This window comes from Cyclobacterium roseum (assembly GCF_010119225.1).
GTDB classification, from domain to species: Bacteria; Bacteroidota; Bacteroidia; order Cytophagales; family Cyclobacteriaceae; genus Cyclobacterium; species Cyclobacterium roseum.
In genome coordinates, this window is record NZ_WNKF01000005.1 from 1 (window position 1) to 57,671 (window position 57,671).

At 45.7% G+C, this 57,671-nt stretch carries 49 protein-coding genes and 1 tRNA gene (1 of these 50 running past the window's edge); 28 read left to right on the forward strand and 22 right to left on the reverse strand.

What is annotated here, in order from left to right; all coding sequences use genetic code 11:
- Positions 1–464: 464 nt before the first annotated feature.
- Positions 465–538: transfer RNA gene (locus GJQ68_RS08665), tRNA-Arg, on the reverse strand.
- 178 nt (positions 539–716) lie between these two features.
- Here GJQ68_RS08665 and GJQ68_RS08670 point away from each other — a divergent pair.
- Complete coding sequence (locus GJQ68_RS08670; RefSeq protein ID WP_162416919.1) at positions 717–1,451, forward strand: porin family protein; 735 nt, start codon at positions 717–719, stop codon at positions 1,449–1,451.
- 57 nt (positions 1,452–1,508) lie between these two features.
- On the opposite strand, the gene GJQ68_RS08675 is transcribed toward GJQ68_RS08670, so the two are convergent.
- On the reverse strand, positions 1,509–2,132 hold the full coding sequence (locus GJQ68_RS08675) for a PA-phosphatase (RefSeq protein WP_235941222.1): 624 nt from the start codon (positions 2,130–2,132) through the stop codon (positions 1,509–1,511).
- A gap of 1 nt (position 2,133) precedes the next feature.
- Complete coding sequence (gene rpoN / locus GJQ68_RS08680; protein ID WP_162342297.1) at positions 2,134–3,591, reverse strand: RNA polymerase factor sigma-54; 1,458 nt, start codon at positions 3,589–3,591, stop codon at positions 2,134–2,136.
- A 186-nt stretch (positions 3,592–3,777) separates the two neighbouring features.
- On the opposite strand from rpoN, the gene asnS reads away from it, so the two are divergent.
- The 3 genes from asnS to GJQ68_RS08695 all read left to right on the forward strand — a co-directional run bounded on the left by asnS (position 3,778) and on the right by GJQ68_RS08695 (position 6,278).
- On the forward strand, positions 3,778–5,229 hold the full coding sequence (gene asnS / locus GJQ68_RS08685; RefSeq protein WP_162416920.1) for an asparagine--tRNA ligase: 1,452 nt from the start codon (positions 3,778–3,780) through the stop codon (positions 5,227–5,229).
- Between the two features lie 122 nt (positions 5,230–5,351).
- Complete coding sequence (locus GJQ68_RS08690) at positions 5,352–5,690, forward strand: hypothetical protein (protein WP_162416921.1); 339 nt, start codon at positions 5,352–5,354, stop codon at positions 5,688–5,690.
- A 156-nt stretch (positions 5,691–5,846) separates the two neighbouring features.
- Positions 5,847–6,278 (forward strand): hypothetical protein, encoded by a 432-nt coding sequence (locus tag GJQ68_RS08695; protein ID WP_235941224.1) that lies wholly within the window; start codon positions 5,847–5,849, stop codon positions 6,276–6,278.
- A gap of 6 nt (positions 6,279–6,284) precedes the next feature.
- On the opposite strand, the gene GJQ68_RS08700 is transcribed toward GJQ68_RS08695, so the two are convergent.
- From GJQ68_RS08700 to GJQ68_RS08710, 3 genes are read right to left on the reverse strand one after another with little or no spacing between them, the layout of a single operon-like run.
- A complete protein-coding gene (locus tag GJQ68_RS08700; RefSeq protein ID WP_162416923.1) occupies positions 6,285–7,775 on the reverse strand; it encodes a TolC family protein in 1,491 nt (496 codons plus the stop codon).
- A complete protein-coding gene (locus GJQ68_RS08705; protein ID WP_162416924.1) occupies positions 7,768–9,081 on the reverse strand; it encodes an ABC transporter permease in 1,314 nt (437 codons plus the stop codon). Before GJQ68_RS08705 ends, GJQ68_RS08700 begins: the two co-directional genes overlap by 8 nt.
- Positions 9,082–9,126: 45 nt before the next feature.
- Positions 9,127–10,458 carry an efflux RND transporter periplasmic adaptor subunit gene (locus GJQ68_RS08710; RefSeq protein WP_162416925.1) on the reverse strand — a complete coding sequence of 444 codons (1,332 nt, stop codon included), beginning with the start codon at positions 10,456–10,458 and terminating at the stop codon, positions 9,127–9,129.
- Positions 10,459–10,662: 204 nt separating this feature from the next.
- Here GJQ68_RS08710 and GJQ68_RS08715 point away from each other — a divergent pair, with 204 nt between their 5' ends.
- Positions 10,663–11,424 (forward strand): class I SAM-dependent methyltransferase, encoded by a 762-nt coding sequence (locus GJQ68_RS08715; protein ID WP_162416926.1) that lies wholly within the window; start codon positions 10,663–10,665, stop codon positions 11,422–11,424.
- Positions 11,425–11,464: 40 nt separating this feature from the next.
- On the opposite strand, the gene wecB is transcribed toward GJQ68_RS08715, so the two are convergent.
- The 3 genes from wecB to GJQ68_RS08730 form a co-directional block, all read right to left on the reverse strand.
- The gene (gene wecB / locus GJQ68_RS08720; RefSeq protein ID WP_162416927.1) at positions 11,465–12,562 is read right to left on the reverse strand and encodes a non-hydrolyzing UDP-N-acetylglucosamine 2-epimerase; all 1,098 of its coding nucleotides are present in this window, start codon (positions 12,560–12,562) and stop codon (positions 11,465–11,467) included.
- Positions 12,563–12,656: 94 nt separating this feature from the next.
- A complete protein-coding gene (locus GJQ68_RS08725) occupies positions 12,657–14,240 on the reverse strand; it encodes an amidase (protein WP_162416928.1) in 1,584 nt (527 codons plus the stop codon).
- A 13-nt stretch (positions 14,241–14,253) separates the two neighbouring features.
- Positions 14,254–14,877, reverse strand: a complete 624-nt coding sequence (locus GJQ68_RS08730; protein WP_162416929.1) for a class I SAM-dependent methyltransferase — start codon at positions 14,875–14,877, stop codon at positions 14,254–14,256.
- Positions 14,878–14,977: 100 nt separating this feature from the next.
- On the opposite strand from GJQ68_RS08730, the gene GJQ68_RS08735 reads away from it, so the two are divergent.
- A complete protein-coding gene (locus GJQ68_RS08735) occupies positions 14,978–15,511 on the forward strand; it encodes a DinB family protein (protein ID WP_162416930.1) in 534 nt (177 codons plus the stop codon).
- Here GJQ68_RS08735 and GJQ68_RS08740 read toward each other — a convergent pair.
- The 3 genes from GJQ68_RS08740 to GJQ68_RS08750 form a co-directional block, all read right to left on the reverse strand.
- On the reverse strand, positions 15,489–18,161 hold the full coding sequence (locus GJQ68_RS08740; protein ID WP_162416931.1) for a hypothetical protein: 2,673 nt from the start codon (positions 18,159–18,161) through the stop codon (positions 15,489–15,491). The genes GJQ68_RS08735 and GJQ68_RS08740 overlap by 23 nt on opposite strands.
- Positions 18,162–18,286: 125 nt before the next feature.
- Entirely contained in the window at positions 18,287–19,039 is a 753-nt protein-coding gene (gene yaaA / locus GJQ68_RS08745) for a peroxide stress protein YaaA (RefSeq protein ID WP_162416932.1), read from the reverse strand.
- A gap of 3 nt (positions 19,040–19,042) precedes the next feature.
- On the reverse strand, positions 19,043–24,172 hold the full coding sequence (locus GJQ68_RS08750; protein ID WP_162416933.1) for a T9SS type B sorting domain-containing protein: 5,130 nt from the start codon (positions 24,170–24,172) through the stop codon (positions 19,043–19,045).
- A gap of 80 nt (positions 24,173–24,252) precedes the next feature.
- On the opposite strand from GJQ68_RS08750, the gene GJQ68_RS08755 reads away from it, so the two are divergent.
- From GJQ68_RS08755 to GJQ68_RS08765, 3 genes are all read left to right on the forward strand, one after another.
- Positions 24,253–25,302, forward strand: coding sequence for a PorP/SprF family type IX secretion system membrane protein (locus tag GJQ68_RS08755; RefSeq protein ID WP_162416934.1), 1,050 nt, complete (start codon positions 24,253–24,255; stop codon positions 25,300–25,302).
- A 12-nt stretch (positions 25,303–25,314) separates the two neighbouring features.
- Complete coding sequence (locus GJQ68_RS08760) at positions 25,315–26,544, forward strand: M48 family metallopeptidase (RefSeq protein ID WP_162416935.1); 1,230 nt, start codon at positions 25,315–25,317, stop codon at positions 26,542–26,544.
- A gap of 202 nt (positions 26,545–26,746) precedes the next feature.
- On the forward strand, positions 26,747–27,532 hold the full coding sequence (locus GJQ68_RS08765; protein ID WP_162416936.1) for a phytanoyl-CoA dioxygenase family protein: 786 nt from the start codon (positions 26,747–26,749) through the stop codon (positions 27,530–27,532).
- 1 nt (position 27,533) lies between these two features.
- Here the strand turns inward: GJQ68_RS08765 and GJQ68_RS08770 are convergent, their stop codons facing one another.
- The gene (locus GJQ68_RS08770; RefSeq protein ID WP_394351289.1) at positions 27,534–28,592 is read right to left on the reverse strand and encodes an NAD(P)H-dependent glycerol-3-phosphate dehydrogenase; all 1,059 of its coding nucleotides are present in this window, start codon (positions 28,590–28,592) and stop codon (positions 27,534–27,536) included.
- Entirely contained in the window at positions 28,570–30,264 is a 1,695-nt protein-coding gene (locus tag GJQ68_RS08775; RefSeq protein ID WP_162417163.1) for a 1-acyl-sn-glycerol-3-phosphate acyltransferase, read from the reverse strand. The genes GJQ68_RS08770 and GJQ68_RS08775 overlap by 23 nt, the downstream gene beginning before the upstream one ends.
- A 119-nt stretch (positions 30,265–30,383) precedes the next feature.
- Here GJQ68_RS08775 and GJQ68_RS08780 point away from each other — a divergent pair, with 119 nt between their 5' ends.
- The 14 genes from GJQ68_RS08780 to ftsZ all read left to right on the forward strand — a co-directional run bounded on the left by GJQ68_RS08780 (position 30,384) and on the right by ftsZ (position 46,964).
- Complete coding sequence (locus tag GJQ68_RS08780; protein ID WP_162416938.1) at positions 30,384–31,358, forward strand: polyprenyl synthetase family protein; 975 nt, start codon at positions 30,384–30,386, stop codon at positions 31,356–31,358.
- A 317-nt stretch (positions 31,359–31,675) separates the two neighbouring features.
- On the forward strand, positions 31,676–32,125 hold the full coding sequence (gene mraZ, locus GJQ68_RS08785) for a division/cell wall cluster transcriptional repressor MraZ (RefSeq protein WP_162416939.1): 450 nt from the start codon (positions 31,676–31,678) through the stop codon (positions 32,123–32,125).
- A complete protein-coding gene (rsmH, locus tag GJQ68_RS08790) occupies positions 32,118–33,029 on the forward strand; it encodes a 16S rRNA (cytosine(1402)-N(4))-methyltransferase RsmH (protein WP_162416940.1) in 912 nt (303 codons plus the stop codon). The genes mraZ and rsmH overlap by 8 nt, the downstream gene beginning before the upstream one ends.
- On the forward strand, positions 33,026–33,406 hold the full coding sequence (locus GJQ68_RS08795; RefSeq protein WP_162416941.1) for an FtsL-like putative cell division protein: 381 nt from the start codon (positions 33,026–33,028) through the stop codon (positions 33,404–33,406). The genes rsmH and GJQ68_RS08795 overlap by 4 nt, the downstream gene beginning before the upstream one ends.
- Entirely contained in the window at positions 33,403–35,511 is a 2,109-nt protein-coding gene (locus GJQ68_RS08800; RefSeq protein ID WP_162416942.1) for a penicillin-binding protein, read from the forward strand. The genes GJQ68_RS08795 and GJQ68_RS08800 overlap by 4 nt, the downstream gene beginning before the upstream one ends.
- On the forward strand, positions 35,508–36,974 hold the full coding sequence (locus GJQ68_RS08805) for a UDP-N-acetylmuramoyl-L-alanyl-D-glutamate--2,6-diaminopimelate ligase (RefSeq protein ID WP_162416943.1): 1,467 nt from the start codon (positions 35,508–35,510) through the stop codon (positions 36,972–36,974). Before GJQ68_RS08800 ends, GJQ68_RS08805 begins: the two co-directional genes overlap by 4 nt.
- Position 36,975: 1 nt before the next feature.
- A complete protein-coding gene (gene mraY, locus GJQ68_RS08810) occupies positions 36,976–38,187 on the forward strand; it encodes a phospho-N-acetylmuramoyl-pentapeptide-transferase (RefSeq protein WP_162416944.1) in 1,212 nt (403 codons plus the stop codon).
- Positions 38,188–39,549 carry a UDP-N-acetylmuramoyl-L-alanine--D-glutamate ligase gene (murD, locus tag GJQ68_RS08815; RefSeq protein ID WP_162416945.1) on the forward strand — a complete coding sequence of 454 codons (1,362 nt, stop codon included), beginning with the start codon at positions 38,188–38,190 and terminating at the stop codon, positions 39,547–39,549.
- Complete coding sequence (locus tag GJQ68_RS08820; RefSeq protein ID WP_162416946.1) at positions 39,536–40,705, forward strand: FtsW/RodA/SpoVE family cell cycle protein; 1,170 nt, start codon at positions 39,536–39,538, stop codon at positions 40,703–40,705. Before murD ends, GJQ68_RS08820 begins: the two co-directional genes overlap by 14 nt.
- Before the next feature lie 4 nt (positions 40,706–40,709).
- Positions 40,710–41,822 (forward strand): undecaprenyldiphospho-muramoylpentapeptide beta-N-acetylglucosaminyltransferase, encoded by a 1,113-nt coding sequence (gene murG, locus GJQ68_RS08825; RefSeq protein WP_235941245.1) that lies wholly within the window; start codon positions 40,710–40,712, stop codon positions 41,820–41,822.
- On the forward strand, positions 41,819–43,219 hold the full coding sequence (gene murC, locus GJQ68_RS08830; protein ID WP_162416947.1) for a UDP-N-acetylmuramate--L-alanine ligase: 1,401 nt from the start codon (positions 41,819–41,821) through the stop codon (positions 43,217–43,219). The genes murG and murC overlap by 4 nt, the downstream gene beginning before the upstream one ends.
- Positions 43,206–43,973, forward strand: coding sequence for a cell division protein FtsQ/DivIB (locus tag GJQ68_RS08835; protein WP_162416948.1), 768 nt, complete (start codon positions 43,206–43,208; stop codon positions 43,971–43,973). Before murC ends, GJQ68_RS08835 begins: the two co-directional genes overlap by 14 nt.
- A gap of 11 nt (positions 43,974–43,984) precedes the next feature.
- Positions 43,985–45,301, forward strand: a complete 1,317-nt coding sequence (ftsA, locus tag GJQ68_RS08840) for a cell division protein FtsA (protein WP_162342266.1) — start codon at positions 43,985–43,987, stop codon at positions 45,299–45,301.
- Positions 45,302–45,347: 46 nt separating this feature from the next.
- Positions 45,348–46,964 carry a cell division protein FtsZ gene (gene ftsZ, locus GJQ68_RS08845; protein ID WP_162416949.1) on the forward strand — a complete coding sequence of 539 codons (1,617 nt, stop codon included), beginning with the start codon at positions 45,348–45,350 and terminating at the stop codon, positions 46,962–46,964.
- A 2-nt stretch (positions 46,965–46,966) separates the two neighbouring features.
- Here the strand turns inward: ftsZ and GJQ68_RS08850 are convergent, their stop codons facing one another.
- A complete protein-coding gene (locus tag GJQ68_RS08850; RefSeq protein ID WP_162416950.1) occupies positions 46,967–47,491 on the reverse strand; it encodes an NADPH-dependent FMN reductase in 525 nt (174 codons plus the stop codon).
- Positions 47,492–47,611: 120 nt separating this feature from the next.
- Between GJQ68_RS08850 and GJQ68_RS08855 the strand changes: the two genes are divergently transcribed.
- A complete protein-coding gene (locus tag GJQ68_RS08855; protein WP_162416951.1) occupies positions 47,612–48,457 on the forward strand; it encodes a purine-nucleoside phosphorylase in 846 nt (281 codons plus the stop codon).
- 276 nt (positions 48,458–48,733) lie between these two features.
- Here the strand turns inward: GJQ68_RS08855 and GJQ68_RS23660 are convergent, their stop codons facing one another.
- From GJQ68_RS23660 to GJQ68_RS08880, 6 genes are all read right to left on the reverse strand, one after another.
- A complete protein-coding gene (locus GJQ68_RS23660) occupies positions 48,734–48,925 on the reverse strand; it encodes a type II toxin-antitoxin system RelE/ParE family toxin (protein ID WP_162416952.1) in 192 nt (63 codons plus the stop codon).
- Entirely contained in the window at positions 48,913–49,092 is a 180-nt protein-coding gene (locus GJQ68_RS08865) for a hypothetical protein (RefSeq protein ID WP_162416953.1), read from the reverse strand. The genes GJQ68_RS23660 and GJQ68_RS08865 overlap by 13 nt, the downstream gene beginning before the upstream one ends.
- Before the next feature lie 1,026 nt (positions 49,093–50,118).
- Complete coding sequence (locus GJQ68_RS08870; RefSeq protein ID WP_162416954.1) at positions 50,119–51,651, reverse strand: RNA-binding domain-containing protein; 1,533 nt, start codon at positions 51,649–51,651, stop codon at positions 50,119–50,121.
- Positions 51,652–51,943: 292 nt separating this feature from the next.
- On the reverse strand, positions 51,944–52,075 hold the full coding sequence (locus GJQ68_RS23525) for a hypothetical protein (RefSeq protein WP_262888106.1): 132 nt from the start codon (positions 52,073–52,075) through the stop codon (positions 51,944–51,946).
- Positions 52,076–52,545: 470 nt separating this feature from the next.
- Positions 52,546–53,091 carry an REP-associated tyrosine transposase gene (locus tag GJQ68_RS08875; protein WP_162416955.1) on the reverse strand — a complete coding sequence of 182 codons (546 nt, stop codon included), beginning with the start codon at positions 53,089–53,091 and terminating at the stop codon, positions 52,546–52,548.
- Between the two features lie 70 nt (positions 53,092–53,161).
- The gene (locus GJQ68_RS08880) at positions 53,162–53,893 is read right to left on the reverse strand and encodes a hypothetical protein (RefSeq protein WP_162416917.1); all 732 of its coding nucleotides are present in this window, start codon (positions 53,891–53,893) and stop codon (positions 53,162–53,164) included.
- Here GJQ68_RS08880 and GJQ68_RS08885 point away from each other — a divergent pair.
- From GJQ68_RS08885 to GJQ68_RS08900, 4 genes are all read left to right on the forward strand, one after another.
- Positions 53,798–54,331 carry a purine-nucleoside phosphorylase gene (locus GJQ68_RS08885; protein ID WP_162416956.1) on the forward strand — a complete coding sequence of 178 codons (534 nt, stop codon included), beginning with the start codon at positions 53,798–53,800 and terminating at the stop codon, positions 54,329–54,331. The genes GJQ68_RS08880 and GJQ68_RS08885 overlap by 96 nt on opposite strands.
- 102 nt (positions 54,332–54,433) lie before the next feature.
- Positions 54,434–55,099: an SDR family oxidoreductase gene (locus tag GJQ68_RS08890; RefSeq protein WP_162416957.1), complete on the forward strand. Its 666-nt coding sequence runs from the start codon at positions 54,434–54,436 to the stop codon at positions 55,097–55,099.
- A 78-nt stretch (positions 55,100–55,177) separates the two neighbouring features.
- Complete coding sequence (locus GJQ68_RS08895; protein WP_162416958.1) at positions 55,178–56,347, forward strand: FG-GAP repeat domain-containing protein; 1,170 nt, start codon at positions 55,178–55,180, stop codon at positions 56,345–56,347.
- Positions 56,348–56,391: 44 nt separating this feature from the next.
- Positions 56,392–57,420: a DUF3500 domain-containing protein gene (locus GJQ68_RS08900; RefSeq protein WP_162416959.1), complete on the forward strand. Its 1,029-nt coding sequence runs from the start codon at positions 56,392–56,394 to the stop codon at positions 57,418–57,420.
- Positions 57,421–57,504: 84 nt separating this feature from the next.
- On the opposite strand, the gene GJQ68_RS08905 is transcribed toward GJQ68_RS08900, so the two are convergent.
- Positions 57,505–57,671, reverse strand: partial view of a glycoside hydrolase family 16 protein gene (locus GJQ68_RS08905; protein WP_162416960.1) — the end only. The gene runs 688 nt beyond the window's last position; only the last 167 of its 855 coding nucleotides appear in the window; its start codon lies off the right edge, out of view — the gene reads right to left on this strand; it ends in the stop codon at positions 57,505–57,507.

Sequence of the window (57,671 nt, forward strand, 5' to 3'; positions counted from 1 at the left end):
CCGCTAGCGTTCATCCTGAGCCAGGATCAAACTCTCCATTGTAAAGTTTGTGTGGCGTTTCTCCTGATAGAACTTATCATCCTACCCGAATCTACACCTTGTTGTTTCCGTGGCTCGAAGAAATTATTTCTGTTTTTAATATCTCGTCTGACAATACTTCAAAGAACTTATTCCGAAATTAATCGCCCCCTTTCGAAGCAATCTTTTCCGGCTTGTCCATCCAAATTCAGACCCTTTTTAGAAGTCCGCTTTTCGTTTGGGTTTGCAAAGGTAGTAGAAAATTCGACCCTGGCAAAATGTTTTTTATCTTTTTTTTAGCAACTTTCAACTTCTCATCCCTTCCTTTCGTCGCTCCCCCCGTTTGGGATCACAAAGATGACCCGTTTTTTTGAGCTGGCAATGGATTTGGTGAAATTTTTTAGATAAATTTTCAAACTACTTCCCATACTTATTAGAGAAGACTGTGACCTCGCCAGGATTCAAACCTGGAACCTCTTGAGCCGTAATCAAGTGCTCTATTCAATTGAGCTACGAGGCCATTTCCTTTTAACGGAAGGCAAAGGTAAACAATATCAATAATATTACAAAGCGACATTAGCAGGAAAGAATCAATACCACCCAATTATTAATTTAAGAATTATTAAGATGAATAACATTCCAAATCAAGCAAGATTTCCTAATTTAGCCGATCAATTGAAAAAATAATCATTGTTTTCATGAAAAGACTTACCCTAATTTCCATCGTATTCCTATTCACTTTTCAACTTCAGGCCCAACAAGGAGAGCGAACCCCTATAGGTGGCAGGCCGAACATTAAAGGAGACTTGTTTTTGGATTTTGGATTTAATTTACTTAACAATCGGCCAGAGGATCTGAATACCCGATTTATAGCATCACGTGTCGTCAATATCTATTACCAAACCCAGATTCCTTTAGGCGCTAATTCCGGATTTACGTTCAATCCCGGGTTGGGATTTGGATTGGAAAAGCTGGCGTTTCAGGATAACCAAACCCTGATACCCGACCCAGCCAAGGGACCCAATTCCAGTCAACTGGTGTCGATCTCAGAAATTTATGGAGAAAACATACGGGTATCCACCAATACCATGGCAATCAACTATTTTGATATACCCATTGAAATCCGGTATCATGCCAACAAAGAAGATTACAACAACGGCTTCCGCGCAGCCATCGGAGGGAAATTTGGCCTGCTTTACAATGCCCACTCAAAAATAGGCGTAACCAATAGTGATGGTCTGGAACAAAAAGTCAAAAACAGTCAGGAATATGGCCTGAGTCCGATCCGTTATGGTGTATACACGCGATTAGGATTTCCAGGATTCAATCTATGGGGCTACTATGGACTAAATGGTCTGTTCGAAGAGGAACAAGGACCCTTTGGTACCGAGACCACCCAATTTAATTTCGGAGTATCAGTGGCTTTATTCTAAATAAAGGTATCTTCAAAAAAAGAATTAAAGCAGGTTTAGCTACTAAACCTGCTTTTTTTATGCCATTAATAAAGAATAGAAAACAAAAAAATTAATCCCAAAACCCAAGGCAAAACCGGCATACACTTCATTTGGCTTATGAGCATTGAGGTATAATCTCGCCGTCCCTACCAGCCCGCTAATAGAAATAATCAACAGCAGGTAATAGAACATAGGCGTAGAATAAAACCTAACGGAAAGCACTGCCACCAGTGCTACCCAACCTCCCAGTGCCGTCTGATGGGCACTTATCTTCCAAAAATAAGTAACAATCGTCAATACCAGCAGGCTAATGCTGACCATAGCAAGTGTGGTAATCAACAGTTGGTCTACATTGAGTTTCCAGTAAAAGAAACCGGAGGTCATGGCATAGAATACCGTAACCAGTGTAAAAGGTAGCAGCCTGTCCTTTCTGTCCGGTAGATGATAGCTATGGATTAAGGTGGATATTCGCATGCCCGCCAATCCCAGGACGGGGATGAGAAAAGTCGTGAATCCAATCAGCAAGGAGATGGACCATTTGGCTTCTCCAGGGACCATCGTCGCTTCCGGGACAATGTAAAATAAAGTAAGTACCATTAATGAGGGAATCACCAGCGGTTGGAAAACCACTGAAATCCCCATTGCCAGTTTTCTACACACGTTATAACTCCTTTCTTAACCTTGCCACGGGTATCTGCAATTGCTCCCTATATTTGGCTACAGTCCGTCGGGCAATATTATATCCTTTCTGATTCAACAATTTAACCAGCTTATCGTCTGATAGGGGGCGTTTCTTATCTTCCCCTTCTACCAGTTTGTTGAGAACGCTCTTCACTTCGCGATTGCTGACATCCTCTCCCCCGTCTGTGGTAGCGATCCCCTCTGAGAAGAAATATTTCAGGGGAAAAACACCAAACTCGGTCTGTATGGACTTACTATTGGCTACTCTGGAAACAGTGGATATATCCATGTCAATTTTCTCAGCGATATCTTTTAGGATCATCGGCCGTAGTTTTGTCTCATCTCCATCCACAAAAAACTCTTTCTGGTAATCCATAATCGCCTGCATGGTTTTCATTAAGGTATGCTGCCGCTGCTTGATCGCATCAATAAACCACTTAGCTGAATCCAGTTTTTGCTTGACAAAGGTTACCGTCTCCTTGAGCTTTTTATCTTTCTTATCACTCTTATCGTAAGCACTGAACATTTCCGAATAGGACCTGCTCACTTTGAGTTCCGGCGCATTTTTGGAGTTCAAAACGATTTCAAATTTCCCGTTACTATTATTTAAAATAAAATCGGGGATCACATAATGGTTTCGAACCATCCCATCCGACACCCCTCCCGGTTTGGGATTAAGCCGGGTGATCAAATGGATCACCTCTTTCAGTTCATCCTCTTCGATCCCTGCCTTCTTCAATATCTTATCATAGTGCTTTTTGGTGAATTCCTCAAAGCAATTCTGAACCACGAAGATGGCCTTCTGAACCAAGGGCTCATTTGGGTCCTCTCTTCGTTCCAATTGGATGATAAGGCATTCCTGTAGGTTTCTGGCTGCGATTCCCGGAGGATCAAACCCCTGGATCTTAATCAGAATTTCTTCCACTTCATCTAAATCGGTTTCCACATTTTGGCTAAATGCCAGGTCGTTAATAATGGCATCCAGACTTCTTCGAATATAGCCATCGTTCTCAATACTACCAATGAGCTGTTTCCCGATAATACGTTGCGTTTCATCCAGCTTTAGAAAATTTAGCTGTGATAGTAGTTGCTCATGGAGGGTCGAATAGCTGGACAAAGGCATTTCACGTTCTTCCTCATCCCCTGAATAGTTGCCATCGCCCTGCATTTTATACCCGCCATACTCCTCATTCAAATATTCTTCAATATTCACATCCTTATCTTCCTTCACTTCCGTATTATCAGTTCCTTCGGCAAAATCCTCTGCCTGGAGGTCCGCATCCTCCTCCTTACCCTCTTCCAGAGCAGGGTTGACCTCCAGTTCCTCTTCGATTCTGGCTTCCAGTTCGGCCGTAGGCACTTGGAGGAGCTTGATAAACTGTATCTGCTGAGGCGATAACTTCTGAGATAATATCTGATTTAAATTCAGTTTTTGCATAAATTCTTCTACCGGATAATGGTTAGGCACTTGAAAATCAATGAATACTTACCAAAGCATCCTTTCATTTTTCAAATTTAGGAAATAAGATCAAAATTTTGATAAAAAGCGTATTATATCGTTTTTTGCATTCAATTAAAAGTTTTTGACAAAAGGCAGGCATACACCTCAACAGAAAATAAAATCATGGCATTTAACAACAGGATCAAAATCAAGCATTTACTGGATAAGGATTCAGTAGGTGAGCGCGTAACGGTAATGGGATGGGTTAGAACCCGGCGCAGCAATAAGCACGTTACTTTTATCGCATTAAACGATGGCTCCTGCATTCAAAACTACCAAATTGTGGCGGATCCTGCAAAAATCGATGAGGACACCCTAAAAAAGGCAAATACCGGCGCTTGCGTAAAAGTCACCGGTGAGGTCGTGGCCTCTCAGGGAGCCGGTCAATCCAATGAAATACAGGCGGAAAAAGTTGAAATACTCGGAGAAGCAGACCCGGAAAAATTCCCCATTCAGCCCAAAAAGCACTCGCTCGAGTTTTTGAGGGAAAATGCCCACTTGAGAATTCGGACCAATACCTTCGGTGCCATTTTTCGAATTAGACACCACCTGGCCTTTGCGGTACACCAGTATTTTCATGAAAAAGGTTTTTTTTACCTCCATTCACCCATCATCACGGCCTCGGATGCCGAAGGAGCAGGGGAAACCTTTCAGGTTACCGCCCTGGATTTAAAAAATCCGCCAAAAGATGAAAACAATAACATTGATTTCCGCCAGGACTTCTTTGAACGGGCAACAAACCTTACGGTGTCCGGGCAACTGGAAGGAGAGCTTGCCGCCCTGGCGCTTTCAGAAATATATACCTTTGGCCCCACTTTCCGGGCCGAAAATTCCAACACCACCCGTCACCTGGCAGAGTTTTGGATGATCGAACCCGAAATGGCCTTTTATGATGCCGAAGACAATCAAAACCTGGCGGAAGATTTTCTGCAGTATATCATCGGTTTTGCCCTTCAAAGCTGCCGGGAAGATCTGGCTTTCCTTGACAATAGAGCTGCGGAGGAAGAGAAGAATAAAAAAGCCGAACAACGCAGTGAATTGGGCCTTTTGGAACGGCTCCAATTGGTTACCAATAATACCTTCGAACGCATTACCTATTCGGATGCATTGGAAATTCTCAAAAACTCCAAACCGAATAAAAAGAAAAAATTTACCTACCCCATCGAAGATTGGGGAACCGATTTGCAATCCGAACACGAAAGGTACCTGGTAGAAAAACACTTTAAAAAACCAGTGATCATTACCGATTACCCGAAATCTATTAAATCGTTTTACATGAAGCAAAATGAGGATGGTAAAACGGTGGCGGCCATGGATATTCTGTTTCCGGGTATTGGGGAAATCATCGGCGGTTCTCAACGGGAAGAAAGATTGGATAAGCTGACCGAGCGAATGCAGGAGCTGGATATCAGCCAGGAGGAACTGTGGTGGTACCTGGACACCAGAAGGTTTGGCACCACTCCGCATTCCGGCTTTGGGTTGGGATTTGAACGGTTGGTTCAGTTTGTTACCGGGATGGGCAATATACGGGATGTAATCCCCTTCCCCAGAACGCCGGGCAATGCTGAATTTTGATGGAAATGTCCATGCCGGGCCGATCGCCTGCACAAATAACACGAGCAACCCTCCGGATTGATTGGGACTAATAACCTTCAATCCGCTACATAATCTTATATTCAAGGGATAAATTTACCAATGTGGTTTTGGAAATTGCCAACGAATACCCTCATGGCGGTTACAGGGGATGGCCGGACAGCGATTGGTTGGTAAGCGAGGCGGGACAGGTGGAGTTGATGGAAGGAAATTCCGTGACGGCACCATTTCCCCACTTATTTCAGGATACTTCTGTTGCTTCCAGACTGGTGCTTAGGTTCAACGATAACAAAATACCGGTAGATAATAACCAAAAAAAGGTGGTGTGGGAACCGGAGGCAGCAGGTCCCTATTATTTAAGGATGCTGGTATATGATGAAGAAGGACACCGCTTGTACCAATCTGCTCCGGTGGATATAGAGATTAGTCCTTTGGTAGAATAAAGGAATCATTTAATGATTGGGATTTAGGATTCATACCCAGCCCAAATAGCTCTTCTTTAAACCCATTCGAATTAATAAACGCTCTTTATGTGATCGTGGGGTTTAATTCTTGTGGTTTATTTCTTATATTAGAAAGTGGAAACGTTTTTAAAATACTTGAAAATTGAGGGAATAGGTGGCCATGTCATCCGCATTTCTCTGGCCTGTTTGTTATTGTTTGGTGGATTTACCAAACTAAAACTGATAGGAGCCTTGGAGTACAGCCTCTTTTGGGCCATATTATTAGCCGGTATTGAAACCTTTGCCGCTTTTGGGCTGCTCATTCATTATAAAAAGCCCTTGATTGGGTTAATCGGAGGGATCCTGGCAATTCTTTCCATTTTTATCAGAGTCGTATTTTCCATTGGCTGGGTCAGGGATCATTTGCTACAGACCGATTCGTTTCTAACCGCCCTTAATTCCATCTTTGGAATTTATAACAATGGCCTTTTTCACATAGCGCTTCTCTTTGGTGCTGCCATTTACTGCCTTGGGAATTCCTACAAGGCATATATTCAGGAGCGAATAACCCGCCCTTGGCCCCATTAATTCGATTTACTCTTCCTGAAAACTCATTTCAGGACTGTAGAGCAATTGGTTGTTCTCAAAATCATACAATGTAAGTTTTCTTAGCTCATAATAAGCGGTCCAGTAATCCCTCAAAGATTCTATATACTGCCGTCTGTTAATATCCTTGTCCTCCTGGGCAATGCCCAGGTCCGTAATGGATACATTTCCACTCTGATACCTGCGGAAAGAAATCTCATACCGCTTATCCGCTACTTCATCGGAGGTTTTGGTAATTTCCAGCCGGTCTTTTAGCATGATAAAATTCCGAACGCGTGTAAATATTTCCTGTTCAAAATTGATGATTTCCTGATCGATTTCATATTCGGTCAATTTCTGTAGGGACTTGGCGATACTCATTCTGGCCTTGTTTCTGCCCCAATCCAAAATGGGAACCTGAATGCTTAGGTTGACCAGTGCCTGGGTATTGGGATTGGAATAAATATCTCCCCACATCAAAGCGGCCTTGTTGTAGCCATAACTGGCATTCAGGTTCATTTGGAAGCGGTCGCCGCGGGCCTGCGCTACCTCAGCCTGGGCTTCCATCCGCTGCCTCTCATAACTGATGGCATCGGAACGGTTTTGGAAAGCATACTCAATGGCCTCTTCTACGTTCACCTCAAATTCGGGAATATCATCCGGTAGCGCCAGATTCAGGTCGACTGCCTCATTCAAACCTATATAGGATTTTAGTCTCAATGAACGGGCTTCCATATCCAGTCTGGCCTGTGCCACGCCTTGTTTGGCTTTTAATACCTGTAATTCCACTTGCAAAAGTTTGTCCTCATAGGTTGTCCCAATATTGTACCTGCCTCTTTCAATTTGAAGAATGGCCTCAGAGTTTTCTAAATTTTTGGTGGCAATATCCAGGTTGACCTGAGCCACCAAAAAGTCAAAAAACATTTCAGCCACGAACTGGCTGATGTCCTCCATTTCCTCCACAAACTCCCTTTTGCTTTCTTCAAACCGGATCGGTTCTATCTTCCGGTCCCATTTGTAGGGATTATAGGCGAATATGGGTTGGTTCAATTGCACGTTTACAGGTACTCCGCTCCACCGGGTTTGGTTGGCACCATCTGCAGACAGGAAATTATCAAACCTATTGGTAGAACTATTCACAGAAATGGTCCCACCAGTGGGGCTTATTACCTGCCTTAGGCCCAACTCCAGATCCACCAGGTTTTGCCTTACCTCCCGGAACTCAATCGTGCCATCAGGTTGGGTGACATTATTGAATGCCTGCGAATACTGAGGAAGGGTACCCCCCAATCGGAGCTGTGGATTAAAATTGGCCTGATAAAGCCGATAATACCAATACCGGTTCTCCCTTCGGGTATCTGCCCTCAAGGCAGCCGGGGATTGGGCCTTGGCGCGGGCAATAATATCTTCCAACGTATAGCTTACGGTCTCCTGACCTTGCACAGAAAAAATGGCCATAAAAAATATCATGACCAGAAATAGAGTAGACGTTTTATTCATAGCGTAATGAGGTTATCGGATCCTGACTGGCTGCCCGTTTGGCCGGAGTAATTCCAAATACCAGGCCCACCGTGGCAGCTACTCCAAAAGAAAGCAAAATGGAACTCAAGGTAATGACGGTGGGAAATTCGGCGAAGGTAGACACCAAATGCGCCAAAACGATTCCCAAAATAACACCAATCAGCCCACCAGAAACACTTATCATAATAGATTCAAATAGAAACTGATTCACAATATCGTTCTTTTTTGCTCCCAACGAAAGCCTTAGGCCAATTTCTTTTATTCTTTCCATCACAGATGCCAACATGATGTTCATGATTCCGATTCCTCCCACCAGCAGCGAAATGCCTGCAATCGCCCCTAATACGATGTTAAATATATTTTGAGTGCGTTGTTGTTGTTTAAGAAGTAGCTCGGGAATCGTGATTTCGAAATCCACTACATTGAAATGCCTCCGTTCCAGCATTTTGGCCAACACTTCAGCTGTCGGGTTGAGTCGCTCGCTTTCAGATACCTGAATGACCATTTTATCTATCTGATGGTAATTACTTGAGCCACCTCCGTCATCATCATTCAACTGTGACTCTGTAACCAAATCCCTGTTTTTATACCGAATGAGCATGGTTTGGATGGGAATGTAGACATCCATATTAAAATCCCTAATGCCCAGCTTGGAAATACTGGATTCTGAAACGAGCCTTTCCTCTAAAATACCGATTACTTCCAGCCACTGATTACCGCTTTTGATTTTATTCCCAATAGGGCTTTGATTGGGGAAAAACCGGGCCGCTACATTTCTTCCGATAATACATACCGGATCACCATTGATCAGGTTTTTTTCGCTAAACATCCTCCCCTCCCTCAGTTGAAAATCCAGCACTTCAAAATAGGCGGGCTTCACGCCCACCAGTTTGGCAGACCTCCTGATTCCACTTTTCACGATGTAGGTATCCATGACAATTTCCGGACTGATTTTGTTAATGCCAGGAATAATTTTCCGTATCGCCTCCGCATCATCCAGTTTCAATCCGGGAGAAAATTGATTTCGTTCTTTCTCCAGGCTACTATTCTCATCCAATTGTTCCTCACTCTGCTGCACTACAGGTTCCACTACGATGTTATTCACCCCAACCAGTTTAATTTGCTCCATGATTTCTTGCTGGGCGCCGGTTCCTATTGCCAACATGGCAATGACCGCTGCTACGCCAAAGATGATCCCCAAGGCAGTGAGTAAGGAGCGTACCTTATTGGCTAATACCGCCTCGAAAGCGATATAAAAATTGGCTAAAAGCCTTTCGTTGAACATAAATTAACTTGTAATAGGGAAAAGGTATCTATTTTCAAAAACGTCTTAAGGGGAGGTATTATTCATACTTTGGCTAAGGGAAGAAACTTCGGCAACCGGTTCCTCGTCCTGATCGTCCAGGTTCCTTTTACCATTCAATTCCTCCAATAAATTGACAGCCAGATTTTCACCCCAGTTAGGCGTATTTAAATAAACATAGTCTCCTTGGTTCAGTCCCTTTTCGATGACCACATCATTGGCATTCGTCATTCCCAGCAACACTTCCTGCTTGACCCCATTGCGAAGGTACACGTAATTTATACTGTCATTCTCAACATTTACCGCCTCCAAAGGAACATACATCACGTCATTCAACTGATCCGCAATGATGGAATTGCTGGATGTCATGGACGGTCTCAGCACAGGGTCACTTTCATTCACTTCTATAATCACTTCGAAGACTTTGGCATCCGAATTGGGTCTTTGTTGCCCAACGTTTGCAACTTTCGTCACTTCTCCCGTGTATCTTTTATCCGGGAAAGCGTCCATTCCCATTTCTACTTTTTGCCCTACCTTTACCCTTCGGATATCCACTTCATTTACGTAGGTTATACTTTGCATGGTAGTCAAATCGGGCAAGGTTGCCACGACAGGATTCCAGGTGCTTATCTGAGAGCCCTCTTTCACTTTGCTTCCTCTGTAGTCTACATAAATTACCATGCCGTCCTGAGGAGCTGTAACCACAAATTTATCCAACACTTCTACCATTTGGTTGACCTCCAACTCATCTTCGCGAAGTTTGGCAGCGATTTCCATCATTCTGGCCTTTTCCTGCAAGGTCTTGATTCGGTACCGCTCCCTTGCCTGATCCAATTCCCTCTTGGCTTTTTCTACATTGTATTCGTTTTGCTTAATGATAGCCGGTGGCTCAAACTGCGATTGCTCCAATACCAATTCCTGCTCTTGTACAATGTATTCCTGATTTAGAATATTGTCCCGCTCGACTCGTAAATTCAATGAGGTATCCAGTTGAATTTGTTCGTACTGAGCCCGGGTTTGCTCCAGGTCCAGACGCCTGTCCTCCAAGCGGCCAAACAGCTCTGTTTTATCAATGGAACAAATAAAATCTCCCTTCTCAACCACCGTACCCTCATCTACCATCTTATCGATGGTGAAATTTCCAATCCTGAATCGACGTGCCTCCGCAGGTCCGAACACTTGTACGGACCGGAGTGCTTCCAGTTCTCCGGAAGTAGTGATTTCAACTCTAAACTCCCCTTTATTAACAGTAGCCAGAATATCGTTCTCCACCCCCGCACTACTTGAGGCAAAAAAGAAGTACAAACCGCCGATGACGATGATACTTCCGATAGCTACGTAAATTAAATTCTTTTTCATTTTTTCTCTATTTACACACCAAAGGTAACTATTTCACCTTCCAAGTCCTTCCCAATGAGCCTATTATTTGGCCATTGACATAAAATGTAAGTACATTCCTGTTTGTTTCGTTTATAAAAAATCAGCTCCCTGCGCTTTCCAAATTCCAATAAGTTTAATTCACCGGCAGAGCTCTTTTTTGTTCCCAATTTCTATCTTTGCTCGATGAAATCATTGATAAGTTGGACGATCCGGTACATTCCGCGAAAATATCTGCAGCTATTCAGCCATGTTTTTTTGCGAATAGCTGCTGTCTTTTATACAGGAAATAGGGTTCGATGTCCTATATGCAGCAGTAGTTTCCGTAAGTTTTTACCTTATGGTAGAGTGGCTAGAGAGAATGCACTTTGCCCAAAATGCCTGGGTCTGGAAAGGCACCGGCTTATGTGGCTATTCCTCCAGCAGAAAACAGGTTTTTTCACCAACCAGCTGAAAGTCCTCCACGTGGCACCTGAACTTTGCTTTCTGAGGCGGTTTGAAGCCCTGGAAAACCTGGACTACATTACCGGGGATTTAGAATCTCCGCTTGCTAAAATTAAAATGGACATTCACCAAATCCCCTTTCCGGAGGATACCTTTGACGTGGTTTTTTGCAACCATGTACTCGAACACGTGAAAAGCGACGTGGATGCCTGTAAAGAAATCAATCGGGTACTTAAACCTGGCGGCTGGGGTATTTTGCAATCCCCCGTATACGACCTGGATAAAACCCTGGAAGACCCCAGCATCACAGATGCTGTCGAAAGGGAGCGGGTTTTTGGCCAACGCGACCATGTTCGGAAATACGGAAGAGATTATGCCGAAAGACTCAGCAAATCGGGATTAAACGTGACAGAAATCCCATTCGTTAGGGAAATAGATCCCCATTTGATCCATGAACACGCCCTTCCCGAAAAGGAATTGATTTATTTCTGTAGCAAAGCCTAAGTTTCCGGCTTCCTCTTTTCCTGACCCTAAGATGCTTGCCTTATCCCAGTTTTTCCAACAGTACCTTCACAATTCTTCCGGCCGTTTTACCATCCCACAAATGGGGAACCTGTCCGGTTTTCCAGCTTCCGGAAAATAGTTTCTCCATGGCGGGCGGGATGGCTTTTGGGTCCGTACCCAACAATTCGTTTGTTCCCTGGGTGATGGTCTCGGGTCTTTCGGTATTGTCCCTCAGGGTCATACAGGGTATGCCCATGACGGTAGTTTCCTCAGTGATCCCTCCGGAATCGGTTACCACTGCTTTGGCTTTTTCTACCAAATAATTGAATTCCAGGTATCCCAATGGGTCAATCATGTGCAGCCGGTCATGACTTATCCCTATATTTTGAAGCATTTTCTTCGTCCTGGGATGGACGGGAAATACCAAGGGTAGATCCAGGGTATGGTCTACAATTTTTTGAATCAGTTCTTTTAACTTTTCTTCCTGATCTACGTTCGCCGGCCGGTGCAGGGTCATCACCAGAAATTTGCCTTTTTCCAGGTTGAGCCTGTCCCATACCTCGGGTTTCTGAAATCGTGACCGGTGTTTTAGCAGGGTATCTATCATGGTGTTTCCCACAAAAAAGATGCGGTCTTCACCCACTCCGGCATTTTTCAGGTTCTTATTGGCTATCTCAGAAGTAGTGAAAAAATAATTGGTAATGCTATCCGTAACCATACGGTTGATCTCTTCGGGCATCGACCAGTCACCAGAGCGAATGCCGGCTTCCACATGGGCCACTTTTACCAGGAGCTTCTGCGCCGTGATCGCACAGGCCATGGTTGATGTCACGTCGCCCACCACTAAACAAAGATCCGGCTTGCTGGTGTCAAGCAACAATTTTTCGTAGCCGACCATAATCGCTGCCGTTTGTTCGGCCTGGCTGCCGCCACCGGCACCCAGATTTACATCCGGTTCAGGTATCCCCAGTTGCTCAAAAAAACTACCTGACATGTTTTTATCGTAATGCTGACCGGTATGAATCAACCGAAAAGTAATGTCCTTCCCCTCTGCTAAGGCTGTTTTGATCGCATCGATGATGGGAGAAATCTTCATAAAATTGGGCCGAGCCCCTGCAATTAAGTCTATCTGTATCATGAATTAATGTTTTATTTTTCAAGCTTACCAACTTTATTAAAAAAAAAGTGAAAAAACACGCGGATTATTTCGGGAAATTCAAGGATAATGGCACCTATTCCCTAAATGCCGGCGGCTTTCGGATTTGGGTCCCCTGCTCATACCCGTAAGCTATTTCGAGTAATACCGGTTCGGACCAGGCCGTACCAAAAATGGAAATCCCTACTGGCAGTCCATCAATAAAGCCCATGGGGAGGGTTACATTTGGATATCCTGCATGGGCTGCCAGCGAGGAACTTCCTAGATGAAAAGCATCTCCATTAATCCGGTCTGTTTTCCAGGCCGGGCCTCCCGTGGGTGCTATGATCGCATCCAAATCATGCTCTTTCAGCACCTTATCCATTCCCTCTTCCCGGCTCATCCGCAGCAAAGAAGCCAGCGCCTCCTGGTAGGCATCCTCCTCCAGGCTCCCTTTCTCCTGCGCCTGTTCCAAGTACAGTTGATTGTAATGCCGCAATTCAACGCTGTCATTATTATTGAAGGCGATCAATTCTTCCAGGTTTTTTATGGGGGCATCTGGTCCCAACGCGGCAAAATACCGGTTCAATCCCTCTTTGTATTCATAGAGCATCACCTGCAGGGAATGAGTACCGGTGCCCGGAGGCTCAATGCGCTCAACGGGAATAATTTCCGCCCCTTCCCTTTTCATGTGGGCAACGGCTTCTTCCATTAGTTTGTCTACCTTAAAATGCCTCCCTGAAGGGCCCTTAAACCAGCCAATTCGCTTTCCTTTTAACCCATCCTTATTTAAGAACTGCAGGTAATCCAGCGAATAATTGCCAGCACTTGCCAGCGTTTTTTCATCTGTAGGATCCACCCCCACCAAGCTGCCAAGTGCTATCGCGGCATCTTTAACGGTTCTTGCCATGGGCCCGGGAGTATCCTGGGTATCCGAAATAGGAATAACCCCTGACCGACTTATCAATCCAACCGTAGGCTTGATGCCCACAATCCCATTTGCATGCGAGGGGCAAACGATCGATCCATTGGTCTCCGTTCCGATGGCCAAAACAGTCAAATTAGCGGATACCGCTACGGCAGAACCCGAGCTGGAGCCGCAAGGGTTTCTATCCAGAAAATAAGGGTTCTTGGTTTGACCTCCCAAACCACTCCATCCGCTGCTGGACAATTCCCCCCGAAAATTGGCCCACTCACTCAAATTGGCCTTCCCCAGAATAACGGCACCTGATTGCCTTAGCTTTTTTGCGACAAAACTATCTTCCAGCGGATGTGAACCGGCTAGTGCCCGGGATCCGGCCGTGGTAGCCATCGCATCCCGGGTATCCAGATTATCCTTTAATAATACCGGAATTCCGAATAAGGCACCAGTGGCTTCCCCCGAGGCTTGAAGCCGATCCAGAGAATCGGCAATTTTCATGGCATCCGGATTGATTTGTAAGACAGCCTTTAATTCAGGGCCGGATTGATCAATTGACTCAATTCTTTCCAGGTAAGCGGCTACGACTTCTCTCACGGTCAGTGTACCATTGGCATATGCCTCCTGAAAATCTTCAATTTGCCATTCCTTATACGCAAATTTCTCAGCGGTACTTCCTTTTTCATCTGAACCCTGGCAGGCGAAAGCAACCATCGGAATCAGCCAATGGAAAAGTATTTTAATTCTAGAACTTTTAGCCATGCGTAAATATCATTCAATTATCCCTATCCACTTTTGTGCCCACGGCACGTATTAATGCCGATTCTCCTACATGAAAAGTACCTTCATTGAGAAAATCGGTCACTTCTTCTAACAATTCCCATTGAAATTCGGGGAAATCCTCACGAATAATATCCAGGGAGAATAGCATTCCTTCATCCTTGGGACCGCCTGCTTTTGGATTGGCCCGGCTCAACTCAATATGAGCTTTGGCGAATCCTTCTACTATCAATTTTCCCCCGGGCTTGACAAAAGCGGAAAGTTTCTGATGGTAGCCATGCCTTACCTTTTCAGGGAAATGAGCGAAAAATAAACCTAAAAGATCAAATGATTCTTTCTTATATACAACTTGCTCAAGGTCACTGACAAGGTATTCAATCGTCACTTTTTCCTTTTCTGCCAGCCTTTCGGCTTTTTTTCGACCTTCTTCACTCCAGTCAAAGGCCGAAACATCCCATCCCAATTTGGCAGCAAATACCGCATTCCTCCCCTCTCCTTCAGCGGGTAGCAGTAGTTTTCCGGGGGCCAGTAGCTTTATTTTTGAAGCAAAAAAAGCATTTGGTGCTTCTCCATATATGAACGCTTCGGATCGATACCTTTCATCCCAAAATGTTTTCATCTTTTTTGTTTTTATGATGGCAGCAAGTTCGTAGTTTTCTGCTACGGAAACTATCCTTACGGTAATTAGTCAGTTAGAAAAGCAAAATTTACCAATAAAAATGAAAAATTCGGTGATTTATCTCATTTTCCTCCTGTTTCTGGGGATCTCACCCTCCATGAGCCAGGAAGACCCTTTTCTAAGAGATTTTTTGATCCGATGGGAACAATCCAGGAAATATTTTATTGAAGTTGCCAATGCAATGCCTGAAGAAAACTATTTCCACACCCCTTATCCGGAAGGGATGACCTTTGCCGAACAGATGATGCATGTGGGGGTAATCATAGACTGGCATGCTTTTAGTAAATTTGGTGGTCGGAATACCGAAATTCGATGGGATGATTTCAATGCGGAAGGGAAAAGTAAGGAACAATTGATCCTTCTAGTCAATTTTGAATTCGAACGTGCGGCGGATTTGATTCGTGATGTTAACCCCGAAAAATTAGACGAAACTGCTTCCTACGCTGATTTTACCCGTACCAAAAGGCAATTCCTGCTGCTATTGGCGGATCATGTCAGCCATCATCGGGCGCAAATGATCGTCCTGCTACGGCTGCAGCAAATCGAACCTCCTAATTATATCCATTTCCAATAACGGTAAGGGATCTTTTCTCGGATTTTTCTACGCCAAGATCTTCACTCCGGTACTTTACGATTACTGAATACGTTCCATCCATCGCCTCTTTGCCATTAAGAAAGCCATCCCAGGAACAAGCCGGGCTTGCCTGACCACCCCTTAATTCCTCACAATAATAAATCAACGCTCCGTTTCGGTTGTAAATAAAAACCTCCAACCAATCGATTTCTGGCGCAGCATAAACGGTAAACTCCCTTTGCGGGTCGCCGGGCACGAGGGCATTCGGGTACCGGACCAAGATGACGCAATTCTCTTCGACAGAAAAAGCTTGTTCCTGAGGGCAGCCAAAAGCATCCACCACTTCCAGGCGGTAATTTCCAGATGAGCCGGGCATGAAGCTGGCAGATTCACTCAGCAAACTATCTTCCAGATACCAGGCATAGGTGTCAAAATCACCCGGGTCGAGCGTGGGCCTTCGGTTTTCGGCACTGCATAAGGTGTAGGTAGCTGCCAAATCGATAGGAGCAGGGGCTATTTCTTCAACCTCGTATACAACTCCATAAAGCCTGCAATTTATCTCATTTCTCAAAACCAGTTCATAAACACCGGGCTCATCCACCTCAATTTCCAACTGGTCATCATATTCAAAGAGCCAGGTATTATCCCCATTTTCATCTACTTTATACCACTCCACCTTGTCTACGGTTTCTCCTGTCACCTGGGCTTTTAACACAGATAATCCCCCTTCCCCACAAATGGGAGTGCCGTCTATATTCGCAGCGGCATTATTCTCAGGTATGGTTACTTCGAAAGTTATCGGAGAAACGGGGCAGGCACTACTCCCACGGGGCTGGACTTCCAATAAAAAATTTCCCGTGGAAGGAGGGAAAAACTCCAATTCCCTTGCCAGAATGGTTCTATCCTCTGTCATCCAACGAATAATAACCTCATTCGGATTTCTTCCAAAAAGCTCCACGCCGAATAGTTGATTTCCAAAGCAGTTGATGATTCGTTGATTCACATCGTATTCTAAGGGTTCATTGACAGTCACTTCAATTAACCTGGTCCTGGGACAAAGGGCGGAGGCAGCATCTTCTGGTCGGCCAGTCAGTCGGTAGGTCCCTGTCTGGTCAATAGGAAACCCTCCGTCCTCCACAGCTACCTCACTGCCATCAGGAGCGAGCATTCGGAAGGAAAGTGCTTGAGGGGTATCTGGAACAAGCGAATAGCGCTGACAAACGTTTAATGTAGCAGGAACCGAAAAACTGACCTGTCCTGCTCCTGTCAGGGTATAGGTTTGCGATTTGGTGCTGCTACAGGCACTTTCATCACTCACACTTACGGTGTACGTTCCGTTTGGCACCTCTATTTCCACCCGGGTTTCATTTTGGAAATCTCCCTGAAAGATACGGCCATTTTCGCCTGCTATCCGGTAGGTACCGGAAACCGAAAACCCCATAAAATCCAGAAATAGAAAGCCCCTTTCCAATCCCGAATCCGAACAAGTAGAAGGAACAGAGGTGACTTCAAACTCAATCCCCTCTGCCGGGTTTTCATTTTCAATACTGATCGACCGCGTCACCTCACAGGTACCTGCACTCGCCGTGACCGTATAGATTTTCGGTTCAAGACCGGTAATGGTTCGCTTTTCTCCTGCCGCAATCTGGTTGATAATGACTTCCTCTCCTCCGCCAATTCGAACCGAATTGAGGGGTGTATTGGCCTGAATCTCAAAAATCCCGGTAGGTGATTGACAACTTTCAGCGTCACTAACCTTTGTGACTGTAAAATCCGGAGCGTTTTTTACCTCCAGATCAAATGAATACTCCACGTCGCAACCGGGCCTATCGGGATCCTCTATGCTAAAAAAAACGGTATATGCCCCGACCCCGTCCAGCTCATCGGTGTCGAGAGCAAGTTCGTAGGCATCTTCGATAAATGTTTTCTCCGGTGAGCCGTTTTTTTGGTAAAACCAGGAAGCAAGGTAGGGAGCATCCGGACGATAATTAACCGTACTACCTAAACAAGCTTCAGAAGCGGAAGGTACCACATTCACGGAAATGGAGGGGCCTACAAAAGTGGTGGCTACGGCTTCGCAGGCCACTGAACTCACCTTTGCATAGTACCGCCCGGGTTCTGTTGCCAGGTATGTATTTCCTGTTCCAATCACCGTATTGGATGGATTGAGCCACTCAATGGTATAGCTGCCACTACTTGCATCCGCCGGATCCAAGGCTTGCAGCGTCACCAGTTCGCTGCCACAATAAACCACGTCCGGAGGTAAAACAAAGGAAGGCCCCTGTTCCACGATAACGGTTTGCGATGCTTGGTAGTAGTTCTGATTACCGCCCCGAATTACCCGCAAACTGACTGTAAACAGACCCGTAGAAGTGAATGGAAACGAAATCTCACTGGATGCCTCACCGCCCGACTCGTAAAAAACCTCAAAACCGTTGGCGTCGGTAATGCTCCAAATGTATCGGTCTGAAACCGGATCACCACCGGCCGAAAAATCAGCATAGGCAAAACCGCCGTTCAGACAGACCCCCTCCGGGCCTTCCAAAAGCGGTTCGATAAAATCCGCTTTGGAGAACCCCTCATTAACCTCAAAGGCGGCAAATAACATTACCGGCAAGGAAAAGAACAACAATAGAAATCGAACTGACACCTGATCGTTTTAGTAACAAATTACTTGTGTGATAAACTTAGCCATAACCTGTAAGCAGATACAGTACCAAAACGCCCGAAAGGCTGAAAATAGTTGATTTGTCTTTTTCCTGAAACAGGAAAAAATCAACGAATAAAGACCCATTCATCCGGGCCGCTTTTATTTTCAGCGTATTCGTAACCGTCCCTTTGGAAGGTTTTTAAATTTTCAGGGTCGGTCAACTTATTTTTGATGATAAAGTCCGTCATCATTCCCCTGGCTTGTTTTGAGAATATCCCGATATTTTTATACGTGCCGTTTTTGTACTCCTTAAACACCGGATGGATAACGCGTGATGCTAACGCTTTTTTATTCACGGCTTTAAAATACTCTTTTGATGCCAGGTTTATAACGGGCTGTCCATCAGAAATGGTATTAATGGAATCGGCGATCTTTTTTCCCCAATAATCATACAGGTTGCTCCCCCTTTTGGTCTTTAGACGGGTTCCCATCTCTAACCGGTACGGCTGGATCAGATCCATGGGTCGAAGCAAACCGTACAAGCCCGACAAAATTCGCAGGTGTTTCTGTGCAAAATCAAAATCTTCTTCAGTGAATGATTCCACGTCGATATGGGTATATACATCTCCCTTGAATGCCAATAAAGCTTGTTTGGCATTTTCCTGGGTATATTCATCCACAAAATGTTTGTACCGTTCTTCATTAAGGGCAGCCAGGTTCTCACTAACTCCCATAAGCTGCTGAATGGATTTAGCGGATTTTTTCTTCATAATACCAGCCAGTTCTTTGGCCTCTTTCTGGAATTGAGGCTGGGTGCTAAAGGATACTTCGCTACTGCTATAATCCAATGTCTTCGCGGGTGAAATCAATACTATCATAAATTATTCGATGACTACAATGGCGTCTCTTATTGTTTTTTGAATCATTTGTTCTTGATTGGTAAACTTCACAACTACCGGATATGTTCCAATAGGGACTTTACTTCCATTTACTATTCCATCCCAGCTGCAAACGGACACATTTTCGGTTACGTCTTCCTCCTCACAGAAATAAACTAATTCTCCCCATCTATTGTAAATGTAAACCACCAATGTATCTACCTGGCCTTGTGTATATAGTACGAAATTCCTGTTGGGATCATCCGGTCGGATGGCATTGGGAAACCTGACATCAATTTCACAAATTTCTTCCACCGTAAAATCCAAAACAAACTCGCAGCCAGCCTCATCCACCACCCTAAGCTCGTATAATCCCGGCAATTCGGGAATAAACAGGGGTTCCTCACTGATAAGCTCCTCATCCCTAAACCACTCATAAGATGCCCATTCGCCCACGTCCAGGGTCATCAGGTCTCCTGTGGAAGTACAAATTTCATAATTATCCATCAATATAGGAGGCATCGCATCTGAAAAAATAATTTCGATGGATTCCGATCCGAGAAGGCAGCCCGAGGGGCTTAGCAGACGAATTTCATAAGTGCCCGGATTATCTACCACCAACACAGAATCCGTCTCCCCTTCCATTAAGTTGCTGCCCGTTCCTACCAGATAGTACCACTCAATCTGTTCCACCAGAGAAAAATCCGCCTCGGCAACAATTTCGGTGCTCAAAACTCCCCCGCATAAGCCCGGACTACTCAAAGACACCTCTGCTTCATTTCCTGATCCAATCTCATATACTTCCGGATCAGGGATCGCACAGCCGCCCAGGTCGGTAACCTCTACCAGGTATTCGCCCGCTGGTAAGTCCACGCGAATGCTATCCTCTCCCGTAAAGGTGGCAGTAACCTCTTCTCCTGTTTCCATATTCTGAATGCGGTAATTGCCCGAAGCGGACCCACTATTAAAGGAAATGAACACAGCGCCATCCTGCACCCCATCTGCGGTACAGGATTCAGGAGCAACCACGACATCGAAAACCGTATCCGCAGGTGGATTGGCATTTTCGATGACCGCAACCTGTGAAGTGGGACAGCCGCCGGAATACGCCGTGAAAGCATAGGTACCGGGGGCCAAACCTGTGAATTCAATCTCTGCACCGGCTTCCAGGGCCAGAAAAATTTCATCGGTATCCTCTGAAAGCAAACTATCCAGCGGAGTACCTGCTTCCAAAAGGACACTTCCGTCTCCAATCTCACAACTTTGTGCCGGGCTGATGGCTGAAAGCGTAAATTCCGGAATGGGATTCACCAGCAGACTTGCTGTTCTCTCCACCGTACAGGTACTGTCCTGTGGGTCTTGCGCCTGAAAGAGGAGGTCAAAGGAACCCGGCCCCTCCAGGTCTGCCGTATTGAATTCCAGCACCTGTGTCTCACCCAAAAGTTCATAATCGCCTTCACCTGCCGGTCTTATAGACCATAAGCCGGAAACAGGTGTATCCGGATTAAAGGTAACCTCTTCCCCATAGCAAACTTCCTCGGCGGACTGCTCCAGTTCAAATTCGAAAGGAGGTCCCACAAAAACAGATTGGGACACCGGACAGCTTTCAAAAAGCTCGGCATCTTCTCCATCCGGCAAGGCATACGACACGGTGACGGTATAAATACTTTCTTCAGTCACTTCCACTTCATTGGTAGTAGCGATGATTTCCCCGGCAGCATTCTCCCATATAAATTCATACTCCCCCAGCCGTGGATCTTCCGGGTCAACAGCTACCAAATTTTTTACATCACCACATAGCGATACCTCATCAGGAAGAATTATTTCCGGCGAGGCCACTACTTCCACCTCCATGGAAAAAACTTCCTCCCAGGGAGTACCGCATCGATCTACTTCCAGTTGGACGGTGAATACACCGACAGTATCGAACGCATATTCCAAATCCTGGAAATCTTCTCCCCCATTAAGAAATTCATCTACCATTTCGCCCTCCTCGTTAAAAATGGTCCAATTGTAAATATCTATATCTGGTTCACCCCCTCCTTCAAACAAACCCACGGCTCCTTCCTCATCGGAAAGACAGAGGCGGTCCGGGCCGTTCAGACTCGGGTCGGGAATATTGCTACCAGAATTTTGCACGTATGCCGGAAGCCCTAAATTAGCCGGTCCAGGCATGGCATCTACTGCATTTTGATTGAAAGTGGAAGGGGTACATCCTGATCCGATCTGAATCTGGCCAATAAGATTGGAACCAACTACGGCTGCATAAACCTGGCCGTCCGGACCGATCTGAAGGGCCCCCAAATCCAGCCCCCCGGTTCCCGAAACAGTCGCCCGGCTATCCAGAATACAGCTTTCTATGGCCGCCTGATCGTTGGCCGTTTCAAAGCACTCGGGGCAGGTACTGGTCACCGGATTATCTGGGTCGGTCTCATCGGTTTCTTCGGAACTTTGTACAAAAAACTCCTCCACTCCCGGCCCACCGTTTCGGTAGGACACAAACAAACGGGTAGCATCTGAAGAAAATTCCAATCCATACACGTCGCCATCTGCTCCCAAATCCAATGAGGCATAAGGAGTCATCTCTCCGGTACTCTGGTCAAAATCAAATATTTCCACCCAATTGGTGCCTCCTTCGGTATAACTTACCGCTACTTTACTGCCATCTGATGAAAATTTAAGGGTGCCGATACCGTCCCCATAATCATGGTCACCCCCTATTGAATTAAATACCGGTTGCCCAATTCCCTCGGAGGAAACGGGGTACATTCGGAAGGCATCGGTGCCCTTTTCGTGAAAAGCAACCCAGGTGGTGTCCCCAGAGTTGAACGCTGCGGAATGTTCGGTTGCCGGACTAAACAGGAAATTGTCCTTGGTAACCACATTCCCGATTCCCTGAGGATTATCTCCCTTAATGTCCACCAGGGAATAGTTTACTTCATTTTCGCCGCCAGCACCCTGCTGGGTGGTGAATAGGTAATACAATGTTTCATCTGAGGCCACTGGAATCGCCAGTACACTTCCGGTAGACAGGTTGTCTCCTCCGATGTTTTCGCCATTCTGCATGGCGTTTCCATTTAGATCCCAGACCGTTTCTCCATCGGTGTAGAACAATACCTGACCTGCCTGATCGGAAACCGTCGTCACACCGGCCGGTATGTTTTGCGGATGAGGGGAGGCTATTGGGCGAGGGGTGGGAGCATCCGGATCATCGGGATCCGGGTTGAAATCAAGGCCTGCTCCATCACCAAAATACCAGATATTATTGGTTTGATCCTGCACATCCCACATTTTCACACGTATGCTCGCATAGGCATAGCAGGTGGAACCCTGTTCCCTGACCAACACCCAGTAAAATCCAGGTCGGCATATTTCGTTTGGTGCTTCCGGCCCCCAGCCTTCTTCACGTTTATTAGACCAGAAATACTCGTAGTTTTGCTGTTCTTGCCCTTGCCCACCGCCAGGTTGCTGTCCCACCCCGGGAATCCCTCCGATACCACCGCCTCCAGGTTGTCCGCCCGGCTGGCCTCCCCCTTGTCCTCCTTCTTCCCCGCTTTGGGCTTCTACCAAAGGCATCAGGTCCAGGCAGGACGGGTCACATAGTGTCGTATCTGCAGGATTAAACTGCACCGTTAAATTATTCTCGGTAAAAGCAATATTCTTCGTAACGTTGCTGGTCTCTCCATTGGGATAGGTGACCGTGAGGTTTACCGTCACTTGTTGCTCAGAGGTAGCATCCCTGGGAAGAAGCAGGTGCTCTGCATTCAGGTCCATTTCTATTTCTTCCCCTTCCTCATCGGTAAGTGGCGGCAAAATTTCCCATTCAAAACTTACCGGCTGGTAGTTCATGGGGCTTATCAAACTCGTCAGCTGAAGCGGATTATTCATACAGGGCATTTCGGGTTGCCAGGTAAAATCGGCCATGGGATCTACATCGATCGTGGGAGCAAACTGAGGGAAAACGGTGCCGCAAAAATCCGTTCCGTTAAAGGGTAATTCCTCAATATCCAGGCCAGCCAATAGCCATTCGTCCGGATTGGTTACCCTACCTATGTACTGAGGGCCACCTTCTACTTCCTCGTATATGTAATAAAGCTGTCCATCGGGTCCATTTTTAACATCGTAAATGGCGTGGATTTCATTGGTCAGGGGGAGACTGACCGCCCCGGAATCGGGAATTTCAGCTGGGTCTGGCTCCGGATCCAGGCTCGAAGGATCCCCAATAAAATACCGAATCAGCTCGTCTCCCTGGGAGTAATACAGAAAATCACCATCCGGGGATACCGTCAGCCCGCCAATTGGTTCTTCGCCTCCTGTATCTGCCAACGTTTCCGGCGAGCCAAAAACTCCTGAGGCGGTATCAAAAGAGAGGGAGACAAGATCCTCTCCGGCCGCTTCGGGAAGCAGGTACACGGTTCCGGAATCTTCGTCGTAGTCGATGGCGGCAGCGGCTACATCCAGCGGTATTTGCGCAGTTTCGGTAAACTGACCCTGCATGTCCTCCACACGTCTGGCTACCAATTCACCGTTTTCAACACTCAACAAGTAATTCGGAGAACTTCCGGATTTCACAACCATAATAGGGCCCTGAGCGTCGCTAATAACTCCGCCCGGGGAAACAGAGCCGGCTGGTGGCTGATTGGCAGGAGCACCGCCCTGATCATTCATATCTACCAAACTGTATTCCAACTCTCCGGCGGGACTGATGTAAAAAATATAAAATTCCTTTGCCCCTCCCGGTTCCGGATCGAAATCCAGGGACGCTATCGCCACGGATTGCCGGGCTGTTTCCACTCCCCCCAATTCACCAACCACTCCCTGCATGGCTTCATTGAGGTAATTATACACCAGCGCACCGTCCGTGTAAAATAAAATTTCTCCCGTAATGGGATCTATGGCCATGGCCGAATTGGCCTTACCCAGGGTAATGTTTCCGGGAAGCGTGGCGACCCGGGCTTCCTGGTCCTTGCCAAAGGTGAGGTAACTATTTTCTCCTCCTTCACAGTAACCAAATATCCATTCATTTTCGTTAAAACCTTGGGAATAACCCAAAAAAGGAGCACAAAGTCCAATAAGTAAAAATATTGCTCTAAAAATAAAATCAATTATGGTGTTAAAATAGTTAGATTTCATAATTTACATGCTGCTTTGCATACACTGGAAAGCAGTAAAACGTTTATAAACTGTCTGGTATCCAATAAACGAATAAATCTTTGTTTCAGTCACAAATACGTATAGTTTTTTTAGTCCTCGCTGCTGGGTGTATCGCTGGGACCAGTTTTGCCCAAGATCCGCAATACAGCCAGTATTATGCGGCACCACTCTATTTGAATCCCGCCTTTGCCGGCTCCGAATTGGCTACCCGGGTGGGGGTAAATTATCGAAGCCAGTGGCCTGGATTGGAGGCAAGTTTCTCCACGTTTTCTGCCTATGCGGATACTTTTTTGGACGAATACAACACCGGTGTAGGTTTTTTGGTAACCAACGACACGGAGGGGGCTGCGGGACTGCGATCCACCCATGTATCCGGAATGCTTTCTTATGAATTAAAACTAGGGGACAACCTGTACCTGAGACCGGGATTTCAAGCAAGCTATCTACGAAGAGATATTGGTTTTTATGAAAATTTGGTTTTTGCCAATCAAATAAATCCAACCGATCCCTTTGGTCCCATCCTCCCTGGCAATGACCTGCAGGGATTCGGTGAACCGGTAAACCTCCTTTCCCTATCCTTCGGAGGCTTGGTTTTTACCGATAATTTCTGGTTCGGGCTTTCCACACACCACGTAAACCAACCCAATCAAAGTTTTATTGAAGAAGGAATAAGTCGCTTACCCATTAAATATTCTATCCATACAGGTTACCGGATTTCCCTGGGCAGGGGATCGGCCCGTAGGGATTTTACGCACACCTACCGGCAACGGTATTTTACTCCTACGATCAATTACAAGCGGCAGGGACCTTTTGAACAGTTGGATGTAGGGGCTTACTTTTACCTGGAGCCAGTGGTCTTTGGCCTTTGGTACCGGGGACTTCCCTATAAACCCGTAGAAAACCAAAGCAACCGGGATGCGCTGGTCCTCATGGCCGGTTTTAATTTACCTACCGGCTTGAATATAGGGTACAGTTTTGATTATACCGTGTCTCAATTGGGCATTCAATCCGGAGGAGCGCATGAAATCAGTATTTCCTATATATTTCCGCCCAGTAATCCCGGGGCTCCCAGAAAACGAGATACCATTCTCCCTTGTCCTAAATTTTAATACTTTTGCAGCATGGACCAGGATACAATTAAATACCTCTTAATGGGGATTATCAGCCTTTCTTTTTTGTTCGAAAAAACAATCAGTTTTCTGAATGTCAGCCGAAAAACAGGTCCGGTCCCCAAAACATTGGAAGAATACCTGGATGAGAAAACCCTTACCCGAAGCAAGGAATACCAACGAACAAATTACTATTTCGGGATGGTTTCAGGTCTCTTTACCTTGTTATTAACCCTTGTTTTTATACAATTCGGTTTTTTTGGATGGCTGGATGAGTGGCTGCGGCAATTTGGTTTGTCAGACCTGGTTCTGTCCATCGCTTACTTTGGTGTATTGTTTATCGGCTCGGATATCCTTTCCATCCCCTTTGACTACTACCATACGTTTAGGATCGAAGCGGAATATGGATTTAACAAGACTACCGTCAGCACCTTCTTTGCGGACAAAATTAAAGGGTACCTGCTGTCTGTAGCCATTGGCGGAACCCTGCTTTTCGTTTTGCTTTGGTTGGTGTTAGCAATTGGTAATGACTTCTGGTGGATTTTCTGGCTTATTTCGGCTTTATTTATTGTATTGGTTAACCAGTTTTATTCCGCCCTCATTTTACCTCTTTTTAATAAATTGACTCCCCTTAAGGAGGGAGAACTTAAAGACACCATCCTCAATTATGCCCAAGGCGTGGGGTTTTCTCTGGAAAATGTTTTCATCATAGACGGTAGCAAACGATCCTCAAAGGCCAATGCCTTTTTTTCAGGAATTGGAAAACGAAAAAAAGTGGTGCTATACGATACCCTGATCGATCAACATACACCGGATGAACTTGTGGCAGTGCTGGCACATGAAATTGGCCATTACAAAAAAGGTCATATAAAAACCGGATTGGTAACGGGAATCCTGCAAACCGGCATTATCCTTTATTTGTTATCATTGGTCATTTTTAATGAACAAATCAGTTTTGCCCTGGGAGGTACCGTGTCCTCCATTCATTTGAATATCGTGGGTTTTACCATGCTGGTATCTCCCCTGTCCATGATCCTGGGCGTGGGCATGAATGCGATCAGCAGGAAGCACGAATATGAAGCCGATACTTTCGCCAAACGCACCTATGCCGGAAAACCATTGGCTGAAGCACTCAAAACCCTTTCGGCCAAAAACCTTTCGGATATCAATCCCCATCCCCTGTACGTTTTTGTCAACTACTCTCACCCCCCACTTCTTAGCCGGTTAAAAAGACTGGAATAAAGGCATTGCTTTTCTTTGCTGAGTAAGCTATCTTTATTCGTTATCTCAAAGAGGACCGTTGGGATGGGCCGGAAAAAGCAGGATTAAACTACTTACCAACCCCCTATTCACGTCCTTCTAGCTGTAAAGAAAGAAGGCGTTATCCCGGTTCTTAAGCAGCCTTTAAAAAAAAAATGATTTGGCTGGCAAAATGATGTAAAACATGCAACAACAAACACTTCAACAACTGGGCGTTCACGAAAACCTGCTTTCCAAAGCTGAAAAAGCGTTTCTCCAACGGGAAGGGTACCTTAATTTGGGAAAATTACTTTCCGATGAAACAGTGGCTGTTTTACGCGCCAAAATTCAGGAATTGCTCGAAGAGGAAGGAGATCAGGCAGGGATCGAATTGATGCAGTCTCCCAACATCCGACACCCAAAAGAACCGGGATCCGAACGATTAGGAGATCTTGTCAACAAGGGAGCGGAATTCGATCTTTTCTACACTCATCCTAAAGTATTGGCTGCCATTTCCTGGGTATTGGGAACTTCCTTCAAATTATCCTCGCTAAATTTCCGCTCAGCGCTACCCGGTGCAGGCCTTCAAAAACTTCATGTCGATTGGCCGGAAGCGGTTCAAAACAGGGACTTTCAGGTGTGCAACTCGATTTGGCTGCTGGATGACTTCCATCAAGAAAATGGAGCTACCCGGGTTGTTCCTGGAACGCACCTGAAAAATACCTTACCACAGGAAGAAATGGATAATCCAATGGATTCTCATCCGGATGAAATTGTCATCGAAGCCCCGGCGGGATCCGTGGTTGTGTTTAATTCCCACACCTGGCATGGAGGAACCACCAACCGGACTTCCGCACCCAGAAGGGCTATCCACAGCTATTTTTGCCAAAGAGACCAAACTCAGCAAACCAACCAAAGGCAGTATATACGACCTGCTACCTTGGACAGAATCAGCCAGGAGGCAGCTTACCTATTGGGACTAAACGACTGATTTACAGGAAATCAATATCCGTATAGATGGGATATTTCATCAGGGATTGCAGGGCGGTTTCTACCTTATAATCTTCAAAAAGTACCCGGTGTAAATTTTCTGTGATGGGAGCTCTGCGATTCGTGGATTCCAGGTAACGCTTGATAAGCTTGACCGTATTGATACCCTCGGCTACTTCCTCCATATCGGAAGTAATGTCGACGAGTTTCTCCCCTTGAGCCAATCGAAATCCCAGGGTATAATTCCGGGAGAGGGTAGAATTGCAGGTCGTTACCAAATCCCCTATCCCGGCAAGTCCCAGAAAAGACTTCGTACCACCACCCATGGCATTCCCCAGGTGAATTAATTCCACCATGCCTCGGGAAACCAACAATCCCTTGGCATTGTCTCCCAACCCCAAGCCAGATAGGGCACCTGCAGCGATGGCGATGATGTTTTTCAAAACACCGGCAAGTTCCACTCCGATAATATCGGAATTGCCATATACCTGAAAATTATCCGATCTCAGTAGGCGCTGCCCTTCGCCAATTACTTCATTGTATCGACTCGCCACCACGGTGGCTCCCGGCTGATGCTCCAGTAATTCCTTGGCCAGGTTCGGACCGGCCAGACAGCCAATTCGCTCTACTACTGTTTCCTTTAAAATCACCTCACTCATCGTACAAATATGCTCCCGATTGATGCGGGTGATGTTTTCCAAGGTCTTGCCTTCAGGCAAATTCAGGGAAAGCCCCTTGGTCCCGTGAATTAAAAAATGATAGGGGTGAAGATAGGGCGCAAATTGAACCATCACCTCCCTGAAACCCGACGAAGGTATCATGGGAAACATTACTTCGCAGGCTTCACAAAGCATCTCAGGGTCATTGGTGGCTTTAATTTTCTCGGCCAGCTTTCTATTCTTGACCGTATGCGTTTCATTAATGGCTTTTACGACGGCTTCATCGCGTGCATAGACCAGCACCTCATTTTTTTCTGCCAGCAAATTCGCGATCGCAGCACCAAAACTTCCAATACCAATTACACCTATGGGTCGGGCATTAAATGATTTTTTCCAATTCATATCCATCCAGTCGGTTATGGTAATAATATAGTAAACTAATATCTTCTGTTATCACATGCCCGTCTTCCGTACGGATCAGAGGCCTTTTGGCATGATACATACCCACATTTTCCAAACCGTGACGTATGATTTCCTCGAGCGGCTTTTCCAAATGGGGGGCAATGCCCAATTTACCTCCTTCCTTCAGCCGCTTTATTTCATCTAATACCTTTCCGCAGGCAGTCATAAAGTCATCGAAGGGAAGTTGAATATCCTCCTCCGGAAGCTGTAACAGGCTAAACAAATCCAACTTTTCATTGCTACGTTGTATGAGTTGAAATGCGGTAAAGGCAACCAAATGACTACTAAAAACCCGGTTTATTTTATGGAATTCTTCCGCAATGCGTTTTCCAAGTTTTTTGGTATACTCCTCTTCCCTCTGCAGGTCAACCGTCACCTGATCATTGGCAATAAAATAATCCTTGCAGTCTATCGGCCGGCCATGCCTATCCCTGCTATTTCCCTTTTCATCCACGTAATTACCCAGAATATCCATCGCTTTCCCAATTGAAACGGATATGTCGGATCCTTTTGTGAAAAACTTTACCAGGAATTTTGAAATTTTATACGAGGTAGAAAATTCATCTGACTCGCTGTAATATCGCTCCTGGCCGGTATAGTTCAGGTGTTCTTTTATCAGACTGGGGGCTTCCAAAACAAAATGATAATTGATCGTAACGGGCACTATAAAAACCTTTCCAGGGTCTTCAGGCTCCGCCTGATAATTGGCTCGTTGGGCTTCAATCGCCGTGCTGAGCAAACCAAGCTTTAATTTCGATTCGATCGTCCCACTTCTGGAACGCGTACCGCCTGGAAAAAACAAACTATGGCACCCGAACTGAATCGCTTCCCGGGAATAGGTTTTCAGGGTTTCCAGGTAAATTTGATTTTTCTTTCTGCGGTCTACCTTATAGGCCCCCAGGGCATTCATAAAATAGGCGAAAATCTGGATGTTGAACAAGTTTAGCCCTGCTCCATAAATGAAAGGCGGCAGGCCGAGGGTGCTGATCGTCCATCCAATCAGGATGCTGTCCAAATTACTAAAATGAGTAGGCACCATGACAATGGTACCTTTCGAAGCAAGCTCCCGTAATTGATCCGTTTCTCCAATAATCTGGATTTTATCTTGCAGGCTGTATTGGTTGCTAAATATAGATTTGAATCCCTTTACCCGGGAAGTATTCAGCAGCCGGGAAAATCCGAAGGTAACGATCCTCCGGGTCATTTTATAATGACTGTGCTTAAAATTACTGGCAATTTCCTCTGCATAGCGCTGGGTGATGGCCGTTAATATTTCCAGGTACTTCGCTTTCTTATCCGACTCTTGGAGTTTTTGATCCACCCCGATAGCCAAAAGGGAAGACTTCACCCCTGACCAGAATGACGCTTCATCGTCCGGATCTACCAGCCAGGGGTTTTGCTTGAGGCGCATTCTTTCCCGGTACAGGGTGACCTCCAGTTCCTCTTTTAATGCTTGAACCTGATTTCCGGTTAGGCTTTTTATTTTTTCACTGCTGGACGCTACTACTTGTTGGATAAATTCTTTCCTGCCTTTACTCAGCCTTACCACTGGCCATTCGTCCTTTTTTGGCAATATGGGTTCGTATTGGTGCTTGATATAGTCGTCGGTCAATGGTTTGTCTTTTGGTTGGTCAAAGATAACCAAAAATAAAATTCATTAAACAGAATTATCAATAGGGCAGTTTTGTCAATGGTGGAATAGATTGTAATATTGCACCATTCCAAACACCCATGAAGCAGGATTTACAGCAGATACAAGCCCCGATAGCCACTGAGATGGCTGATTTTGAAAAAAAGTTCCGTTCCTTCATGCAGAGCAAGGTCAAATTGCTCGACCATATCACCCAATATATTGTTCGAAGAAAAGGCAAACAGATGCGCCCCATGTTTGTTTTTCTTAGCTCGGGTGTCAGCGGAAGTATCAGCGAGGCCTCCTATCGGGGGGCGGCTCTAATTGAACTTCTGCACACGGCCACACTCGTACACGATGATGTGGTCGATGACGCCAACTACCGCCGGGGTTTTTTTTCGATCAATGCCCTTTGGAAAAATAAGATCGCTGTTTTGGTTGGTGACTACCTGCTTTCCAGAGGCTTGTTGTTAAGTGTTGAAAATGGCGATTTCGATTTATTGAAAATCGTCTCCAATGCCGTAAGGGAAATGAGTGAAGGAGAACTTCTACAAATTTCAAAAGCGCGTAAATTGGATATTACCGAAGAGGTGTATTACACCATTATCCGGCAAAAAACAGCTAGCCTGATTTCCTCCTGCTGTGCAGTAGGGGCTGCTACCGCAGGTGCAAGTGGCGAAAGTACTGAAAAAATGCGTCTTTTCGGTGAAAAAGTAGGCATGGCTTTCCAAATTAAAGATGACCTATTTGACTATGGAGAGGACGTGGTAGGTAAGCCTGTTGGGATCGATATCAAAGAAAAGAAAATGACGCTTCCCTTAATTTATGCCCTTAATCATGCCTCTTGGGTAGATAAGAAGAAAATCATCTACAAAATACGAAACGGGAGCGAAAACAAAAGTACCGTTAACGAGATAATTAATTTTGTCAAAGCCTCCGGAGGGCTGGAATATGCCCAAAAGGTCATGAACGATTTCTACCAGGAAGCGCTATCCATTTTGGCCGAATTCCCGGAGTCCGACTATAAAACCTCTCTGTCCGCATTAGTAACCTACACCATCGAACGGGAAAAATAAATTTTCCGCTTTTTTTTATTTTTTCATGGGAATTCCCCCCACTTATTTTTCGGCAGCCGGATTGCCTTGCTACTATTCCTGGAATGTATTCCTTAAAAACCCCTATTTAAACCCTAGATAATGGGGTTTTAGTGAGAATTAGGTGCTGATTCATAGTCCGTTGCCACCTTCGATTGTTCCCATTATTTTTTGGTAAAAAATTGTGTTTGTAGTTTGTTTTGGATACTTTTATACCAATGTGGTAAAAAGTGGGGCAAAGTGGTATAAAGTGTTTGGCTATTTACTACTTTTGTATTCTATAATCAGGAAGCAGAGGAATGGCATCTTTCACCGGTGAATTTGAATGTAAACTGGATGCCAAGGGCAGGTTGGTATTACCTTCTAAAATGAAGGCATCGCTACCTGAATCCTTGGGTCAGGAAATGATGCTGCGCAAAGGTCTGGAACCTTGTCTTGAGCTGATCCCGATGATAGAAGTACGGAAGGACCACAACAAACTGGCCAGTCTGGACGATACGGATGAGGATGTCAGGCGCTTTAAGCGAGCCTTTTTCAGAAGGGAATCGCCTGTAGAGCTGGATACTGCGGGGAGATTTCTGATACCAAAAAACATGCTTCGGCATGGGCAATTAGAGAAAGACGCTGTACTCATCGGAATGGGTACCAAAATAGAAATCTGGAACCCGGATCTTCACGATGCCTATTCTGCTAAAGAGGAGCAGGTATACAAGGATTTGAACAAAAAGTTTTTAGGAAAAAGTGGATAACCCGGCCTACCATATCCCCGTGATGCTTGAAGCCTGTCTTTCCGGACTGGCGATAGATCCTGATGGTATTTACCTGGACCTTACCTTCGGTGGAGGCGGCCATGCTATGGAAATCCTGAAGCGGCTGGAAAAAGGACATCTATATGCCTTTGATCAGGATCCGGATGCGGAAGCAAATATTCCTGAAGATGATCGGTTCACCTTTATCCAGGCGAATTTTCGGGATATAAAACGCTATTTAAAACTTTACGGGGTAGCGAAAGTAGATGGAATTCTGGCCGATTTGGGGATTTCCTCTCATCAGATAGACGAACCGTCAAGAGGCTTTTCAACCCGCTTTGAAGGGAAGTTGGACATGCGAATGAGCCAGTCCGGAGAGCTGACAGCGGCGGAGGTTTTAAACACCTATTCCGAAGCAGCACTTCAAAAAATGCTTGGCCTCTATGGAGAAGTGAAAAATGCCAAAACACTGGCCAAAGCGATCGTAGCTTTTCGGGCAAACACTCGTTTCGAGAGCAGCACGGAATTCAAGAAACTACTGGATAAGTATGCCCCCAAAGGAAAATATGCGAAATACTCCGCTCAGGTATATCAGGCCCTTCGGATAGAAGTAAATCAGGAACTGGCGGCTCTGGAGGAAATGCTGGTCCAAAGCATTGACCTGCTAAAACCAGGAGGGCGTTTGGTAGTGATGAGCTACCATTCGTTGGAAGATCGATTGGTAAAAAACATTATGACCAAAGGTAAATTGCATGGCGAACTGGAGAAGGATTTCTATGGAAACCCGTTAAGACCTCTGGAACCGGTCAGCAGAAAAGCCATTGTTGCCGATCCGGAAGAAGTGGAGCGCAATAAACGCGCAAGAAGTGCCCGGTTACGAATAGCAAGGAAAGGACGAACATGAGTAGAAATAGTTTTAGAAAACCCATCAAACCCACCGGGAAACAAAAAAAATCCTGGTTCAACCCCTTTGCGCTTATAGAGCAAAAGCTGGATATCAGTGGATTGGTAGGGGATAACGTTCCGGTCAAGCTGGTACTTCCTTTTCTATACGCTGCATTTCTAGCCATGATATACATCTGGAGCAACCATCAGGCGGAAAACACCATACGAAAAATTGACCGGCTCCAACAGGAAGTAGAAGATATCCGTGCGGATGTCACCACTTTGGAAGCAGAATACATGTATTCGAGCAAGCAATCCGAAGTGGCTAAAAAAATACAGGTATTGGGAATAGTTGAAATTGAAGAACCACCTCAACGAATTGTTTTAGAAAAGTGAATATAAAAAAATCCATATTGCTCCGGGTCAGGCTTTCCTTTTTGGTGGTAACCATGATAGCCGGTGCTATTTTTTATAGGATAGGCACCATTCAGTTTGCCGAAGGGGATAAATGGCGGCAATTATCAGAGGACATCCACCTGCAATACCGACCGGTAAAGGCCACCCGAGGTAATATCTATAGCACAGATGGCAGTCTGCTTGCTACCAGTTTGCCTTTTTACCGCGTAGCCATGGACCCTTCCATTGCTTCCGGTGCTCAACTTAAAGACGGAATCGATTCCTTAGCCACCCTGCTTTCCGGTTTTTACAAGGACCGTTCCGCCGCCTCTTATAAGCGAATGATCCTGGACGCCCGAAATGAAGGCAAAAAATACCTGACGCTGAACAGGAAACAAATCGGCTACCAGGAAAAGCTTAAGATGATGAATTGGCCCCTATTCAGGGAAGGTAGAATGGGTGGTGGAATCATTTTTGAAAAAATTGACAAAAGGTACCGCCCTTTCAAAAACCTGGCTGGGAGAACGGTAGGCTTTTTAAACGAGGACCAATACGGAGTGGGCCTGGAATACAGTTTTAACGAGTACCTGGAAGGAAGAAATGGGGAAGCCCTTTTTCAAAAAATAGCAGGTGGCAGCTGGAAGCCGCTGCACGATGCGGAGGATATCAAACCCACCGATGGATTTGATATACACACCACCCTGGATGTGAATATTCAGGACCTGGCGGAGTCTGCATTATTAAGGCAGTTGATGAATAAGGATGCCGCCTATGGTTCTGTGATCGTCATGGAGGTAGCTACCGGACATGTTAAAGCAATCACGAATCTCCAACGGAACAAAAACGGCTATGGCTATGGAGAATATTATAATTATGCCGTAGGAGAGCAAGGCCTCACCGAGCCCGGATCCACCTTTAAATTGCTTTCCATGCTGGCCTTGCTGGAAGAGGGAAAAATCAATCTGGAAGACAGCATTGATACCGGCAACGGCAGCTATAAGTTTTACGACCGTTACATGCGAGATGCCAAACACGGGGGCTACGGAAAAATTACGGTTCGGGAGGCATTCGAAAAATCTTCGAATGTCGGCATTTCAAAAATGGTCCATGACCATTTTGGCCACCAGCCCCACCGCTTTATAGAATACATTTCCCAGGTAAAACTGGATGGGCCGCTCGGGTTTCAGATCATTGGTGAAGGCATCCCTTATTTTAAAAATCCCGACGATAAAAACTGGTATGGAACCACCCTCCCCTGGATGTCGATTGGATACGAACTCAAAATAACTCCCTTGCAGACGCTCTCCTTATACAACGCGGTAGCCAACGGAGGAACGCTGGTGAAACCCATGATCGTCAAACAGGTGTCCAAAGGCAATACGGTGGAAAAAAGCTACCGTACCGAAACCATACGAAAAAACATTGCCTCCAAAAAGACCTTAACCCAACTTCGAAGTCTATTGGAGGGCGTGGTAGCGAATGGTACCGCAAAAAATATTCATAATGAATCCTATTCCATAGCCGGGAAGACCGGAACGGCCCAGAAATTGGAGAACGGCAGGTATACGCAGAAATACTATACCTCTTTTGTCGGCTATTTTCCGGCAGACCAACCTAAATACAGTGCCATCGTGGTCATTGATAGCCCAAAAGGATTCAATGCCTATGGAGGGGATATTTCCGCGCCGGTTTTCCGCGAAATTGCCGATAAGATCTTTGCGCAGGACTTGCACATTCAGGAAGAATCGACAAGGAGGAAGGAAATTCCGCCAATCGACAGGGAAGAGTTTCCTTTCATTCAGGCGGGCAATGTAGAAGAATTACAAATGATCTGTAACCGCATGGGCATTTCAAATCATTACAGCGGTTCCGAGACCTGGGTAAAAACAAAGGTTGCCAACCGCTCCATACAATGGGTGAGTAATGCGGTAGAAAAACCAGTTGTTCCGGACGTTTCGGGAATGACCCTCCGGGATGCGCTATACATATTGGAAAACAAAGGGTTACGCGTGCAACATTCCGGAAAAGGGAGGGTTCGTTCCCAATCTTTGGCTTCCGGAAGCCAGTTTGAAAGTGACCAGGTGATTAAACTAACGTTACGTTGAACATACAGCTAAAGGACATATTGTACAAAGTTTCTTTGGTTTCTACCAAAGGCAACATGGAGGTTTCCGTCAACCAACTGGCTTTTGACAGCCGGAAAGTCGTTGCGGGGTCCGTATTTGTGGCTATTCCTGGCACCCAGGTGGACGGGCATGCCTTTATTAAAAATGCGGAGGAAAAAGGAGCCGTTGCCATCGTTTGTGAATCGTTACCAAAGGAGCTACAAGAGGGAATTACGTACGTGCAGGTGGTGAATGCAGCCCAATCCCTGGGCTTGATGGCGGCCAATTTTTATGGAAACCCCTCTGAAAAACTGACTCTGATAGCGGTCACCGGTACCAACGGCAAAACGACCACCGTCACCCTGCTCCACCAGTTGTATTCGGAAATGGGCTACTCTTGCGGGTTGATATCCACGGTCGAAAACCGGATTATGGATCAGGTGCTTTCTGCCAGCCATACCACCCCGGACGTGTTGGCCATCAACGAGTTGCTGCTGAAAATGCAGGAAGAAGGCTGTACCCACTGTTTTATGGAAGCGAGCTCTCATGCCATTGTACAGGAAAGGACGGCAGGGTTGAAATTTGCAGGGGCTCTATTTACGAATATTTCGCACGACCACCTGGATTATCACGGAGATTTTGATAGCTATATCAAAGCCAAGAAAAAATTATTTAACGAACTCCCAAAGGATGCCTTTGCCCTGATCAATGCAGATGATAAAAGGGGCCGGGTAATGCTTCAAAACTGCAAAGCCAGGCAATTTACCTTTGGTTTAAAGTATCCCGCTGATTTTAAAGCAAAAATACTGGCAAACTCGCTTCACGGGCTGGAACTTGATCTGGAAGGCAAGCAGGTTTGGTTCAGGCTTATCGGTGAATTTAATGCCTATAACCTGCTTGGGGTCATGGGAATTGCCTTGCTCCTGGGGGAGGAGGAAGAAGAAATATTGCGACAATTATCCAAATTAACTGGCGCAGTGGGTAGATTTGATCAGGTCGTTCATGCAGGCATCACGGCAATAGTGGATTATGCCCACACTCCTGATGCGCTGGAAAATGTACTGAAAACCATTCAAAAACTCCGGACTGGCGGTGAGACGCTGATCTCACTGGTAGGCTGCGGCGGAAACAGGGATCGTAGTAAAAGACCGGTAATGGCCAAAATTGCCTGCTCGTTAAGCGATCGGGTAATATTTACCTCCGACAATCCGCGGGATGAGGATCCCATGACCATCATTCAGGAAATGGAAGCAGGTATTAACCCCATTGACCATAAGAAAACGCTTACCCTTGCCGATAGAAAAGCCGCCATCAAAGCTGCCTGCAGCCTGGCCAAAAAGGGAGATATCATTTTGATTGCCGGAAAGGGCCACGAAACCTATCAGGAAATCAAGGGAGTCAAACACCCCTTTGACGATAAAAAAATAGTGAAAGAATTTTTAGAACTAATACATAAGGAATGATATGCTCTACCATCTTTTTGACTATATAGACCAAACGTATGATTTTCCCGGTGCGGGTGTGTTCCGGTATATCTCCTTTCGAGCCGGTATGGCCGCACTGTTTTCGCTCTTGATCACCATTACGCTGGGAAAAGGGATCATTGACTGGATCCGAAAAAAATCAATCGGTGAAACGGTGAGGGAGTTGGGATTGCAAGGCCAGCTGGAGAAAAAAGGCACTCCCACCATGGGCGGATTGATGATTATGGCGGCCATAGTCATTCCAACCCTTTTGTTTGCCAATATTTACAACATCTACATCATCCTCCTTTTGGTGACCACCCTTTGGCTGGGGGGAATCGGCTTTCTGGATGATTACATTAAGGTATTCCGGAAAAACAAAGAAGGCCTGGCCGGCTGGTTTAAAATTATCGGGCAGGTATCCATCGGGATCATTGTGGGTGTCACCCTTTACTTCCATGAAGACGTGGTGATCCGGGAATTTCAGGATACGGTATCCATCGCAGAAGGGATCGTAGACACGCCCGCATTTCAGGACGTAAAGTCGATGAAGACCACCATCCCGTTCCTCAAAAACAACGAACTCAACTACGACCTGGTATTTGGTTTTTTAGGTGAAAACTTCACTCCGATACTTTACGTTATCCTGGTGATTTTTGTCGTCACAGCGGTTTCCAATGGGGCGAATATCACCGATGGAATAGATGGACTGGCTGCCGGAACTTCTGCCATCATTGGCCTTACCATTGCCATTTATGCCTACATCAGTGGCAACGCCATCTTCTCCCAATACCTGAATGTCATGTTTATCCCCAACTCCGGGGAACTGGTGATTTTCTGTGCGGCATTTGTGGGAGCCTGTGTGGGGTTTCTTTGGTACAACTCTTACCCTGCCCAGGTATTTATGGGAGACACCGGAAGTCTGATGATTGGTGGTGTCATTGCCGTGCTTTCACTTACGCTTAGAAAGGAACTCTTATTACCGGTTCTATGCGGTATTTTCCTGATCGAACTGCTTTCAGTCATCATTCAGGTAAGCTACTTTAAATATACGAAAAAGAAATATGGGGAGGGACGAAGGGTGTTCCTGATGTCTCCGCTACACCACCATTATCAGAAAAGAAATGTTCCGGAGGCGAAGATAACGGTAAGATTTTGGATACTGGGAATCTTGTTTGCCATCATGGCATTGGCTACACTTAAATTAAGGTAAATGCAAAAAACGGCGATCATAGGATCCGGAGAAAGCGGTTTTGGAGCAGCCCTGCTTGCCAGGCAACAGGGTCACGGCGTATTTGTGTCCGATGCTGGCAAAATAGCTGAAGAAAAGAAAACCGTTTTCCGGGAAAAGGGAATTGACTTTGAGGAGGGACAACATACGGTGGGCTCCCTTTTGACTGCTGATACGGTGGTCAAAAGCCCGGGAATCCCCTTTTCCAATCCCTTGGTGGCGCAGCTAATCTCCTCTGGTGTCCCCGTAGTGGATGAACTGGAATTTGCCTTTGGCTTTAGCCGGGGAAAGGTGATCGCCATTACCGGTACCAATGGCAAAACGACCACCACCCTGCTGACCTATCACCTTCTAAAATCTGGAGGATTGAACGTGGGCCTGGCTGGCAATGTAGGAAAAAGCTGGGCACTGCAATTGTGTGAAAACGACCACGATTGGTGGGTTCTGGAAGTTAGCAGCTTTCAAATAGAGGGGTTCGTGAAATTTCGCCCCGCTATCGCCATGCTGCTAAACATTACACCTGACCATCTGGACCGGTATGATAATGACCTGTCGCTTTATGCGGCAACCAAATTGAAATTGACAGATAAGATGGGAATAGCGGACCATTTTATTTATTTCGATGAAGATCCAATCATTAAATCTACGCTGAATAGCCGGAAGAGCCAGCCAGTAGATCTCCCCTATGGGTTAACCATCAGTCCACAGCGAAAGGCATACGTGGGGGAAAAGAAGCTGACTGTAAAAACCGAGGAAGAAATCTGGACCTGGCCCATAGAGGAAATGGCCTTGCAAGGAAAGCATAACCGCTGCAATTCCCTGGCAGCCGTATTGGCGGCTAAAACGGCGGGAGTACCCTCCGAAAAACTCGGACCTGGACTGAAAACCTTTGTAAACGCAGCACATCGAATGGAATGGGTGGCTGAGGTCGACGGTATCCAGTTTATAAATGATAGCAAAGGTACGAATGTGGATGCTACGGCATTTGCATTAGAGGCCTACCAAAACGATCTCATCTGGATAGCCGGAGGCGTGGATAAGGGAAACGACTACAGCCTGCTGGATAAAAAAATAGAAGGGCACGTAAAAGTGCTGATTTGCCTGGGGAAAGATAACGAAAAACTAAAAAAAGCCTTTTCTGGAAAAATACCCACTATTCTGGAAACGCAAGACTTGAAACAGGCCATCAGCTGGGCCATGGAAAAAGGTGCTGCGGGAGACCTGGTTTTGCTATCTCCCGCCTGCGCCAGTTTTGATCTTTTTAAAAATTACGAAGATCGCGGCAATCAATTTAAAGAGGCAGTTTTGAACTTGAAAAAAGCATTTGAAGATGGCAAAAGTTAAAATCTGGCTGGAAGAAAACCTAAAGGGAGACCCTATTATCTGGGGTATCGTGATCCTGTTGTCCATGATCAGCATCCTGGCGGTGTATTCCGCTACGGGATCTCTTGCCTACCGCAAAATGGGAGGAAATACGGAGATCTATTTATTTAAACACAGTGCGTTGATTTTGACCAGTCTGGTAGTCATGTGGGCGGTGCACACCATTCCCTATAAATATTTCTCCAAATTGAGTTTATTCGCTCTATGGGTAAGCGTCCCCTTGTTGTTAATCACGTACCTTTTTGGGTCTACCATCAACCAGGCCAGCAGGTGGCTCACCATTCCTATCATTGATCAGGCATTTCAGCCCTCGGATCTGGCCAAACTGGCCCTTATAGCCGCTGTGGCAGGCATGTTGGCAAAACGGCAGCGGAAAATAACGGACATCAAAGGCACCTTTATTCCGATTATCGTTTGGATCGGTATCATTTGCCTGCTTATTGCCATTGCTAACATGTCCACTGCTGTCATGCTGCTGGCTACCTGTCTTCTGCTGATGTTTATAGGAAGGGTCCCCTTAAAATACCTTCTGGTTGTTGGCATGGTGGGCACGCTGGTATTATCCACCGCGATCCTGATGGGCCAGCGAGGAGGGGTATTCTTTTCCCGAATAGAAAAATTCATGAATGATGAGCCCGGGGAGATTCCATTTCAGGCCAAGCACTCTTATATAGCAATCGCAACTGGAGGCATCACTGGCAAAGGCCCCGGTAAAAGTGAACAACGAAACATACTCCCGCACCCCTATTCGGACTTCATCTATGCTATTATCATTGAAGAGTACGGGATGGTCGGGGGAGGCTTTGTGCTCTTTATGTACCTGGCTTTGCTCTACCGCGGCATGCGAGTGGTAGCCATTTCCACCCGGCCTTTTGGAGGCCTGCTGTCCGCAGGGTTAAGCTTTTCACTGGTCATTCAGGCAATGATTAATATGGGGGTAGCAGTGGGACTAATTCCCATCACCGGACTGCCCCTCCCCATGGTAAGCATGGGGGGAACTTCCCTGATATTCACGGGCATATCCTTGGGTATTATCCTGAGCGTTAGCAGGGGAGATCACGAAGATGCCTTTCTGGGAGAAGAAAAAACGATAAGAAACCGAGTAAACGCAGCATGAAATTTTGAAAAACAGCACCGAGACATATCGAATCATCATAAGCGGGGGAGGCACAGGAGGCCATATATACCCCGCTATAGCCATTGCTAAAGCCTGGAATGAAAGCTATCCGGAGAGCGAGGTATTATTCGTGGGTGCCGAAAACAAAATGGAAATGCAAAAAGTCCCGGAAGCAGGGTATCCCATAGAAGGCTTACCTATTGCTGGATTACAGCGAAGGTTCACCCTTGAAAACCTGAGCTTTCCCTTTAAGGTCTTGGACAGCCTGCAAAAAGCCCGAAAACTCATCAAAAACTTCAAACCCCATTTGGTGGTGGGTGTTGGCGGATATGCCAGTGGCCCGGTGCTTTTCGCCGCTCAGTCAAAAGGAATACCCACCCTGATCCAGGAGCAAAATAGCTATGCAGGACTGACCAATAAGTTGCTGGCCAGGAAAGCAGCTGCCATTTGCGTGGCCTATCCTGAAATGGATCGCTATTTCCCCGCAGGAAAGATCCACTATACGGGAAATCCAGTAAGAAAGGATATTTTGAGCCTGGAGGGCAAGAAAGAAAAAAGTTGGCAGCATTTTGGCCTGGATCCTGCAAAACCGGTGATTCTCTCTATTGGAGGAAGTCTAGGGGCACGTACCATTAATGAGGCGCTGCTGGCGAGTATGGCCGGTTTTGAAGCCAACGGATACCAGGTGCTCTGGCAAACGGGCACCTATTATTACGATAATGTGGTCAAAAAAGTAACGGACTCCGGTTTGAGCGCTATTCTCCCCAAGGAATTTATCAAAGAAATGGATTTTGCCTATGCCGCAGCAGACATGGTTATATCCCGATCCGGGGCGCTTTCCGTCTCCGAGTTGAGCCTTGTGGGCAAACCCGTCATCTTTATTCCTTCACCCAATGTGGCCGAGGACCATCAAACCAAAAACGCCATGGCCTTTGTTTCCCAGGATGCTGCCCTATTACTCAAAGATAGCGAAGCCATTCAAAACCTGGAACCGATGGTACATTCCTTGCTACAAAACCCGGAAAAACAGCAGGCCCTGTCGCAGGGCATAAAAAAGCTTTCGAAGCCAAATGCAGCAACGGAAATCGTTCACGTAATGGAAACCCTGGTACAATGAACTTAAATAACCTACATAGCGTCTATTTTCTTGGCATCGGAGGGATCGGAATGAGTGCGATCGCCCGCTGGTTTAATCACATCGGGGTACCTGTCTATGGATATGACAAGACCCCTTCTCCCCTCACAGAGTCCCTGGAAGGGGAAGGCATGCAAATCAGCTATGCCGATGACAGCAGTCAGATCCCCAACGAATTTAGCTCCTCTACCGAAAACAAACTGGTAATCTGGACCCCTGCCGTTCCGCAGAGTAGCCAACTTTTTCGGTATTTCGAAGGGCAAGCCTATCCCTTGATGAAACGATCGGCCGCACTGGGTCTGATTACAAAATCCATGGAAACGGTGGCTGTAGCAGGCACCCATGGTAAAACCACCACCTCTTCCATGATTGCGCACCTACTCAAGAATGCCGGTAGAAATACCGCTGCTTTCCTGGGAGGACTCACCCAAAACTACCAGAGCAACCTGATCCTCCACGACGAAGGGAGCAAGGAAGCGCCTCTGGTAGTGGTGGAAGCCGACGAATTCGACCGCTCCTTTCTGCAACTTCACCCAAATGTGAGCATTGTGACGAGTATCGATCCCGATCATTTGGACATTTATGGAGATCCGGATCAATTTCTGGACGGATTCTTAGCCTTTATAGGCCTGACAAGCCCGGATGGACACCTGTTTATCCATCATGGAGCCTATGAAAAAATTAAGGGAAAAGATTTTGGAAACGTCGCTGTCAGCACCTACGGCCTGGATGCCGGAACGGTCCGAGCGGAAAATATCCAGGCCGGCACCGTGGCTTTTTCATTTGATTACGTTTCCGGGGATGACCGGATTGAAGGCCTGAAATTACGGGTACCGGGTTTTCATAACATTGAAAATGCGGTCGCTGCCATAGCCGTTGCCCGGTATTTTGGCTTGTCAAAAGAAGCCATTAAAGAAGGAATTGCCACCTACAAAGGCGTAAAAAGAAGGTTTGAATGCATTCATTCAAGTGATACCATCACCTACATCGATGATTATGCCCACCATCCGGAGGAAATCAGGTCCTTTTTAACTTCTGTCAAGGCGATGTATCCTTCAAAAAAGCTGACCGCAGTATTTCAGCCACATTTATTTACCCGAACCAGGGATTTTGCAGCCGGGTTTTCCGAAAGCCTTTCGCTGGCCGATGAGGTCATCCTGCTGGACATTTATCCAGCCAGGGAATTGCCTATTGAAGGCGTGACGGCAGCCATGTTGCTGCCTGAAATAACCAGTTCGAAAAAGCAGGTACTGTCGAAAGAAGCCCTTCTGCCCTACCTAAAGCAGCAGCCTCCCGAAGTATTGGTAACCATTGGGGCGGGTGATATAGATCGTTTGGTAGAACCTATAGCAAAATGGATAGCAGATGACAAAGCTTAGAGATAGAAAAATAAAAAAACCCATCCTCCTGATTTTGGTGGGACTGGTACTCTCTGGGTTTATTGCCTTTATAGAGCACAAAGCCGGGTCACATACGATCGCGGGATTGGAAGTTTACGTGGAAGGGGTGAGTGATGTTTATTTTGTGGACGAAAAAGAGGTCGCCAGCTTGTTAACCAATGCCTTTCCCGGCCTGGAAAAGAAGGCCGCTTTAAGTGAGGTTTCCATTAATGAAATGGAGAAAAAAGTAGAAGCCCATCCCTTTGTCAGAGAAGCCGAGGTGTTCAGGGATTTGAAAGGGAAAATTATGGTAAAAGTGAGTCAGCACGTTCCGATGGCAAGAATTGTGAGGCCCAAGGCTGCCGATGGCTATATCAGCACCAAAGGAAAAATATTGCCCACCTCTGCCAACTATACCAGCAGGGTGCTCATCCTTACCGGGCCAAGGGCTGAGCGTTTATTGAAGCTGGATGATTTGTCGGAGCAAGAATCCAGCTTACTGGCACTCATTCAGTTTATCAGTCAGGATCCTTTTTGGGCCGCTCAGATCAGCTCCCTGGAATTACTGGGGAATGGGGACATCAACCTGCACCAGCAGGTAGGAAAGCAGGTCATTGAATTTGGGAAACCAGAGGATATTGAGCTGAAATTTAGAAAAATAAAAACCTATTATAAGAGAATTCTTCCCGAGAAAGGATGGAATACCTATGATCGGGTAAATGTAAAATATAAGGATCAAATCATTTGTGAATAACTGTTAGCGCTATGGAAAACGAAAAACTCATTGTAGGACTGGATATAGGTACGACGAAAATCTGCGCGATTATCGGACGCAAAAACGAATATGGGAAACTGGAGGTTTTAGGTATGGGAAAGGCGGTATCCGATGGCGTGATCCGAGGCATCGTCACGAATATCGACAAAACCGTCAATGCCATCACCAAAGCGGTCAATGAAGCCTCCGAAATGTCGAATGTTGACATTGGAGAGGTGATTGTGGGCATCGCGGGACAACATATCAGAAGCGCAATTCACCATGGTGTCATCATCCGAAATCCCAAAGATGATGAAATCACCGTAGAAGATGTCCGTCGACTGGCCAACGATATGGAAAACATCGTCGTTCCTCCCGGAAACAGCATCATTCACGTAATGCCTCAGGACTATACCGTAGACTATGAAGAAGGTATTCGCGATCCAGTAGGCATGTCCGGGGCCAGGCTGGAAGCCGATTTCCACATCATCACGGCCCAATCAGCAGCGATAAACAACATCGATCGCTGTGTCAAACGGGCCAGCCTTCTATCCAAAGCCCTGATCCTGGAGCCTTTGGCCAGCTCCCTTTCCGTGCTCAGTGATTTAGACAAAGAGGCTGGCGTATGCCTGGTAGATATCGGAGGCGGTACCACCGATGTGGCCATCTTTTACGAAAATATCATCCGGCATACGGCAGTCATTCCCTTTGGTGGCAACATCATCACGGCTGATATCAAGGAGGGCTGCATGGTCATGCAACATCAGGCAGAACTGTTGAAAACCAAATTCGGAAAAGCGATCGCTGAAGAAGCCAATCCCAATGAAATCGTATCCATTCCTGGCTTGCGAAATCGGCCTCCTAAAGAGATCTCCGTTAAAAACCTGGCTTCCATTATTCAAGCCCGTATGGAAGAGATCGTTGAAATGGTACAATCTGAGATTGCCACCAGCGGGGTTTACAAAAAACTGGCCGGGGGAATCGTCCTGACCGGCGGCGGATCGCTGCTGCACGGCGTTGGTCCTTTATTTGAATACTTGACCGGGCTGGATACACGGATAGGCTATCCCAATGAACATTTGGGCAAATCCAAAATAGAGGACGTAAAAAGCCCCATGTATGCCACTACCGTAGGCTTGGTATTGGCGGGCTTCAAAGCCCTGGATGACCGGGAGGATACTTACCGACTGAAGGAAACCAGCGGCAACATGCCAGCCAGAAAAGGCTACCGATCGGACCAAATGGGAAGGGATATCTTTGGTTCCATTACCAAAAAATTAAAAAACTTCATCACCGATGATATCAGCGATGAAAACGAACATTATTAATTAACCATAGCGCAAACACTCGCCCAAGGCGGAAAAAGCATACATCATGAAAGACTATTCATTTGATATTCAAAAAAATCACCGATCGATCATCAAGGTCATTGGTGTAGGAGGAGGTGGTTCCAATGCCGTAAACCACATGTTCAACCAAGGCATAAAAGATGTGGAATTCGTTGTCGTCAATACGGATTCCCAGGCCCTCAAAAGCAGTCCCGTGCCGCTAAAGTTACAAATCGGTGCTCATCTCACCGAGGGACTGGGAGCCGGTGCCAACCCCGAGAAAGGGAAGAATGCGGCTCTGGAAAGCAAAGAAGAGATTCGTAAATTACTGGAAGACAACACCAAAATGGTCTTCATCACCGCCGGGATGGGCGGGGGTACCGGGACGGGTGCGGCTCCTGTAATTGCAAAAATCGCTAAGGACATGGATATCCTTACGGTGGGCATCGTCACCGCTCCTTTTGTATTTGAGGGAAGGAAAAAAACCTTTTCAGCCCAAGCGGGCATCGAATCCCTTCGGGAAAATTGCGACACCGTACTGGTCATTCTCAACGATAAGCTCCGGGAGATTTACGGCAACCTACCCATCCGTCAGGCTTTTGGCAAAGCCGATAATATCCTGAGTACGGCTGCCAAGTCTATCGCAGAAATCATCACCGAAACCCAGGACGTAAACGTCGATTTTGAAGATGTCAAAACCGTCATGAAAGATGCCGGTGCAGCCGTAATGGGTTCTGCCATGGAGGAAGGGGAAGACCGTGCCATCAAAGCCGCAGAGAAAGCCATATCTTCTCCTTTGCTTAACAATGTGGATATCAAAGGAGCCGAAAAAATCCTCCTTTCCATTATGTCCGGGGAAGACGAAGAGCTTTCCATGGATGAATTGGTGGAAATCACCGAATACATTCAGGACCGGGCCGGAGACATGGCGGATGTTATTTTCGGCCAGGGTATCGATCCGGATCTGAAAAAAGCCATTCGGGTGACGGTCATTGCCACTGGATTTGAAACCGATTCTTTAGCTGATAAAAATTTCATGCAGCAAAAGAAAAAGGAAGAGGACCTGTCCAAAAAAGTGATCCATTTAGAGTCTGGCAAAACGTCGAAAGTAGACGAGGAGGCAAGTGCAGGGCAAAATGTGAATTTCACTGTCAAACAACCCCCTCAACCCTCGCCGGAGGAAGAAACCAACGAGGAGCGAAACCCAACCAATGAATCCAATTCCCAGAACGCAGCCCAATCAAAGCCCGCAAAGAAAGAACGGGAAGATGAGGCTGAAGAATTTGAATATGTTTCCCGGGAACCGGCTCCGCAACAAAAAAAGGTATTGACCTTATTTGATACTCCCGAAAAAGCGGGAACCAATGAAAGAGCGAACGAAAAAGAGGAAACCAATATTTATCAAAACGACTATTTTGAGCAAATCAAGGAAAAGGCTCTGAAACGAGCCCATGACCGGTTTGAAAAGTTACGTCAAATGCGTTCAATCAACCAGACTCCGGAAGAGTTTAAGGAAAAACTGGAGGTACCGGCCTACCAAAGGAAAAACATCAAACTTCACGAGGTACAACATAGCTCCGAAAGAAGCCTTTCCAAGTTTAACCTCAATGACGACAACGAGATCATTAGCAATAATCGTTTCTTACACGACAACGTTGATTAAGGTTAAAAATCAATCAGCAATCGGGCCTGCTCTTGTAGCAGGCTGATGTATAATTTATTTGAGAGCTGGCCTTCGGTCATGTTTTCTTCAATTTTGGCCAATTTGATTTTATTAGCCAGCACATGCATTCCCAGGTAATTGAAAATATCGGTCAGGTGGCTTAGCCCAATGCTGCCACCTCCGATACCTGAGGAAATTCCTACCAGGGCGCATTTCTTAGATCTGAAGCTATTTGGATAGGTCATCCCGTCTATAAAAGACTTCAAAATCCCCGGAAAGGAGCCGTTGTATTCCGGGACAATGAAAACGTATTTCTGCCCGCTTTTAACTCGGTTATGAATGTTGTTGTACGCTTTGTTTTTGCCATTGTTCTCATAAAGCGCGGTAAACACAAAATCGTCTGGTAATTCGGTTAGGTTAATAATTTCGCTCTCCGCACCATTCTGATTCAGTATGTCCTGGTATAACTCGGCCATTTTCGCCGAAACAGCGTTCTTCCTGTTGGTGCTTACTATAATTTTGATCATATAGTATTGATTTAAGTTACATAAATACAAACAAGGACCCCATAAAGTTTCCGAATTATTATATTTGGTTGGTAACCGGTTTGGGTTTCCTTCAGTCATTAATTGCTTGTTCCATCCATCATGCGTAAAGAACCAGAAATCACTTACACCGAAAAAATCACCCATGCGGTGAATTTCCTTTCCCCTTTTCTAAACGACAAACCTGAAACCGCAATCATCATTGGGACCGGTCTGGGAAGCCTGGCCAATGATATCGAAATAATAACCGAAATTCCTTACGAGGATATCCCCTATTTTCCGGTTTCTACCGTCACCTCTCACCATGGGAAATTAATAGTCGGGAAATGGGGCACCAAAACCATCCTTGTGATGAAAGGCAGGTTCCATTATTACGAAGGGTATTCCATGAAAGAGGTTACATTTCCCATTCGCATCTTACGACAACTGGGCATTCTCAATCTTCTTATTTCCAATGCTTCCGGCGGATTGAATCCGGCCCAAAAAGTGGGCGACCTGCTCCTTATTGACGACCATATTGACCTGTTTCCGGAAAACCCCCTTCGTGGACCAAATCTGGACGAATTTGGGGACCGGTTTCCGGACATGAGCGCGCCCTACTGTCCCCGATTGATTGAATGGGCCCTGGAGATCGCGCAAGCGAATGGAATCCGGCTGCATCGGGGCACCTATGCAGGCGTGCAGGGGCCCAATCTGGAAACACCGGCCGAGTACCGCTACCTCCGGACCATCGGGGCTGATGCGGTGGGGATGAGCACCGTTCCAGAGGTACTGGTAGCGGTTCATTGCGGAATGAAGGTTTTTGCGCTGTCGGCAATAACCGACTTGGGAACGCCAGGGAATATTAAAAAAATTAACATAGAGGATGTCTTAGGTGCTGCAGCCAAAGCAGAGCCAGGTATGCGGAAAATCCTATCCGGTCTACTGAATCGCCTGTACCCTTCCTGATCGTCTTTCCTGCATTCCCGACCGTCGCCCCCGCCCTTGCAACGTTAAAAAAGCAGCGCTTTTCCTGAGCACTTATTTGGTAAGCCGCTCCCATAGCTAAAAATGGGTTTTCCGCCTAGAAATCACGAATGAATACTGGGCAGTTTATTTGTCAAGGTATGTTTGGTTAGCATGCCTTTTCAATACGAAGCCAGGCCGAGTTCAAAATGGCGGACATTAGTATTTCTATTCTGTCTTCACCTCGAAGTTCATAGATGATTCTGTAATTGCCTTCAATCAATTCCCGAATATTTGTTCATTCTTTTCAGGCACTTTCCTTCCGATCTTCGGCATCTTCTTCAAGATTTCCACTTTATCGAAGAGTTTTGAGACAATAAAAGATGCATATTTTTCAGAAAATTTGTTGCTATATTCTGCAATACTGGTTAAATCATCTATGGCCCGTTCCGCCCATATTATTTTAACCATTTTTCCAATTTCTTTTTAGCTTCTTCCTCCGTATAGAATTGTCCTGCCTGTATTTGGTGTTGGCCTTCTTCAATTTTCTGCAAAATCATTAATCTTTCCATTAATTCATCTACAGAAAACTCCTCAGGCATACCTTGAATAGTTTCTAATAATTGCGTCTTCTTCATGAGTCCTAATCTGTTTCAATCACAATATACGAAATACAACCTTCCTTGTCCATTTTTTTTGATCACCACCAACGTTACGGTCAATAGCGTAGAGATAATATCCCTGGTTCTATCTCATTTGGCTTCCACCATATAATTCCCCTGTCACTTTTTTGCTGCAGAGCCTGTCGCGAGCAGCGAAGCGAATCGGGATCAAAAAAGTAACCAAAAAACCCCGCCGCTGTGCATTTTTTGGCTAAATTCCGGACACCACCCACACAGAGGCAAACTCCTCGGGGTTTTTAAATGACGACGTAAAAGATTTAAATTTCATCCAAACCCCTCGTCAAACATGCCTCTGTTCTTCCCAACGCACTGTCCGGAATTCTTAACGCCAAAACCTGTAATGCGGAAGTTAAATAGGGGAACTGGCGTTAAATAACAAATGAATACTTATTTAATTTATAATTTGTTAAAAAGGGAAAATATTTAAGGAATAAGGAATTGAAGGTAAATTTAAGTCCTTAACCGAGCAGGGTGAAATTTAGAATAAAGTGAATAGGAATTCTTTCGAATTAAATTCCCATTCACCAATTAAAATGAAGACCTATATTAGGCCTTCATCTGCAAAACTGAGGTAGGAAGCATCTGTAAAGATCAAATGATCCAGAACCGGTATTGATTGACCATTTTTTGTCACTATCAATTTCATAAATAATCCAAAAAATTATCCCTATCAAAAATAATTTATCTTCCAAAAATCCCCGAGACCTCCACGGTGTTGAACTCGTGAAGATGAAGTTGAAATTATGAACGGATTTTTCCACATTCAAAAAAACTTCGGTAAAGTTAATTGGGCGTGGATAGATTATTTTCTACAACTTTGGTCCATTCCAGAACTTCGGGATTAGAGATCTTTCACCTAGCTCTCCGAACTTTTCTCCGAACCTCTCTCCGAACTTTTTCACTAATCCCTTCGTACTTTGCCGTTCGTTTCTTCCGAACCAAAGTTTCTTCCTTATTTTGACGGAACCATCCTAAATATATTCATTCGTCCCAGGTTAAGAATACTATCCAAGTACCTTTTTTTGTGGCTCCTTCACGCTCCAAATAGCCTTTTTCACGCATTTTAGCAATGTTCTTCTCTACCGCCCGACTTGATATTCCAATTTCCAGTGCTATCTCAGCAGCTGTAACTTTTGGATTAGCTCTCATGGAAAGCAGGATTTTAAAGGCTGATTCCCCAAGTTCACGTTTAATTTCTTCCGAACTCAGCATGATTTTCTTCCGAACTTTGGTTTTCGATATCCGAACTTTAGTTGAAGTCAAAAATTTGGAATGAATAGGAATAGCGACATGAAAAAATGATCGATCGTCATCTGTTTCAAACACTGCCTTTGGGGAGCCATTCTCCTCCAATGCTTTGATAATGGTGGGTATCCCCGTAGCTTTTCCTTCGGTGAGATCGAGCTCTTTTAGAAAATCACCCAGTCTTCGGTTTCTGTAACGCCTTGGGATTACCTTGCCTTTTTTAAATTCCGTCAACTTGATGCTTCTGTCAGGCCCTCCGTAATTGATGACTCTGATCTTTTCCTGATAAATCCGTATTTCAACCGGTTCCCTTGTTTGATAGTCCCGGTGATATAGTGCATTGGCAATGATTTCTTCCAGGGCCTGGTAGGGGTAATTCCAAACCCTGATGGATTCCGCCTGACCTTTTACCTTGACGGTTTTTTGTTGGAGCACATTAATTTTCAAGTATTCAAGTGTCCTATTGATCATATGATCCACTGGCCCGGATATATGGGGTGCCTCCATAAATTCATCGGCAGCTTCTCCATTTGGGAAATGAACGATTTCAACCCGGCTGTAGGGAAAGTATTTTTCCGGATTTTCCGTAAACATCATCAAGGCCACATTTCGGGGATGCCTTCTTTCCGGTGGCCCGTATAGCAATTGCATCTGGGAAAGCAGCTGCTCTTTGGTTAAAGCATCCATGTTTTCCAGTAGCTTACTACTTACCTTTCTCAGGTAATCCCGAACCAAGGTCAACGAGATTTCATCGAGACTCACCTGGGAATTGGCCCGGTCATCAAAGGGCGTTTTTCCACTCAAAGAAATTAACTCTTCTTTTTGGTTTTTAGATACTTTGATAGAGCTGGATCCATAACGTACGTAATAATGGTACTTTTTGTCTTTGGCCTTTATTTCATCCGGCACTTCATAAGGTCTGTTATCTCCCCCAAAGGCCCAAATGACCAAAATTTTCTTTCCCTGAATTTCTTCAATACTGATTTTGGGGTGATAGGCAGGGTTGATCAGATTATTCAACTGAATCATTTCTTTTTGAATGCCATCAAAATCTTCTTCACTCAACCCTTGTGGGGGAAGAACGGGCCTACCGTTTTCTTCGGCAATACCCACAATAATGTAGCCTCCACCAATATCATCGAAGTCATTGGCAAAAGCACAGATGGAGCGGTAAATGGGTCCGGGGTTCCAGCCTTTCTTGTATTCGATGCGTTCAGATTCTACCGCCCGTCCATTGATAAGATCCAATACATTAATCGGTAAAGCCATATCAATTTCTATTAAAAACTTTTAGTAGTGACATTGGAATACATTGTGTTTACCGTTTAGGATGAGGTTTAGGAAACCTTTGACTAGAAATTAAACTGCTTGCTGGACTGGTAATTTAGAATATTTCCATCAAAACCATTTCCTTCAAATCTCCAAAAATGAAATTAAAAATTTAAATTTATTCTAAAACCTCACCGTCTCACTCAAAGGCTCCGAGACCTCCCCTACTGGTCTTGCTACGTACTGTTGTGTTTGGACTTCGGCATTGTTTCCAATTCCAACCTGGCCAATTCTACCAGTCTTTTATCAGCCAGAACATGGCTTTGTCTACCGGAATGTTGGCGATGGCGGCAATAAGATGGTAGTCCGTCATTGCGGATTTCCCTTGGTTGTAAAGCATCTCGGTGGGTTCTGATATTTTCATAATGTACTTACCGACTATGGCACTGGAGGGCTAAATGAATGATGCGCGGGGGAGTTTTTCACTAAGCACAAGGAGGAACGGAATAAATCATCACAGTCAGTGACCTCCTATTATGCCGTAGTTCCTTGGTAAATCTCAGACTGTCAATTCGGATGCATGTGAAAAAATAGCCCATAACTTCGGTGCGTCATTGGTTTGGTCCAGTGAATCGATCTTTTCCACAAATTTGATGGCGGAAGTAATAAGTCAGCAACAATTATTGGTATGGACCCGGTCCATAGTATTCCAAGGCGCACCTTAGTAACCTTACGGATTCGGTTCCCACTTACTCCATCGCTTAACCATAGTTCATTTTCGAGGTTAGGCAATAGATATCGCAGATCGCTTAGGAACGTATACATCCCCATCTGGGTGTAGTTTGCAACTACACCCTTCTATCCTTTTCAATTTGCAATTGGAAATGGACGTGATTACCAATAATCCACCTCAATCAAACCATCTAGTCCCGCATAATTTCTAGCGCTTGAACACATGTAGTCTTCAGGTTTTTCCACGATTCCCGCCCTTACCGGATTCGCATGAATATAATTCATTCTACTTTCGATCATCTCAGTTCGATAAAGTTCAATGGCATGGTTTTCATGTGTCCAAAATTGCATTTCTCCAGATCTGTTATTATACTTAGCATGATAAGCAAAAATCATCTTCAACCATTCCTTTCTGCTTTCCTGTGGATTTTCCAGTATCATTTTGAGCAATTTCTTGCTTGTAAACTTTTTGAAATCCCGTACCCAGTCTGATAATTTTCCATCTTTTTGTTGAGCAATCAAGTGAAGGTGATTGGTCATGATGACATAACCAAACAAAAAAAGCCCCTTCTCATTTCTACAATAAGTCAGATTTTCCAAGATAAAATCCCTATACATTTTTCTTGAAAACACATCTGCCCATCCAACCACTTGGAAGGTGAAGAAATAGGGCATTTCCTGATCTCTTATCCGGTAAGCTTCGCCCATAATTGAAAATAATTGTTGTAAACTGGAATTACAAATTCCAAGGATAAAAAGGTGTAGTTTCAAACTACACCTAGGTGGGTACCTGACGGACATTGCCCAGGTGGTCTTTTACATGGTATTCGTATTGGTAAGTACACAGTTCATAAGCCACCCTACCCTCTTCATGCATAAGGTAATCCAGTGACCCATCCACATAAACTGTTTCACCGATATAGGCATGGGTTTTGGTCAAGGTCGTATTGGTATATAATTTTTGTGTCAGTTTATTACCCGCTGCATCATAGCCGAATACAATCTTACCTGTGGTCCCTGCAAAGGTAACCGTATCGGGTAGGTTAAGGTGGTTGTAGCTTATGGTATTGATTTGTTTGTCGAGGTTACCGGATAGGCTACCGTTAGCATCATAGGTATAGGCAGTGCCACTCCGTTCTTTAAAGTCCTTGGAAGTGAATGTTGCAGATAAATGTGAATTAAGCACTTGGGATAGTCGGTTGCTGTTGGTCTGATAGGTGTAGGTAAGGTTATCCACCCCACCATAGGTGGATGCGGTCATCTGGTTGCGCCTTACCAATTTGGTGAGGTTTCCGTTTCCATCGATCAGCATCCCATTTACAGTAAACCAATTGGTTTCCCCGGAGGCTGTATAGTTGGCAGTCGTTAATCTGTTAGCATTGTCAGTGGAATTCCGTACCGTTCCGCCAAGCTGATGCTGCGAAAGGCTCTGTATGGCTCGGGCTTTTTCATCGTAGAAAATGGCTGTCGTGTAAAATTCCAAGCAAGAGGAGATATCCTGCTTATTCAAGATCATATTGATTTATTCCCGGAAAACCCCCTTCGTGGACCCAACCTGGGGCAATTCGGTGACAGGTTTCCGGATATGAGTCAGGCCTACTTTCCAACGTTTATCGAATGGGCGTTAGAAATTGCCCGGGAAAAAGCCATTCCCATTCACCAAGGAGTGTATGTCGGTGTACAGGGACCCAATCTGGAAACCCCTGCAGAATACCGCTACCTTCGGATCATTGGGGCTGATGCGGTGGGGATGAGTACTGTTCCGGAAGTGCAGGTAGCCGTTCATTCCGGTATGAGGGTTTTTGCCCTGTCGGCAATAACCGACCTGGGAACCCCTGGAAATATTAAAAAAATTAAGTTAGAGGATGTGTTACGCGCTGCAGCCAAAGCAGAACCGGCCATGCGCGAAATCATACAGGAGATTTTGAATAAACTTTACCCATCCTGATTTCTGAAGGATGGGACAGGAAAATCACCAGGAGATTTGAAGCCCTGCCATACTTGGAACAATTTTTGGTCAAAATTTGGAAAACAAATAACTACTGAAGATATGGAAAAAGTATTGATTATTGGAGCCAATGGCTCGACTGGACGCTTGATAGCAAAAAGGTTGGTCTCTCACCCCAGCTATTCTCCGGTCGCGATGATACGGGATAGCTCCCAAAAAGACTATTTTGAAAATATAGGTGTAAAAACCGTTTTGGGAGATTTGGAAAAGGATTTTAGTGAAGCGTTTAAAGGTATTGACAGGGTTATTTTTGCTGCCGGTTCCGGATCGAAAACCGGGAAAGATAAAACCCAGTTGGTGGACAAAATCGGTGCGATCAAAAGCGTAGACCTGGCGATTCAGCAGCAAGTAAAAAAATTCGTAATGTTAAGCTCCAGAGGGGCTGAAAATGCCGAAAAAGCTGATGAGTCCATGCAGCACTACTTACTGGCAAAAAAAGAAGCGGACGAATATTTGAAATCTTCTTCCCTGCCCTTTGCCATCGTTCGCCCGGGAAAACTAACGAACGGCCCCTACACCGGAAAAATAAAGGTTTCGTCAGTGTTTAATGAAAAAGGAGAGATTTCCAGAGAGGATGTGGCTGCGGTTTTGGTACACATGCTGGACCCTGCCATCGACGGCCGACAAATCTTTGAAATTCTTGGAGGGAAAGTGGATATTCCCGAAGCAATAAAATTGTATCAGAAATCCGGTCAGCCAGTAATTTAATCTTCTTACCATCAAACAGGTAGCCATTTATCAATTTTTTGGTTAAATTTATTCAAACATAAACCCAAACCAAACAGCATGATACATTGGCTCTTCACCCTGGCAGTAATAAGTGCCTTCAATAACGATCCAAATCCCTCCTTTGAAACCCAGGTACTGGACGAACAAGTCGAAATAGGCTATGGCCTGGCCATCGGGGATGTAGACGGAGATGGCAAACCGGATATTTTATTGGCGGATAAAAAGCAATTCGTCTGGTATAGAAACGGAGACTGGAAGCGGTTTGTCATGGTGGAGAACCTTACCCAACGGGATAATGTATGCATTGCAGCCAGAGACATCAATGGAGACGGGCAGGTGGAGGTGGCTGTGGGTGCCCAATGGAACCCCGGCGAAACCAGCGATGAAAGCCAATCCGGATCGGTACATTACCTGATCCGCCCTGAAGATCCCACTCAAAAGTGGGAACCAGTGAAACTTCCCCATGAACCGACGGTACACCGCATGCGCTGGATAAAGGCCAAAGACGGCCTGTTCCACTTGATTATGCTACCCCTTCATGGTCGTGGAAACTCCGGTGGTGAAGGCGCAGGAGTAAAGGTAATCGGCTACGAAATGCAAGATACGAAAGGAAGGGACTGGAGCCATTGGGTAATCGACCAATCCATGCACATCACCCACAACCTGGAGATTGTACCCCATGAAAATCAGGGAGAATCCTTATACATCGGAGGTAAAGAAGGAGTGAAAGCATTTCGTTTTTCGAACGATCAATGGGAAATTCATCCCAACGGTGCCTGGTTGGTCAATGATCATGGTTTCGGAGAAATCCGTGTGGGAAAAACGGCTTCGGGAGACCGGTTCCTGACAGGGGTTGAACCCTTTCACGGGCCAACGCTCACTGCCTACCTTCCGAAGGGAAATACCTTCTCCCGAGAAAACCTGAATCGGCAGGTGCTGACCGCTGATATGAATCAAGGGCACGGCCTGGCTACTGGCGATTTATTGGAGCAGGGAAAAGACCAGATTGTCATCGGATGGAGGGAACCCAACGATTCAGGAGAAATGGGTATAAAGCTATTTTACACTTTAGCTGATAATTCCTGGCGAGAACACTGGGTGGATAAAAACGGGATGGCTTGTGAAGATCTGAAAGTAGCCGACCTCAATGGGGATGGAAAACCGGACATCATTGCCTCCGGGAGAGCTACCCGTAACCTTAAAATTTACTGGAATACCAGCGACTGATTGGAAATAATCCTCTACTCTTACCATTAGTTAACCCAACCCTGATGAATAACCTACTAAAAATCTCCCTTTTTCTGTTTGCCCTCTTGGGGTCTGCCTTGCAAAGTACTGCCCAGAATCTGGCCCCGCTAGCCAAGCAATTTATCGAAAGCCTGGATGCCGATCTTAAAAAGCAAGCCTGTTTTCCCTTTGACCATACCGAACGATTCAATTGGCATTTTGTCCCCAGAGAACGAAAAGGGCCTACTTTTCACGATTTTAATGAGCAACAGAAAGCAGCAGCACTGACGCTGATGCGGGCATCCCTGGGTGAACCGGGAATAGAAAGAACAGAGGCCATTTTTGCGCTTGAAAATATACTTCGGGAGGTAGAAAACCGGCCTCCCGATGACGCCTACCGGGATCCGTTAAATTACCATTTCAGCGTTTTTGGAGATCCCGGAGGGGCAAAGGAATGGGGCTGGCGCCTGGAAGGCCATCATCTGTCGCTTAATTTTTCCTCTGACAGGCAAACGCTTGTCTCGTCCACACCTTCCTTTATGGGCTCCAATCCGGCGTTGGTGCTCTCTGGCCCGGAAAAGAATCGACAGGTATTGGCAAACGAAACCAACATGGGATTTGCCATGGTACATTCCCTGGATGAAACGCAAAAAAGCACTGCTGTTTTTTCGGAAAAAGTCCCTTATGATATCCTCACATCCAATGATCGCCGGGCCTCCCTTTTGCAGCCTTTGGGCATCCCCTATTCCGCACTAAACCCAGACCAGCAGCAACTATTTCAGGAACTGGTGACGCTTTACCTTTCCAGATTTACACCCGCTTACCAGGGACTGTTACAGGATCGGATCCAAGAGCAAGGTTGGGCGGATTTCGCATTTGCCTGGGCAGGAAGTGAAATCAATGCGGTAGGAGAGCCTCATTACTACCGAATACAAGGCGCAGATTTGCTGATCGAATACGATAACATTCAGAATGATGCCAATCACGTACATACCGTCGTCCGGGACCTTCAAAATGACTTTGGGGGCGATTTGTTATTAAGCCACTACCAAAAAAATCACCTCAGTCAATAAAAGGCCAAACACGCAAAATTATAGCTACCGGAAAATACCTTCCAGGTTCATTTTGGTGAACACTTATGTAACCTGAAATACGATTTATTCTTTCTGATATACCCTTACATAATCCACCTGATAGGTAACTGGAAAGGCCGTGGACTCCGGATTCCCCCCATTACTACCAATAGCTAGATTTAGCAATAAATAATGTGGCTGGTGAAAAGGGTTCGTTCCATCCGGATTTACCGCGGTCGTAAGATCGACCT

Coding starts and splice junctions, on each gene's coding strand:
- murC (WP_162416947.1), top strand. CDS start 41,819: ATGAACTTAAATAACCTACATAGCGTCTATTTTCTTGGCATCGGAGGG.
- GJQ68_RS08895 (WP_162416958.1), top strand. CDS start 55,178: ATGATACATTGGCTCTTCACCCTGGCAGTAATAAGTGCCTTCAATAAC.
- GJQ68_RS08670 (WP_162416919.1), top strand. CDS start 717: ATGAAAAGACTTACCCTAATTTCCATCGTATTCCTATTCACTTTTCAA.
- GJQ68_RS08855 (WP_162416951.1), top strand. CDS start 47,612: ATGCGTAAAGAACCAGAAATCACTTACACCGAAAAAATCACCCATGCG.
- GJQ68_RS08875 (WP_162416955.1), bottom strand. CDS start 53,091: ATGGGCGAAGCTTACCGGATAAGAGATCAGGAAATGCCCTATTTCTTC.
- asnS (WP_162416920.1), top strand. CDS start 3,778: ATGGCATTTAACAACAGGATCAAAATCAAGCATTTACTGGATAAGGAT.
- GJQ68_RS08820 (WP_162416946.1), top strand. CDS start 39,536: ATGGCAAAAGTTAAAATCTGGCTGGAAGAAAACCTAAAGGGAGACCCT.
- GJQ68_RS08770 (WP_394351289.1), bottom strand. CDS start 28,592: ATGAATTGGAAAAAATCATTTAATGCCCGACCCATAGGTGTAATTGGT.
- yaaA (WP_162416932.1), bottom strand. CDS start 19,039: ATGATAGTATTGATTTCACCCGCGAAGACATTGGATTATAGCAGTAGC.
- GJQ68_RS08735 (WP_162416930.1), top strand. CDS start 14,978: ATGAAAAATTCGGTGATTTATCTCATTTTCCTCCTGTTTCTGGGGATC.
- GJQ68_RS08890 (WP_162416957.1), top strand. CDS start 54,434: ATGGAAAAAGTATTGATTATTGGAGCCAATGGCTCGACTGGACGCTTG.
- GJQ68_RS08760 (WP_162416935.1), top strand. CDS start 25,315: ATGGACCAGGATACAATTAAATACCTCTTAATGGGGATTATCAGCCTT.
- GJQ68_RS08870 (WP_162416954.1), bottom strand. CDS start 51,651: ATGGCTTTACCGATTAATGTATTGGATCTTATCAATGGACGGGCGGTA.
- GJQ68_RS08865 (WP_162416953.1), bottom strand. CDS start 49,092: ATGAAGAAGACGCAATTATTAGAAACTATTCAAGGTATGCCTGAGGAG.
- ftsZ (WP_162416949.1), top strand. CDS start 45,348: ATGAAAGACTATTCATTTGATATTCAAAAAAATCACCGATCGATCATC.
- GJQ68_RS08705 (WP_162416924.1), bottom strand. CDS start 9,081: ATGTTCAACGAAAGGCTTTTAGCCAATTTTTATATCGCTTTCGAGGCG.
- GJQ68_RS08765 (WP_162416936.1), top strand. CDS start 26,747: ATGCAACAACAAACACTTCAACAACTGGGCGTTCACGAAAACCTGCTT.
- GJQ68_RS08750 (WP_162416933.1), bottom strand. CDS start 24,172: ATGAAATCTAACTATTTTAACACCATAATTGATTTTATTTTTAGAGCA.
- wecB (WP_162416927.1), bottom strand. CDS start 12,562: ATGATACAGATAGACTTAATTGCAGGGGCTCGGCCCAATTTTATGAAG.
- GJQ68_RS08900 (WP_162416959.1), top strand. CDS start 56,392: ATGAATAACCTACTAAAAATCTCCCTTTTTCTGTTTGCCCTCTTGGGG.
- GJQ68_RS08850 (WP_162416950.1), bottom strand. CDS start 47,491: ATGATCAAAATTATAGTAAGCACCAACAGGAAGAACGCTGTTTCGGCG.
- murD (WP_162416945.1), top strand. CDS start 38,188: ATGCAAAAAACGGCGATCATAGGATCCGGAGAAAGCGGTTTTGGAGCA.
- GJQ68_RS08885 (WP_162416956.1), top strand. CDS start 53,798: ATGCTGCGAAAGGCTCTGTATGGCTCGGGCTTTTTCATCGTAGAAAAT.
- GJQ68_RS08715 (WP_162416926.1), top strand. CDS start 10,663: ATGAAATCATTGATAAGTTGGACGATCCGGTACATTCCGCGAAAATAT.
- rpoN (WP_162342297.1), bottom strand. CDS start 3,591: ATGCAAAAACTGAATTTAAATCAGATATTATCTCAGAAGTTATCGCCT.
- GJQ68_RS08795 (WP_162416941.1), top strand. CDS start 33,026: ATGAGTAGAAATAGTTTTAGAAAACCCATCAAACCCACCGGGAAACAA.
- GJQ68_RS08780 (WP_162416938.1), top strand. CDS start 30,384: ATGAAGCAGGATTTACAGCAGATACAAGCCCCGATAGCCACTGAGATG.
- GJQ68_RS08835 (WP_162416948.1), top strand. CDS start 43,206: ATGACAAAGCTTAGAGATAGAAAAATAAAAAAACCCATCCTCCTGATT.
- GJQ68_RS23525 (WP_262888106.1), bottom strand. CDS start 52,075: ATGAAAATATCAGAACCCACCGAGATGCTTTACAACCAAGGGAAATCC.
- GJQ68_RS08700 (WP_162416923.1), bottom strand. CDS start 7,775: ATGAATAAAACGTCTACTCTATTTCTGGTCATGATATTTTTTATGGCC.
- GJQ68_RS08710 (WP_162416925.1), bottom strand. CDS start 10,458: ATGAAAAAGAATTTAATTTACGTAGCTATCGGAAGTATCATCGTCATC.
- ftsA (WP_162342266.1), top strand. CDS start 43,985: ATGGAAAACGAAAAACTCATTGTAGGACTGGATATAGGTACGACGAAA.
- GJQ68_RS08725 (WP_162416928.1), bottom strand. CDS start 14,240: ATGGCTAAAAGTTCTAGAATTAAAATACTTTTCCATTGGCTGATTCCG.
- mraY (WP_162416944.1), top strand. CDS start 36,976: ATGCTCTACCATCTTTTTGACTATATAGACCAAACGTATGATTTTCCC.
- GJQ68_RS23660 (WP_162416952.1), bottom strand. CDS start 48,925: ATGGTTAAAATAATATGGGCGGAACGGGCCATAGATGATTTAACCAGT.
- mraZ (WP_162416939.1), top strand. CDS start 31,676: ATGGCATCTTTCACCGGTGAATTTGAATGTAAACTGGATGCCAAGGGC.
- GJQ68_RS08730 (WP_162416929.1), bottom strand. CDS start 14,877: ATGAAAACATTTTGGGATGAAAGGTATCGATCCGAAGCGTTCATATAT.